This window comes from Brevibacillus sp. FSL K6-6036 (genome assembly GCF_037964015.1).
Taxonomy (GTDB): Bacteria; Bacillota; Bacilli; order Brevibacillales; family Brevibacillaceae; genus Brevibacillus; species Brevibacillus borstelensis.
This window is the reverse complement of sequence record NZ_CP150173.1, coordinates 2,052,843-2,108,449: the sequence shown is the minus strand read 5'-3', so window position 1 is coordinate 2,108,449 and position 55,607 is coordinate 2,052,843. Positions and strand designations below refer to the sequence as shown.

60 protein-coding genes, 1 pseudogene and 2 other annotated features are annotated in these 55,607 nt (G+C 51.2%); of the genes and pseudogenes, 25 read left to right on the top strand and 36 right to left on the bottom strand.

Features of this window, described 5'->3' with window-relative positions:
- Positions 1-30 precede the first annotated feature (30 nt).
- Positions 31-378, top strand: coding sequence for a hypothetical protein (locus tag NST37_RS10520; protein WP_003387317.1), 348 nt, complete (start codon positions 31-33; stop codon positions 376-378).
- On the opposite strand, the gene NST37_RS10515 is transcribed toward NST37_RS10520, so the two are convergent.
- Both NST37_RS10515 and NST37_RS10510 read right to left on the bottom strand, forming a co-directional pair.
- The gene (locus NST37_RS10515; protein ID WP_003387318.1) at positions 373-828 is read right to left on the bottom strand and encodes a YlbF family regulator; all 456 of its coding nucleotides are present in this window, start codon (positions 826-828) and stop codon (positions 373-375) included. The two genes, NST37_RS10520 and NST37_RS10515, sit on opposite strands and share 6 nt — an antisense overlap.
- A 60-nt stretch (positions 829-888) precedes the next feature.
- The gene (locus NST37_RS10510) at positions 889-2,784 is read right to left on the bottom strand and encodes a hypothetical protein (RefSeq protein ID WP_003387319.1); all 1,896 of its coding nucleotides are present in this window, start codon (positions 2,782-2,784) and stop codon (positions 889-891) included.
- A gap of 52 nt (positions 2,785-2,836) precedes the next feature.
- On the opposite strand from NST37_RS10510, the gene NST37_RS10505 reads away from it, so the two are divergent.
- Positions 2,837-3,262: a protease complex subunit PrcB family protein gene (locus tag NST37_RS10505; protein WP_003387320.1), complete on the top strand. Its 426-nt coding sequence runs from the start codon at positions 2,837-2,839 to the stop codon at positions 3,260-3,262.
- 94 nt (positions 3,263-3,356) lie between these two features.
- Here the strand turns inward: NST37_RS10505 and NST37_RS10500 are convergent, their stop codons facing one another.
- From NST37_RS10500 to NST37_RS10480, 5 genes are all read right to left on the bottom strand, one after another.
- A complete protein-coding gene (locus tag NST37_RS10500; protein ID WP_003387321.1) occupies positions 3,357-3,785 on the bottom strand; it encodes a hypothetical protein in 429 nt (142 codons plus the stop codon).
- Positions 3,786-3,852: 67 nt separating this feature from the next.
- Positions 3,853-4,665 carry a thermonuclease family protein gene (locus NST37_RS10495; protein ID WP_003387322.1) on the bottom strand — a complete coding sequence of 271 codons (813 nt, stop codon included), beginning with the start codon at positions 4,663-4,665 and terminating at the stop codon, positions 3,853-3,855.
- 415 nt (positions 4,666-5,080) lie between these two features.
- Positions 5,081-6,130, bottom strand: coding sequence for a MerR family transcriptional regulator (locus NST37_RS10490; RefSeq protein ID WP_339186641.1), 1,050 nt, complete (start codon positions 6,128-6,130; stop codon positions 5,081-5,083).
- Between the two features lie 148 nt (positions 6,131-6,278).
- Positions 6,279-6,722 (bottom strand): CBS domain-containing protein, encoded by a 444-nt coding sequence (locus NST37_RS10485; RefSeq protein ID WP_003387324.1) that lies wholly within the window; start codon positions 6,720-6,722, stop codon positions 6,279-6,281.
- 287 nt (positions 6,723-7,009) lie between these two features.
- Positions 7,010-7,090: a putative holin-like toxin gene (locus NST37_RS10480; RefSeq protein ID WP_221175483.1), complete on the bottom strand. Its 81-nt coding sequence runs from the start codon at positions 7,088-7,090 to the stop codon at positions 7,010-7,012.
- A gap of 190 nt (positions 7,091-7,280) precedes the next feature.
- Here NST37_RS10480 and NST37_RS10475 point away from each other — a divergent pair, with 190 nt between their 5' ends.
- Positions 7,281-7,625, top strand: coding sequence for a YugN family protein (locus NST37_RS10475; protein ID WP_003387325.1), 345 nt, complete (start codon positions 7,281-7,283; stop codon positions 7,623-7,625).
- 81 nt (positions 7,626-7,706) lie between these two features.
- Positions 7,707-8,879: a putative lipid II flippase FtsW gene (gene ftsW, locus NST37_RS10470; protein ID WP_003387327.1), complete on the top strand. Its 1,173-nt coding sequence runs from the start codon at positions 7,707-7,709 to the stop codon at positions 8,877-8,879.
- Positions 8,880-8,925: 46 nt separating this feature from the next.
- On the opposite strand, the gene NST37_RS10465 is transcribed toward ftsW, so the two are convergent.
- Positions 8,926-9,255 (bottom strand): Asp23/Gls24 family envelope stress response protein, encoded by a 330-nt coding sequence (locus NST37_RS10465; RefSeq protein WP_003387328.1) that lies wholly within the window; start codon positions 9,253-9,255, stop codon positions 8,926-8,928.
- A gap of 66 nt (positions 9,256-9,321) precedes the next feature.
- Complete coding sequence (locus NST37_RS10460) at positions 9,322-10,977, bottom strand: thiamine pyrophosphate-binding protein (RefSeq protein ID WP_031931788.1); 1,656 nt, start codon at positions 10,975-10,977, stop codon at positions 9,322-9,324.
- Positions 10,978-11,098: 121 nt separating this feature from the next.
- Between NST37_RS10460 and sleB the strand changes: the two genes are divergently transcribed.
- On the top strand, positions 11,099-11,860 hold the full coding sequence (sleB, locus tag NST37_RS10455) for a spore cortex-lytic enzyme (RefSeq protein WP_003387330.1): 762 nt from the start codon (positions 11,099-11,101) through the stop codon (positions 11,858-11,860).
- A 66-nt stretch (positions 11,861-11,926) separates the two neighbouring features.
- Here sleB and NST37_RS10450 read toward each other — a convergent pair whose 3' ends face one another.
- Positions 11,927-12,184, bottom strand: a complete 258-nt coding sequence (locus NST37_RS10450; protein WP_003387331.1) for a hypothetical protein — start codon at positions 12,182-12,184, stop codon at positions 11,927-11,929.
- 182 nt (positions 12,185-12,366) lie between these two features.
- Between NST37_RS10450 and cax the strand changes: the two genes are divergently transcribed.
- The gene (gene cax, locus NST37_RS10445) at positions 12,367-13,410 is read left to right on the top strand and encodes a calcium/proton exchanger (RefSeq protein WP_003387332.1); all 1,044 of its coding nucleotides are present in this window, start codon (positions 12,367-12,369) and stop codon (positions 13,408-13,410) included.
- A gap of 90 nt (positions 13,411-13,500) precedes the next feature.
- Here cax and NST37_RS10440 read toward each other — a convergent pair whose 3' ends face one another.
- The 3 genes from NST37_RS10440 to glsA all read right to left on the bottom strand — a co-directional run bounded on the left by NST37_RS10440 (position 13,501) and on the right by glsA (position 16,899).
- Positions 13,501-14,835, bottom strand: coding sequence for a sodium-dependent transporter (locus NST37_RS10440; protein WP_003387333.1), 1,335 nt, complete (start codon positions 14,833-14,835; stop codon positions 13,501-13,503).
- A gap of 60 nt (positions 14,836-14,895) precedes the next feature.
- Positions 14,896-15,126 (bottom strand) — a binding site (T-box leader).
- Between the two features lie 47 nt (positions 15,127-15,173).
- Positions 15,174-15,437: a binding site (T-box leader), on the bottom strand.
- Between the two features lie 117 nt (positions 15,438-15,554).
- A complete protein-coding gene (locus tag NST37_RS10435) occupies positions 15,555-15,839 on the bottom strand; it encodes a YlaN family protein (protein WP_003387335.1) in 285 nt (94 codons plus the stop codon).
- A gap of 118 nt (positions 15,840-15,957) precedes the next feature.
- Complete coding sequence (glsA, locus tag NST37_RS10430) at positions 15,958-16,899, bottom strand: glutaminase A (RefSeq protein WP_122959066.1); 942 nt, start codon at positions 16,897-16,899, stop codon at positions 15,958-15,960.
- A 230-nt stretch (positions 16,900-17,129) separates the two neighbouring features.
- Here glsA and NST37_RS10425 point away from each other — a divergent pair, with 230 nt between their 5' ends.
- Positions 17,130-17,642: a hypothetical protein gene (locus NST37_RS10425; RefSeq protein ID WP_327986066.1), complete on the top strand. Its 513-nt coding sequence runs from the start codon at positions 17,130-17,132 to the stop codon at positions 17,640-17,642.
- Between the two features lie 71 nt (positions 17,643-17,713).
- Here NST37_RS10425 and NST37_RS10420 read toward each other — a convergent pair whose 3' ends face one another.
- Positions 17,714-17,854 (bottom strand): sporulation histidine kinase inhibitor Sda, encoded by a 141-nt coding sequence (locus tag NST37_RS10420; RefSeq protein WP_003387338.1) that lies wholly within the window; start codon positions 17,852-17,854, stop codon positions 17,714-17,716.
- A 302-nt stretch (positions 17,855-18,156) separates the two neighbouring features.
- Entirely contained in the window at positions 18,157-19,368 is a 1,212-nt protein-coding gene (locus NST37_RS10415) for an ornithine--oxo-acid transaminase (protein WP_003387339.1), read from the bottom strand.
- Between the two features lie 229 nt (positions 19,369-19,597).
- On the opposite strand from NST37_RS10415, the gene NST37_RS10410 reads away from it, so the two are divergent.
- Positions 19,598-20,998 (top strand): sigma-54-dependent Fis family transcriptional regulator, encoded by a 1,401-nt coding sequence (locus tag NST37_RS10410; protein ID WP_024984823.1) that lies wholly within the window; start codon positions 19,598-19,600, stop codon positions 20,996-20,998.
- Positions 20,999-21,186: 188 nt separating this feature from the next.
- Entirely contained in the window at positions 21,187-22,599 is a 1,413-nt protein-coding gene (locus NST37_RS10405) for an amino acid permease (protein ID WP_003387341.1), read from the top strand.
- Positions 22,600-22,858: 259 nt separating this feature from the next.
- On the opposite strand, the gene NST37_RS10400 is transcribed toward NST37_RS10405, so the two are convergent.
- Positions 22,859-24,082, bottom strand: a complete 1,224-nt coding sequence (locus tag NST37_RS10400; protein ID WP_003387343.1) for an MFS transporter — start codon at positions 24,080-24,082, stop codon at positions 22,859-22,861.
- 132 nt (positions 24,083-24,214) lie between these two features.
- On the opposite strand from NST37_RS10400, the gene NST37_RS10395 reads away from it, so the two are divergent.
- Positions 24,215-25,096, top strand: a complete 882-nt coding sequence (locus NST37_RS10395; RefSeq protein WP_003387345.1) for a LysR family transcriptional regulator — start codon at positions 24,215-24,217, stop codon at positions 25,094-25,096.
- A 17-nt stretch (positions 25,097-25,113) separates the two neighbouring features.
- On the opposite strand, the gene NST37_RS10390 is transcribed toward NST37_RS10395, so the two are convergent.
- Positions 25,114-25,779 carry a phosphatase PAP2 family protein gene (locus NST37_RS10390; RefSeq protein WP_052259722.1) on the bottom strand — a complete coding sequence of 222 codons (666 nt, stop codon included), beginning with the start codon at positions 25,777-25,779 and terminating at the stop codon, positions 25,114-25,116.
- Entirely contained in the window at positions 25,776-26,231 is a 456-nt protein-coding gene (locus NST37_RS10385) for a DUF188 domain-containing protein (RefSeq protein ID WP_003387348.1), read from the bottom strand. The genes NST37_RS10390 and NST37_RS10385 overlap by 4 nt, the downstream gene beginning before the upstream one ends.
- A gap of 76 nt (positions 26,232-26,307) precedes the next feature.
- Here NST37_RS10385 and NST37_RS10380 point away from each other — a divergent pair, with 76 nt between their 5' ends.
- Positions 26,308-26,622, top strand: coding sequence for a hypothetical protein (locus NST37_RS10380; RefSeq protein ID WP_003387349.1), 315 nt, complete (start codon positions 26,308-26,310; stop codon positions 26,620-26,622).
- Between the two features lie 91 nt (positions 26,623-26,713).
- Here the strand turns inward: NST37_RS10380 and NST37_RS10375 are convergent, their stop codons facing one another.
- Positions 26,714-27,664: a S8 family peptidase gene (locus tag NST37_RS10375; RefSeq protein ID WP_327955995.1), complete on the bottom strand. Its 951-nt coding sequence runs from the start codon at positions 27,662-27,664 to the stop codon at positions 26,714-26,716.
- Between the two features lie 206 nt (positions 27,665-27,870).
- Here NST37_RS10375 and NST37_RS10370 point away from each other — a divergent pair, with 206 nt between their 5' ends.
- The gene (locus NST37_RS10370; protein WP_003387351.1) at positions 27,871-28,101 is read left to right on the top strand and encodes a stage VI sporulation protein F; all 231 of its coding nucleotides are present in this window, start codon (positions 27,871-27,873) and stop codon (positions 28,099-28,101) included.
- Between the two features lie 76 nt (positions 28,102-28,177).
- Here NST37_RS10370 and yjcZ read toward each other — a convergent pair whose 3' ends face one another.
- From yjcZ to rnz, 4 genes are all read right to left on the bottom strand, one after another.
- On the bottom strand, positions 28,178-28,279 hold the full coding sequence (gene yjcZ, locus NST37_RS10365; protein ID WP_122957726.1) for a sporulation protein YjcZ: 102 nt from the start codon (positions 28,277-28,279) through the stop codon (positions 28,178-28,180).
- 123 nt (positions 28,280-28,402) lie between these two features.
- Positions 28,403-29,044 (bottom strand): YitT family protein, encoded by a 642-nt coding sequence (locus NST37_RS10360; RefSeq protein WP_003387352.1) that lies wholly within the window; start codon positions 29,042-29,044, stop codon positions 28,403-28,405.
- A gap of 77 nt (positions 29,045-29,121) precedes the next feature.
- Positions 29,122-29,355, bottom strand: a complete 234-nt coding sequence (locus NST37_RS10355; protein ID WP_003387353.1) for a hypothetical protein — start codon at positions 29,353-29,355, stop codon at positions 29,122-29,124.
- A gap of 24 nt (positions 29,356-29,379) precedes the next feature.
- Positions 29,380-30,357 carry a ribonuclease Z gene (gene rnz / locus NST37_RS10350; RefSeq protein ID WP_003387354.1) on the bottom strand — a complete coding sequence of 326 codons (978 nt, stop codon included), beginning with the start codon at positions 30,355-30,357 and terminating at the stop codon, positions 29,380-29,382.
- Positions 30,358-30,640: 283 nt separating this feature from the next.
- Between rnz and NST37_RS10345 the strand changes: the two genes are divergently transcribed.
- Genes NST37_RS10345 through NST37_RS10335 form a run of 3 tightly spaced genes read left to right on the top strand, consistent with a single transcriptional unit; the run spans position 30,641 to position 33,229 of the window.
- On the top strand, positions 30,641-31,633 hold the full coding sequence (locus tag NST37_RS10345) for an ABC transporter substrate-binding protein (RefSeq protein ID WP_003387355.1): 993 nt from the start codon (positions 30,641-30,643) through the stop codon (positions 31,631-31,633).
- Positions 31,634-31,638: 5 nt separating this feature from the next.
- Complete coding sequence (locus NST37_RS10340; RefSeq protein WP_339186639.1) at positions 31,639-32,442, top strand: ABC transporter ATP-binding protein; 804 nt, start codon at positions 31,639-31,641, stop codon at positions 32,440-32,442.
- Positions 32,423-33,229 (top strand): ABC transporter permease subunit, encoded by an 807-nt coding sequence (locus NST37_RS10335; protein ID WP_003387359.1) that lies wholly within the window; start codon positions 32,423-32,425, stop codon positions 33,227-33,229. The genes NST37_RS10340 and NST37_RS10335 overlap by 20 nt, the downstream gene beginning before the upstream one ends.
- Positions 33,230-33,533: 304 nt before the next feature.
- On the opposite strand, the gene NST37_RS10330 is transcribed toward NST37_RS10335, so the two are convergent.
- Positions 33,534-34,493 (bottom strand): tetratricopeptide repeat protein, encoded by a 960-nt coding sequence (locus NST37_RS10330; protein WP_003387360.1) that lies wholly within the window; start codon positions 34,491-34,493, stop codon positions 33,534-33,536.
- 109 nt (positions 34,494-34,602) lie between these two features.
- Positions 34,603-34,977 carry a hypothetical protein gene (locus NST37_RS10325; protein ID WP_003387361.1) on the bottom strand — a complete coding sequence of 125 codons (375 nt, stop codon included), beginning with the start codon at positions 34,975-34,977 and terminating at the stop codon, positions 34,603-34,605.
- A gap of 178 nt (positions 34,978-35,155) precedes the next feature.
- Between NST37_RS10325 and NST37_RS10320 the strand changes: the two genes are divergently transcribed.
- The 4 genes from NST37_RS10320 to NST37_RS10305 all read left to right on the top strand — a co-directional run bounded on the left by NST37_RS10320 (position 35,156) and on the right by NST37_RS10305 (position 37,126).
- Entirely contained in the window at positions 35,156-35,599 is a 444-nt protein-coding gene (locus NST37_RS10320) for a DUF2621 domain-containing protein (RefSeq protein ID WP_003387362.1), read from the top strand.
- Between the two features lie 76 nt (positions 35,600-35,675).
- The gene (locus tag NST37_RS10315; RefSeq protein WP_003387363.1) at positions 35,676-35,918 is read left to right on the top strand and encodes a hypothetical protein; all 243 of its coding nucleotides are present in this window, start codon (positions 35,676-35,678) and stop codon (positions 35,916-35,918) included.
- Between the two features lie 192 nt (positions 35,919-36,110).
- A complete protein-coding gene (locus tag NST37_RS10310; RefSeq protein WP_339185498.1) occupies positions 36,111-36,419 on the top strand; it encodes a transposase in 309 nt (102 codons plus the stop codon).
- A complete protein-coding gene (locus NST37_RS10305; RefSeq protein WP_339186637.1) occupies positions 36,395-37,126 on the top strand; it encodes an IS3 family transposase in 732 nt (243 codons plus the stop codon). Before NST37_RS10310 ends, NST37_RS10305 begins: the two co-directional genes overlap by 25 nt.
- A gap of 139 nt (positions 37,127-37,265) precedes the next feature.
- Here NST37_RS10305 and NST37_RS10300 read toward each other — a convergent pair whose 3' ends face one another.
- Positions 37,266-38,480 carry an IS256 family transposase gene (locus NST37_RS10300; protein ID WP_127607660.1) on the bottom strand — a complete coding sequence of 405 codons (1,215 nt, stop codon included), beginning with the start codon at positions 38,478-38,480 and terminating at the stop codon, positions 37,266-37,268.
- A 79-nt stretch (positions 38,481-38,559) separates the two neighbouring features.
- On the opposite strand from NST37_RS10300, the pseudogene NST37_RS10295 reads away from it, so the two are divergent.
- Positions 38,560-38,766: pseudogene (locus tag NST37_RS10295) on the top strand (IS3 family transposase); the annotation flags it as partial.
- Between the two features lie 99 nt (positions 38,767-38,865).
- Here the strand turns inward: NST37_RS10295 and NST37_RS10290 are convergent.
- From NST37_RS10290 to NST37_RS10275, 4 genes are all read right to left on the bottom strand, one after another.
- The gene (locus NST37_RS10290; protein ID WP_024985177.1) at positions 38,866-39,885 is read right to left on the bottom strand and encodes a nitric oxide reductase activation protein NorD; all 1,020 of its coding nucleotides are present in this window, start codon (positions 39,883-39,885) and stop codon (positions 38,866-38,868) included.
- An 85-nt stretch (positions 39,886-39,970) separates the two neighbouring features.
- Entirely contained in the window at positions 39,971-41,083 is a 1,113-nt protein-coding gene (locus tag NST37_RS10285) for an AAA family ATPase (protein ID WP_339186635.1), read from the bottom strand.
- Positions 41,084-41,102: 19 nt separating this feature from the next.
- A complete protein-coding gene (locus NST37_RS10280) occupies positions 41,103-42,311 on the bottom strand; it encodes an MFS transporter (protein ID WP_003387366.1) in 1,209 nt (402 codons plus the stop codon).
- A 1-nt stretch (position 42,312) separates the two neighbouring features.
- Positions 42,313-42,792: a DUF6530 family protein gene (locus NST37_RS10275; protein ID WP_003387368.1), complete on the bottom strand. Its 480-nt coding sequence runs from the start codon at positions 42,790-42,792 to the stop codon at positions 42,313-42,315.
- A gap of 272 nt (positions 42,793-43,064) precedes the next feature.
- Between NST37_RS10275 and NST37_RS10270 the strand changes: the two genes are divergently transcribed.
- Positions 43,065-43,892 carry a sulfurtransferase gene (locus tag NST37_RS10270; protein ID WP_339186632.1) on the top strand — a complete coding sequence of 276 codons (828 nt, stop codon included), beginning with the start codon at positions 43,065-43,067 and terminating at the stop codon, positions 43,890-43,892.
- A 50-nt stretch (positions 43,893-43,942) separates the two neighbouring features.
- On the opposite strand, the gene NST37_RS10265 is transcribed toward NST37_RS10270, so the two are convergent.
- The gene (locus NST37_RS10265) at positions 43,943-45,715 is read right to left on the bottom strand and encodes a HAMP domain-containing sensor histidine kinase (protein WP_172920661.1); all 1,773 of its coding nucleotides are present in this window, start codon (positions 45,713-45,715) and stop codon (positions 43,943-43,945) included.
- Entirely contained in the window at positions 45,712-46,428 is a 717-nt protein-coding gene (locus NST37_RS10260; RefSeq protein ID WP_327955989.1) for a response regulator transcription factor, read from the bottom strand. Before NST37_RS10260 ends, NST37_RS10265 begins: the two co-directional genes overlap by 4 nt.
- Before the next feature lie 138 nt (positions 46,429-46,566).
- Here NST37_RS10260 and NST37_RS10255 point away from each other — a divergent pair, with 138 nt between their 5' ends.
- Entirely contained in the window at positions 46,567-47,787 is a 1,221-nt protein-coding gene (locus tag NST37_RS10255; protein ID WP_003387372.1) for a DUF418 domain-containing protein, read from the top strand.
- A 173-nt stretch (positions 47,788-47,960) separates the two neighbouring features.
- Entirely contained in the window at positions 47,961-48,389 is a 429-nt protein-coding gene (locus tag NST37_RS10250; RefSeq protein ID WP_003387373.1) for a DUF6157 family protein, read from the top strand.
- Here the strand turns inward: NST37_RS10250 and NST37_RS10245 are convergent.
- Positions 48,364-49,152, bottom strand: coding sequence for an exodeoxyribonuclease III (locus NST37_RS10245; RefSeq protein ID WP_122957731.1), 789 nt, complete (start codon positions 49,150-49,152; stop codon positions 48,364-48,366). The two genes, NST37_RS10250 and NST37_RS10245, sit on opposite strands and share 26 nt — an antisense overlap.
- Before the next feature lie 244 nt (positions 49,153-49,396).
- Here NST37_RS10245 and NST37_RS10240 point away from each other — a divergent pair, with 244 nt between their 5' ends.
- Positions 49,397-50,206 carry a DUF817 domain-containing protein gene (locus tag NST37_RS10240; RefSeq protein ID WP_003387375.1) on the top strand — a complete coding sequence of 270 codons (810 nt, stop codon included), beginning with the start codon at positions 49,397-49,399 and terminating at the stop codon, positions 50,204-50,206.
- On the opposite strand, the gene NST37_RS10235 is transcribed toward NST37_RS10240, so the two are convergent.
- From NST37_RS10235 to NST37_RS10225, 3 genes are all read right to left on the bottom strand, one after another.
- Positions 50,156-51,295, bottom strand: a complete 1,140-nt coding sequence (locus NST37_RS10235) for an MFS transporter (protein ID WP_327955996.1) — start codon at positions 51,293-51,295, stop codon at positions 50,156-50,158. The two genes, NST37_RS10240 and NST37_RS10235, sit on opposite strands and share 51 nt — an antisense overlap.
- Positions 51,296-51,423: 128 nt before the next feature.
- Complete coding sequence (locus tag NST37_RS10230; RefSeq protein WP_031931773.1) at positions 51,424-52,065, bottom strand: hypothetical protein; 642 nt, start codon at positions 52,063-52,065, stop codon at positions 51,424-51,426.
- A gap of 181 nt (positions 52,066-52,246) precedes the next feature.
- Positions 52,247-53,842, bottom strand: coding sequence for a peptide chain release factor 3 (locus tag NST37_RS10225; RefSeq protein ID WP_003387378.1), 1,596 nt, complete (start codon positions 53,840-53,842; stop codon positions 52,247-52,249).
- A gap of 157 nt (positions 53,843-53,999) precedes the next feature.
- On the opposite strand from NST37_RS10225, the gene NST37_RS10220 reads away from it, so the two are divergent.
- The gene (locus NST37_RS10220; RefSeq protein ID WP_003387380.1) at positions 54,000-55,517 is read left to right on the top strand and encodes a carboxypeptidase M32; all 1,518 of its coding nucleotides are present in this window, start codon (positions 54,000-54,002) and stop codon (positions 55,515-55,517) included.
- Positions 55,518-55,607 lie beyond the last annotated feature (90 nt).

Here is a 55,607-nt window from a genome sequence, read left to right as displayed (position 1 = left end):
TTGCAAGGTAGAATAGGATGTATCGGCTCCATGAAAACGGAGGTAGATCATCACATGCTTATCGATCAGCTTTATGCTCAACTTGTTTGCTTGCTTCGAGATGAGGGTGTCGTCCTTCATGCCTACTTTCGCGAATACGCCGGCAACCGCTTTTTGTATGTAACCAGTCCGCTCCCTCCTCCGCAGCTTGGCGATTATTTGACGGAGGCGGGGGAGCGAATTGCATCCGGGACAATCATACACCCAGAATGTACGTATGTCCGGACGGCGGGTATGGAGCGGGTCTTCCGATTTCGTTTTCTCATTCCCGAGGACAAGAAATTTTGCTGCGGAAATTTGTGTGACGATTGCTACCTCTTGCGCTCTAAATGGTCATGAATGTTTCTTGATGCTGCAGCCGCAGCTTCCGCCGCCGCCGCAACCGCTGCTCTTCGCTTCCAGAAACGGATTATTGCTGGGCACTTTAATCGAGCTCGACACGGAATCCGCGATGGTTCGGCTGACCTCGTACAAAAGCTGGTCAAGGCTGTCCTCAGCTCGTTTGAATGCCTGGACAGAATCCAGCATTTCGATCGAACGCTTCAACTGCCGGATTTCTTTCGATATTTGATCGTAATCGGGATGATATTTCCCGAACCGCTGCACATCCTCGTACTGGTCTTTTTTCCGCTCAAACAGGGCGAGCAGCCTTTGCGCTTCCTCGTCTGCCTCCATGGCCTGTTTGGCAAGGATATATTCTGAGACCTCGCGGGACTGGTTGATCATCGTCGACAGCTCATGCGAATGGATAATGAGCTCAGTCATATCCACTGTTTTCAACGCTTCCATCATCGAGACCTCCTTTGTTTATACGTAAGTCGCCTCTTATTGTACCACGAAGCAAGCGGGCTAGTACAGATATTCGGGCAGTACAATGCGCACCCGATGAATGTCGTCCAGACGGCATCTTTGTTTTTTGTTTCCCACTTCCAGAAAAACATACCAATAACCCATTTCAATCGATACTTGGCGCGGAATTCCCGCCCTTACCTTTTTGTCCTGCATCTCCGCTTCGATCTCCAATCCCAGCTCGGATGCCCGCTGCAGCAGCGTGCGCATCGTCTGCGGGTGGTATGATTGAAAATGCTGGGTCCACATCTTCGGCAACGAAGAAAGCTGATGCATGCCCTCCAGGCTATCCGGGAAGGTATTTTCAACAGCAAACCCATCCCAAGGGCGGGGGATCGTGAATAGCCCGTCAGGCCCCCCTTCCGCGGCATGACTGCGAGCAGCCTGATCTTCTGTAGATTTTTTGGGCATATACGGAGTGTATCCGTATTTTCGCAACAGCGCGGTTACTTCCTTTTCCTGCTCCGGTGCGATCAGAAAATCGGTCGAGGAAATTGGGAATCCGAGGAAAGGACGAAACTGTTCAAGGGTCTTCAGCTCCTCCAAAATCCCGGGATGTGCAGTACGGACCCTGACCATCGGTTCGAACTGAATCTGACGGGCCTCCCTTCCCCACTGCCGGATCATCTGCCCGATCGATTCAGGCAGTGGATGAGCGCAATACTGCTGCAGGATGTCCATGGCATCTTCTTCTTTTCCCCCAGCCGCCAGATAGGACTGCAGCGGCTTTGCCTGCAGCTCGCCTTGAATCAAATCCCCGGTGAAGACCAGCGGGCAAAACCTGCTGACCTCCCACACAGCTTTCAGCGGAACGAGCGGCGGTATCGTCAAGACTCCTGCAGGATCGATAAACCAGCGCTCCTCAATCGCCAGGCGAGGCAGGCTGTTCCAACGCCAGTACACCTCTCCCTCGGCTGTCGTTCCCATATGCAGCCAACCGAAACCGAGCAGCAGGTGGAGCCATCTGGTTACTGCCAAACTGGCAGCATCATCCGGAACGCGGAAGCCTGTGTCAGCCAATGTCTTGATCTGATCATTTATACTATGCCATTCGTCGGATTTACTCTCCATCATCAGTACAAGCAGTCCATCCCACCAGCTGTCATGCGGCAAATACTCCTCCGCAATCAGTTGAAAAAGCTCGTTCCACCTTGCCTCCTGGCCTTTTTCCAGCCACTTGGCAACGCTTTGCTTCTCCAGGACAAGCTGACCTCCCCGGGCGCGAATCAATCCAAGCCGGATCGCCAAGTCGATCACGACCGCAAGCGCCATTTCACCTTCCTTTGATTCGGGGATCGAATAGCTTGCCCATCCCTCGACATGTTCATCGGAAAGTGTAAGCAGCGGCGTCATTTTCTGGAGAATTCGCCGGTGAATACTGCCCTTCACGGTCAGAGGAACATCCGTTTCCCGTAAAAAGGAGAGGACGCCAAAAAGATCCAGATGTATCCCCCTGCCTGCCGTTATATAATAAGGGAGCGTCTTTGCAGGAGCAGGCGTACAATGACGTTCGGTGATGAGACAAAGGGTAAGCCTTTCTCTCACTTCCTTCGGCATCATGTAGCCGATCTCACCCCACATTTTTCGGACGGTGAGAATGAATCCGAGTCGGCGAAGCTTATTTAACCCGACCGACAGTATTCGCCCCTGGTGCAAAACGATCTTTTCCCAGTCTTTTTTACGCAAAAATCCTCTTGCCGCAGTAGTGACAAAAAGACGGATTACCTTTTTTTCGCTATCGTCGGCTTGTTTCCAGTATGTATCGATAAAGAGCGGATCGGTCAACAGGTCAGTCAATGTCCGACCGTCCTTGATGCCGAAACGTTTGGCATGCTCTTCTAGCATATGCTCTTGGGTTGTTTGTGAAAGAAACTCGACACCCTGCAGGATGCGCACGCCGTTCACCTCGTTTGCTCAATTGATAAAACTACATCTAGGAGGGATGCCTGTGTTACACGCATGGTACAGTTTACTTTTGGCTGCATCTTTGTCATTGACAGGCCAACCGTTCCATATAGATCATCCTACCCCAACACAAGCTGCTGTGGTAGGCGCAGATGAATTGCAAAGCGTATCGGCCCCGTATCCGCCAGCGGTACAGGATGCGCTTCGTTCGGTTCGGAAAAACGGCGGTCACTCTGTCGTCCGCGCCGATCAAAAAACGTATGTCGTCATCGGTGCCGGAAAACGTCCTACAGGCGGGTACCGATTGGTTGCTGACAAGGTGGAACGCAAAGGGACACACGGGTATGTCATCCATGTCCGCGAGCAAAAGCCTGCTGCCGGTTCCATGGCGACGCAGGTCATCAGCTATCCGACCTTGGTCGTTTCTGTCCCAGACAAGCAAGCACAAGTAACCGTATTGTTCCGCTAGTTTTTAGGAATAACGAGAATAGAAAAGCCGACGATCCAGCGCCAGTGCCGGATGTCGGCTTTCTGCTTTTGTGCCCGATTATTTGCGCCTTCCTCTAGGGCTTTACCTCAACCCGGAACTCTTGCTTGATGCCGTATGACTCGTGATTGTTATGCGCCAGCTCTACGACGACGTCATGCGAGCCGCTGGGAATATTTTTTACGATATAATTGTCTTCAAACGCTTTGGCGACTTTTTTCCCATCCAGATAGATGTGAATATGGCCCTCGCCAGGCCGGTTTTCCTTGCCCATATTCTCGATTGAATACGTGAAGCCTGTCACCTTCATCTTCAGGTGGAGGTCGTTTTTCTGCAGACTGTGCGTCACCTCTAGCGTAGGGGCCTTCTCGGGCTGTTCCGCCGCTTGTTTGACTCCTCCCGTCTCCGCATCTCGCGTGCCGTAGAGGGCAAACTCGATCACGGCGACGACACCAATCAGGAGCAGCAGGCGATAAACCAGACGCATGGATTTTTCTTTTTTCATGGGGACACTCCTTTCAGAGACAATCATCCCCATTTTTCCCTAACCTGCGTTGCCGTATTCCTGATGGTCAGCGCTTTGGCGCACGATAGCCCGCTGCTTGCGCTTCCTCTTCTGTTGCAAACCAGACTTCCGCCTTGGTCTGGTCGTAATTTCGCGACCCAGGCACATGATAGATTTTATCCCCTTTGGAATTGATGTTTCCTTTAATCAGCTTTCCTGCAGGGGGTGTTTCCGCTTGTTCGGTATTCTGGTTGTTCGTTTCGCCGGCACTGTTTTTGGGTTGTCCAGTCTTTTCATTGGAATCGGAAGCCTTATCTTTCGATTCAGAAGCCTTGTCCTTGGAGGAATTGGCACCGTTTTTCGATGCTGCATTTCCGTTTTTGGATTCCGCTTTTCCGTTTGACAGTTCCAATCCCCAAAGCCCTCGATTGTGTTCCCGCGCTTCCCGCTCTGCTTCGAGAAACACGTCCGCTTTGGCTACATTCGGGGGGATCGTCATAATTCTGGCATAGCCTTCTTTTACCAATTTTTCATTGACGAACGTGCCATCCATTAAATAGACATAGGCGAGCAACCGTTTGTATCGGTCATGCGGCTCCACGTCAAAAACAAGGCGCACCTCTTGGCCTGTAAGCAGTTCTTTCGTAAAGTTGCTTGCTTCTTTTCCATAAGGCTCTACGGGATGGTTGGGCTTTACCGTTTCGGGTGTATCCACTCCGATCAGGCGCACCTTTTCCCCGGTTGCGATTTCGAAAGTATCGCCGTCCACTACCCGTTTTACGGTAGTTGTCATTTCGCCGTTCGGCTTTGGCCCTTCTGGCGCTGCACATGCGTACAAAAGGCACGCCATGATAACGAGCCAGGCGCTCAGACGTTTCATGATCTTGCCATCTCCTTTTCTCTGATGCTGCTTACCAGCGTACCGGAAGCCCGAAGAGTGGTCAATCATAGATTGCGAACATATGTGCATATGTCAAAAAATCTTCAAACAAAAAACGACCTGTCTCCAAGGTCGTTTTGTTCTTCTCGTCAAACTGCAACGAGACCTATTCTTTTTTGTCAGTCGCGTTCGCTGTTAAACAAGAAAAGCAGTACCACTACAACGATGATGATCCACAGAAGCTCATCATTATCCCGGTCAAAAAAATTATCGAACAACCCCATAGCAGAGGTCCCCCTTTCCTTCTCGTTACAGCCTATGCAGCAGAAAGGGCGGATGTCAGCGGGGATGAGCCCAAAAGTTGCAGAGGATGGCCTGCGATTGCGAAGCTTGGCATGGCGTCGCGAAGGCCGACTCACATCAGCTTTGCTTCGATTAAATGGACATAGGTGGTCAATTGCCGGGCCTGGACCCTAAAACCAAGCTCTTGCAAATTTTGCACCAGCTTGCTGCGATCCGCGTAGTATTCATCCTCGATCTCTGCTACGGCCTCCTTTCGTCCGGCCTGAAGAAGCGCCCGAATGTGCAAAGCTCTATGCTCCTCGTCGGCAAACATCGAGTCGGCGATCACCAGGCGCCCCCCTGGCTTCAATACCCGCTTGCATTCAGCCAGAGCAAGCGTCTTCTGATCATCAGTCAAATGATGGAGTGCAAAGCTGGTGACGACGAAGTCAAACATGCCGCCAAAATAGGGAAAGGCAAAAAAAGTGCCCAGCTTTGTTTCCATGCCCGGGTTTTTCTTTTGGCACTGCTTGAGCATCTGGGGAGCTTGATCAAACGCGCTCATTTGTACTCCTTTTTCCCGAAACAGCTTTGCCAGGTTGCCCGTCCCTGTTCCTGCGTCCAAACCAACCTCATCCGGGCAGGGAGCAGTTGCATGGACGACTTCCTGCAGTACAAGCTCATAGTCTTCATAAGGGTAAAAGCCCTGTTTATTCTCGTTTACCGATATATCGTAATAATCCGCAATCTGGTTGAAATTCCACCGATCCACCCAGTTGTTTCTCATCTGGCGCAGCCGTTTGTTCCCCTCAGCCAATTCGAACAAGGCTGCCGGATCGATTCCTTTTTGTTGCTTGATCCGGCCAATCATCTGCTCGGTCGTTTGAATGACTCTGCCAAGCTCGATCCACTGGTCATACATGCAGGAACGTTGGATCTCCAAGTAATGAAGCAAGCTCTCTTCTTCTTTGTCAATCCGATTCAGCAGTTCCCGAATGTCTTCGATCGGCATGCCCACTTCTCTCAAGGTGATAATCGTCTGAAGCCTCCATACATCCTCTTCGGAAAATAAGCGGTAGCCCGAATGCTCTGCCTTTTTTGGCGAAATCAGCCCTTTTTCCTCATAGAAACGGATTGCCCGGGCTGTGATTTGCAAGCGTTCAGCCATTTCCTTGATCTGCACGTTCTTCTTCCTCTCATGCTTTCTCCTCTCATTGTAAACCTTTCCGCAACGGAAGAGTAAAGGGTTCTTATCTGAACAAAAAAAGAGGCTGCCGCCAGTGACAGCCTCTTTCTTTTCCCTTTATTTCCGTCAGTGTATCTGTTGGGAATCACACATTGCCGAGCGGTTCGGAGATTTGGGAGAGGGCTTCGGACGCTTCGTCATGATGCACTTGGCGGACAGCCATATCTCCGAGCGCGACGATGCCGACCAGCTTTCCGTTCTCTACGACAGGCAGACGGCGGATTTGGTGCTTGGCCATAATTTTGGCTGCCTCGTCGACAGTCATTCCTGGTTGACCCATAATAATATCGCGGGTCATTACGTTTTCAACGGCAGCGGAGCCCTCGCGTTTTTCCGCCAAGCCGCGAATTACGATGTCACGGTCTGTAATCACGCCGATCACGTCATCTTTCTCATCGACAACGGGGATGACGCCGACATTCCAGTCACGCATCTTGCAAGCCACTTCATAGACATTATCTTTAAGGGTCACTGTTGCCACATCTTTTGTCATAATTTCACGCAGCGTCCGATTTTCCACTTTTGCCATCTTTCTCTCCTCCTTTTTGCTGATAACAATTGTAGTTTGTCCGGGCAAAAAAGGTTTCATGCGTGTTGGACGAGCCGCCCCGAATTCCGACTAGGAAAGTCTCCAAGCGGTGTGGTAAGATGGTAGGGTGGTGTCTGCGAAGGCATCGCACACCGAGAGCTTTTCAAAAAAAGACCGCAGGGTGGACCAGCACCCATACGGTCGATGGATACAATAGTTGTTCCCCATTTGGGGGGCGGCTCTCACTTCTCGGTGTCGACCTCCCGGCTGTCAGGCTCAAGGGAGGTCTACTTCTTTTTACTGGTTGACAGCATTAAGACTAAGGTCCCGAACGCTACCATCAGACTTAGTGCTTCATATACTGTCATGCTATCACCCCCTTTCCAAAACGGGGATGAACCGACCACCCTTGTGGAGCTCACCTATTGTAGTTACCTAGTATACCATAAATTGGGAAAAGTGGCATCCTGCCAGAGACACGACTTATCCATTGCGCTCTTTCCGAAAACAGACTAATATAAGGTAGTGAATAACTTACCATTTGTAGGAGGAAAATCAATGGTTATCAAGGACACAGGAATCGGCAACAAGGAAGTCATGCTCGCCGATCTGGATCATTACATGAGTGACCTGGGGTTTGTTCGCGGAGCTTGGGATTACAAACACGCTACATACGATTATCAACTGAAAGATAAAGGCAACAACTACTACCTGCGAATCGAAGCCAATGCAATCGAGGGAAAACTGGAAGATAGCCACGCTGTTTTGAAGCTCGAGGACCCTTACATGGGCAGACACTTGTTCCCTCATGGATTGGATTACGATTCCCCGATTCCGGATTCGGTCGTACAGACAGCAAAACGCAAGCTGCAGGTATTGAACGAGAAGCTTTCTGCTTATTAATCCAACTGCATCCAGCTATTTGCGTCCTAAGAACAGAGAGGCATCCCCTCTCTGTTTCACGTCAAGGGGGAGGTTTCTCTCATGAAAACACGGGGAGTCCCCGACTTTTTGTTGCTGTTGTTAACCGCTCTCTTGGTAGGTTTTGGCATCACAATGGTGTTGAGCTCAAGCTCGATATATGCCCTGACAAGCTTTACATCCAACGGCTGCAAAATTTGCGGCGGCGACGAACTGTATTTCGTGAAAAGGCAAGCGATGTGGCTGCTTCTGGGCATATTCGGAATGCTGATCACGATGAACATACCGTTTTCTTTCTACAAACGGAACTTTCTGTTAATAGTCTTTGTCAGTTTTCTGTCGCTGCTGCTCGTTATCATTCCAGGTATTGGTAACGATGCGAAAGGGGCGCGGTCCTGGTTTAGTTTCGGGTCAGTCAATTTGCAGCCGGCTGAGTTTGCCAAATTGGGCCTGATTCTGTACTTGGCAGCGATTATCTCCAAAAAAGGCGATGGCTTCCGGGATTTGAAAAAAGGCCTTATGCCCCCGCTCGTTGTCACCGGCGCATTTTTTATCCTGATCATGGTACAGCCTGACATGGGATCGGCAGCGATCCTGCTCGGCACGGCGATCGTCGTCATGATTTGCGGCGGTGCGCGGATTGGCCATCTGTTTATGATCGGGTTTCCGGTCACTTCTCTTGCCGTATTCGCTTATGTCATGAAGAAGGACCACGCCTGGAACCGGCTGACTTCTTTTCTCGATCCTTGGAGCGACCCTCTAGGTACGGGATACCATATCAAGCAATCGCTCATTGCCATTGCCCACGGAGGGCTGACCGGTACCGGATTTGGCAAAAGCATACAGAAATATTTGTATTTGCCTGAAGCGCATACAGATTTTATTTTTGCGATTATTTCCGAAGAGCTCGGCTTTTTCGGGACAAGCCTGTTCTTGCTCGTGTACCTGCTGTTCATCTTGCGGGGAATCCACATCTGTCTGAAAGTGCATGATACCTTCGCCAGCCTGGTCGGAATCGGAATCGTCAGCATGATCGGAATACAGGCGTTTGTAAACATCGGTGGCGTAACGTCCTTCATCCCTCTGACTGGCGTCACCTTGCCCTTTATCAGCTACGGCGGATCTTCCCTGCTAATGACCCTGGTATCCACGGGGATCCTTCTGAGCGTGTCCCGTGAAGTGAGCCGGCAAAAGCTGACAGAACAAGGGCAAAAGCAATTGTACGCAAACCGCTGATCGAAACGTATGGAAAAGGACCTGCCGTCTCTGCAGGTCCTCTTTGCTACATCTCAATTCCATCCACATGTACGTTTACCGCCTCCACAAACAGACCTGTCAAGGACTCCACCGTCTCCTTTACTTTCTCCTGAAGCTGGCGGCATACCTCGTGAATCTGCATGCCATACTTGATCGATACCCGCAACTCGATGGTGACAGCACCATCTGTGACGACGACATAAATGCCTTTGCCGCTGCCGCCGAACTTTTTGGCTAAATCTTGATAAAATCCACCGGAGCGCACCGAGACACCGGAAATGTCAGCCGCTACAACTCCAGCAATGACTGCCACTACTTGGTCCGCTACCCGAATCTCACCGCGCATGCTCTCCATACTCGCCCTCCTCCCTGCTCCCTTTACCCTTCTTACTTATGTGTTGTCTGTCTGACTGCCTGATTCTCAGACTTTTCTTTCATTATAAACATTTGTAGCTTGGGCTTGAAAGGGGATTTCTCGTTTTCTCTCCGTTAGTGTCGGGAGAGTGCACTGAATGTCGAGCAGAATCATGTTTTGCGATTTCATCGCCTCTTTCAGCGCAGGCAAAAGTTCATGAACGGCACTTACGCGGCGCCCTTCGATTCCGCAAGCCTCGGCCCATTTCACAAAGTCGGGGTTTTCCAGTCGAGTGCCAAATGGGGCAAGTCCGGTCTGAACCATTTTCCACTCTTCCAGTCCCAGCGTCTTATTGTTTACGACAATCAGCGGGAACGAGAGATTATGGGCTGCGGCTGTCATCAGCTCACCAGCCGTCATTTGCAACCCTCCGTCTCCGACGATCGCGACTACTTGACGGTCCGGATTGTTCAGCTTGGCTGCAATCGCGGCCGGCAAGCCATAACCCATCGTCCGCCATTTTCCAGAGAAAATCGGGAATTGTGCAGTCCCACGGAACGCACGGTTGAACCAGATGGAGTGTTCTCCTGTATCCAGGGCGATGATGGCATTGTCATCAACAACCTGGGACAAGGCATGCATGAGTGTTTCCGGCTTGATCAGCTCGTCTGTTCCTTGATCGACCAACTGCTCTGTCTCCTGCCAAAAAGAAGCGTGCCACCGTTTCACCTGTTGAATCCAACCGGAATCGGGCGACTTTCCTTCCAGGCGGCGCAGCCACAGGGGGAGCACATCGCCTAGCTCTGCTGTGACAGGAAACAGTCGAGGATGGGCATGGACAGTTGTCGGATTGTGATCGACCTGTACGACCGGCAAACCTGCCGGAATAAAGGAGCGCGGAAACCAGCTCGCTCCCAGCGCTACGAGCAAATCTGCTTGTGCCAATGCCTCGAGTCCCGCCCTGCTGCCGCCCTCGCCCAAGCCTCCCAGAACAAGCGGATAAGCCTCATCCACCGTTCCTTTGGCACCTAAAGTAAGCAGCAAGGCTGCGCCTATTTTCTCAGCCATCTGGAGACATAGATTGGCGGATTCACGGCTTCCCGTCCCCATCAGAATGACCGGTTTTTTCGCTTGAAGCAGCAGCTCTGCCGCATGCTCCACCTCTCCCCGGTCCACTCCCACGCCAGTTCGCAGTCGCGGCAAGGTCTCTACTAACGGCCATACCGTCGTGCGTGAAAAAATATCCTTGCAGATGGCGAGATGTGCGACACCTTTTTGACTACCGGCTGTTACGTATGCGCGGTGAAGGACGTTGCCGATGGCATCCGGGTGGGCAACGGTCGTAGAGTACAAGCAGAGCGGGCGAAGCAAGTCTTCCTGCGGCACATATTGCTTGTACGGTCCTCCCAATTTGTGCGTCTCCACTTGACCCGTAATAGCGAGAACCGGAGCGTGATCCGCATACGCATCCGCCAGTCCATTCAATAAATTCAGTGTCCCCGGGCCGCTGGTCGCAGTACAAACCGCCGGCTTGCCGGTCCATTTTGCTTCCGCCGCTGCCATCATGGCTGCTGCTGATTCATGTCTGCATGCGATATAACGGATGTCTTTCTGTTTCCCGATGACATCCAGCCACGGCAGTATGGCATCACCCACCACCCCGTAAATGTGTTTGACTCCCCACATGCGCAGCTGCTCCGTTACATATTGGGCGACCTGCATGAAGCACCTCCTGTCCTTGATACTTCTAGTGTGGCAAAATCTCCAGTATTTTACTAACTCGTATCCAGCCTTTTCGGGAAAACCTAGTGAATAGATCAGGAGAAATAAAGGAGGAACGTGAATGAAACAGCCTGTAAAATGGCTGCTTTGCCTTTTGGCCCTTGCTTTGACAGTGACAGCCTCTGTTATGATCTCCCCGGTACGGACAGATGCTTTCAGCAATCAAGAGGTTCGCGTCGGCGCTACCGGAAAAGATGTAAGAGAGATGCAGGGACGCTTGAAATACCTGGGCTTTTATACAGGAAAGGTCGATGGCGTGTTTTCCTGGCGCAGCTATTGGGCCCTGCGCAACTTTCAGTACGAATTCGGGTTAAAGGTAGACGGCATTTTAGGGCCAAAGACAAAGCTGAAGCTCTACAATGCCACAACCGGCTATCGGCCGACCGCTGAAGAGCTGGGTGTCGAACCGGCTCCAGCAGCTCCCGCGCCGTCTGCCCCCAAAAACACCAGCTACCGGAGCAAGGGCATTACAGACAACGATATTCGTCTGATGGCCAATGCCGTCCATGGCGAAGCACGCGGAGAGCCGTACGTCGGTCAAGTCGCCGTTGCCGCCGTCATCCTGAACCGAACCCGCAATCCGGCTTTCCCGAATTCACCCGCTGGCGTCATCTTCGAACCGCGGGCATTTACCGCCGTAGCAGACGGACAGATCTGGCTAACCCCTAACGAGACAGCAAAAAAAGCGGTACAAGACGCGCTCAATGGTTGGGACCCGACTGGAGGCGCCATCTATTACTTTAATCCGGATACGGCCACATCTGCCTGGATTTGGAGTCGCCCACAGATCAAAAAAATCGGCAAACACATCTTTTGCCGCTAGAGACAAAAGCAGGCACGGTGGGTACCGTGCCTCTTTCATTGCTCAAGCAGTCTTGCGTTGCACCAGCTACGAACGCTGCCCCTGCATGTGTTCGGCCATCTTGATAAACCGCTCTTCCTGCTCGGTCGTCCCGCAAATTCCGCATTGAATCATGTAGGACTCTCCCTTGTAGGGCTGATGGAAGGTGTCCAGCTCGTCTCTGGATAATTCCGCGACCAGCTCGCCGGATTGGGGATCAAGTCGGACATAGCGCGGAGTTTGTTCAATGACAGTAAATCTCATCCGATTTGATTTACATGTAGGACAGAGATACGGTTTTGCCAATAGAAGCACCTCCTAAGATGTCTCACCGAATAGTGTGAGCAAAAAAACGGTGATTTTATTCTCCAGGATTCGTTCAAAATAATGATGACATCCTTCAAAAGTTCGGTTACACTTAAAGACGAATTTTGATTTATGGTAAAAAACGGGAAAACGCAACAAACTTAACATCATGAGGTGAGCCTATGAACCAACGGCTGTTTTTCACGATTGTCGGCGCGAGCCTGCTACTGGCGGGATACGCCCATTATTTCACTGACAATGAATTTTTTAAATTTGCAACTGCTTCCTTGGCTATCATTTTTTTGGCTGCTTGGTTGGGAAAATCGACAGAAAGTGTTGCACATTATGCAGGGGATCGCGTTGGCGGGTTTTTGAATGCGACGTTTGGCAATGCAGCCGAGCTGATTATCGCTTTCTTCCTGGTGAAGGAAGGCCTGTTCGATATGGTGAAGGCGTCCATTACGGGCGCCATCATCGGGAATATGCTGTTGGTACTCGGATTGAGCGTGTTTTTGGGGGGATTGAAGTACAAGGAGCAAACCTTTAACGGCAGGCTGGCCGGGCACAATGCATCCCTGATGATGCTCGCGATCGCCGCCCTGTTTATTCCGGCCGTCTTTATGAAGGAGCTCCCGCCTGTTGAGATCGGGACCTTGAGCACGGTGATTGCGGTTATTCTGATCGTGGCCTACCTTCTCTGGCTGATCTTCTCCATGGTCACGCACCGCGACTTCCTGTCCGACATTGAATCTCATGACAGTGAAGCAGCCTGGTCAAAAGGTGTGTCGATCCTGATGCTGGCGATCTCGACCTTTTTTGTGGCCGTCGTCTCCGAGTGGCTTGTCCACAGTGTTCAGCACGTCTCCGAAACACTTGGTTGGTCGGAGCTGTTCGTCGGGGCGTTTGTCATCGCCATTATCGGCAATGCGGCGGAGCACAGCGCTGCCCTGCTGCTGGCGATGAAAGGACGAATCGGCGCAGCTGTCGAGATCGCAGTCGGCTCCAGCCTGCAAATTGCCTTGTTCGTGGCCCCTACGCTCGTATTGGTCAGCTTGCTCCTGGGCCGTCCGATGGATATCGTCTTCACCACATTTGAACTTGCCGCCATTGGTGTCGCGACTTTTATTACCATCTCCATCACCAAAGACGGTGCGACCAACTGGTTTGAAGGCGTCCTTTTGCTGGCTGTCTATATCATCCTCGGAACCGCCTTTTTCTTTGCTTGATCCATAAAAAAGGGCGCAGCGTGTATTTCCATCGCTGCGCCCTTCTTTTTTATGCAGAACCAGTACCTGCCGGTTCTATGTTTCTTCTTCCTAAAAAACGCCCAGTGTGCTCAAAAATACGATGATAATGGCAATCGGTGCAATGTATTTCAGCAGCATCAGCCAGATGATAAAAGCGCGTCTCCCCCACTCTGTGGACACCTGCAATTCTCTGACAAGCAGCTCCCGTTTCAGCTTGAGCGGCACAAATACGGCAATCAGCAATGCACCCAGCGGCATCAAGACATTACTTACCAAAAAATCGGCCGCATCAAAGATGGGCTTCCCAAAAACGGTCACCTCTGACCAGACTCCAAAGGACAAGGCAGACGGAATTCCTGCCAGAAAAATAAGCATCCCGATAATCCAGGAATAGCGCTTCCTGTTTTCTAGTTTGCCCCTGGAAAGCGACGCTACGATTATCTCCAGCATCGAAAATGCGGAGGTCAGTGTAGCAAACAGGAACAACGCCATAAATATGAGCAGAAACAGATTGCCAAACGGCACGTGCTCAAAGACAGAAGGCAAAACGATAAACAGCAGTCCCGGTCCTTCCGTCGGCTCCATGCCCAGGGAAAAAACGGCAGGAAAAATAGCCAGACCGGCAAACAAGGAAACCATCAGATTCAGCCCGACGATCGAGCCTGCGGAGCGCACCAGATTTTCCTGTTTGCCCAGATAGGAGCTGTACGTAACCATCACAGAAACCCCGACACTGAGAGAGAAGAACGATTGACCCATCGCATACAGCACAGAATCCGCCGTCAGCCGGGAAAAATCAGGCATCAGGAAAAACGCGACGCCTTTGCCTGCTCCATCCAGTGTGAGTGAACGGAACATCAGGACAAGGAACAGTAAAAACAGTGCCGGCATTAAATACTTGTTCGCCGATTCGATCCCGGCCTGCACCCCGCGAGCCACGACCCACATCGTGATCAGCATGAATACAAATTGAGCGCCGACAGATCCGATCGGGCTGGCAATGACACTGCCAAACAATTGATCGTACGGCATGCCTGTCAGTTGTCCCGTCAAGCCGCGATACATATAAGTGAGAATCCAGCCGCCTACCACACTGTAAAACGAGAGCAGCAAGAAGCAAGTCGCCACGCCCAATCTGCCGATCCAATGCCATGCGCTTCCCGGTGCGAGAGTTTTGTAAGCCGAAATTGCCTCTTGCTGTGTGCTGCGTCCAATCACGAATTCACCCAACAATAGCGGAAGACCGATTGCGAGTGTAAATACGAGGAACAGCAGAAAAAATGCTCCGCCACCACTCGTTCCGACTACGTAGGGAAATTTCCAGATCGCCCCGAGTCCGATCGCCGAACCCGCTGCCGCCAGAATAAATCCAAGTCTGGTCGTCCATTGCTCTGTTTGCTTCATGCCCTATCCACCTCTTTCTAACTTTCCACTAGCCTGTAAAAAAGAAAACACCCATCCCCAAAAAGGGACGAGTGTTGTGCTCGCGGTACCACCCTGGTTAGGCTTTGTCAGCCTCGCTCATTTCATTGATAACGGGAATGACCCGGTTCCCTCCTACTAGGGGCGCCTTCCTTTCAGAGGACAGCTCAAGAGTGAATTCAGCGGGGCATGCCTGGAAACGACTCTCAGTCTCTGGTCGCTTCTCCCTGTCAAGCCGCTTGGCCGCTTACTGGTCTCCATCTTCGCTTTTGCCGTATTCATTTGTTCAAGGCAAGCGAGAACAAAAAAACCCGCCCCCTAAAAGGGACGAGTTGCTCGCGGTACCACCCTGATTAGACAAGCGTGTAAAGGAAAAAAAGTCAAGAGCCCTTTTACTTGCATGCCTCACTTTGTTCATTGGTAACGGGAATGACCCGGTTTTCCTTCTACTGGGCATCGAAACCGTTCAAAGGACAGCTCAGGAGTGAATTCGGCGAGGCATGCTTTAAAACTGCTTTCAGTCCATGGCAGTTTCTCCCTGGCAAGCTGCTGGTTCGCTTACTAGTCTCCGTCGACGCTTTTGCTCTTCAAAAGTTATTATTTAATCTAAAGCAGTGAGAGTGAAAAAGCAAGTATTTTTTTATGCCCTTGTAAAACTCGATCACAATAGAAAAGCGAGGAACGTTTCCATTCTCTCGCCTTTACCCCTTCTGATTGTACAGTTCGTGAAGATCAGCCAGTTTTCTTTCCAACGAACCCATTATTTCACGACCGATCTCTTCGTCAATCAGTCCCAAACGGACGGCGAACTCCACTTCACGCGAAAGCCCGAACATCTGGGTGTCAAGCACCTCTTCATACAGCGGGCACTGCGGCATGGTCAGGTTTTCCATCTGTACGTCTATGAGCTTGTAGATCTTGTCCGCATCTGCTCGCAGTAATGCTAGCGCTTTTTGTTCCAGATCGGGAATCTTAATTTCTGTCAAAACCTATCCCTCCGTTTGCCACCATCCTTACCTTACATAGTACGTTATTCTGGGCCATTTGAAAAGGGGAGACGATTTGGCAACTGTAAGTATATACGCACGAACGCTTTCGATTTGACTAAAAAATGCTCAAATCCCACATATCGGAGAGCCTTTGCAGCAGCTTGACCCCCGCTACCGAGTTCCCCTTTTCATCCAAAGCGGGACCAAATACGCCAAGTCCCATACGCTGCGGCACTGAAGCCATAATCCCTCCGGCTACACCGCTTTTTGCAGGGATGCCGACGTCGATGGCAAACTCTCCGGAAGCGTTGTACATGCCGCATGTGACCATGAAGGTTTTGCAAATTCTCGCCACTTCACGGGGAAGCAGCTGCTCGCCGCTCACAATGTCGTAGCCGTCCGCAGCCAAAATGGCAGCAAGCCGTGCCACCTCCACGGTCGTGACCTCGATCGAGCAATGCCGAAAATACAGATCGAGAGTTTCTTCCACGTCCCCGGAAAGAATCTTGCTCTCCTTCAAAAAATAGGCGAGGGCGCGGTTCCGATCAGCGGTCTGCTTTTCGGACTGATATACGTCGTAATTGACACGGAGCTCGGGATTGCCTGTCATTTTTCTAAGCAGCCGCATGATCTTCTCCAGCCGTTCTTCCACAGTTGCTCCGGGAATCATGCCTGCAACAGCGATGGCTCCGGCGTTGATCATCGGGTTTAACGGCTTGTGCGGCTTGATGGTCTCCAGCTTGATAATCGAATTGAACGGGTCGCCTGTCGGCTCTTTGCCCACACGTTCAAAGACATATCGCTCTCCATGCTCGCACAGCGCAACCATGAGTGAAAAAATCTTGGAGATGCTCTGCAAGGTAAACGGAAGATGGGCATCCCCGGCCGAAAGCAGCGTCCCGTCTTTGAGGCACACACTGATGCCCAGCCGCCTCTTGTCCTGTCTGGCCAGCTCCGGTATGTACGAAGCTACCTCGCCTTTTTCCGCTTCGCTGACGGTCTCCTGCACCGTCTGTTCAAGCACTTGCTGAATGTTGATATGGTCCATTTTGTCCATGTAGATCGCCTCTTGCGTGAATAGAATGGAATTCTGCTGCCCCCATTGTAAGAAGTCAGAGCCTCATTGTCAAAAGCGATGCTGTTTTTTGCTTGGGAGCAAGACGCAGAAGCGAATTTTTGCTATTCAGAAAAACGCTTTTTGCAAAAATGCACGGGCGGCTCGTTTGCCACATCCTTTGCCGCGGGTTACAATGTTACCGAGACGCTAAACAGACGGAGGAATGTATCATGTCAGAGGTAATCGTATTCAAGGGAGCCGTTTCCTTCCCCATAACACTCGACCCGAGCGTATGGATTTTTGACGACCGCAAGTTTGATCTTGGCACCTATACGGGTGAGGAAGATAACGATACAGGCAATCAGAAAAAGTACCTGGAAGGAACCGGTGCCCAATGGGACAAGGAGCTTCGGGAAGGTGCAGCCTTGCCGTCGGAGCGAAAGAGCTTGATCGAGGAACGGAAGGCTCTCCAGGGTGACTACGGAATCCGGCTTGCGCCGTTCATCGACAACGCTGCTCCCCTTCCGGAAGCGACCCATGTACGGATCTACCGGGAGACAGGAGAGCCTATCCTCCTTCCGCTCAGCGAAGCCAGACGGGCCATCCTGCAGTTTTCAAAGGACGGCAAGCCTATACGGACGGATGGTCCTGTCTACTTTTTCCTCCCAGAAACACTGCTGGCCAAAGAAGCGCCGGTAACAGGAATTACTGCCTTTGAATTTGTCGCTGAAACCGGACAGTAAGCATACAAAAAAGCCATCCGAAGCTGCGGATGGCTTTTTGCATAATCTTTTGTACATCTAGGTTAGCCCGTTTACGCGCTCACTACCTGCGCGATACCGATGTCTCTTCTCTTTATCTCTGCACTGAGCAGTTCAATAAAAGCTGGGTCCAGTTGAAGGTCGACGGCACGATGATATACTTCTATCAGCATTTGGTCACTCAAGTATTTCACGCTTGTCACCTCCATCCCTTAACCTGAACCCATTGTAGCAGAAGAAACAGGCGCGAACAATCGTTCTGATATCCACAGGCAATGGGGATATCATGTGGGTAAGCTGTGGGCAAACTGTGTGCAACTGACAAAAAGGCAGGGTTGTCCATGTGGATTCTCCCTGCGCTTTTATCCACATGTTGTCGCAATTTGTCGAACGATTAACCTGCTTTTTCCCTTGCTTGAGTGGAGATTTGTCCGACTGACCATAAAAAGGACCATCCCCGCTAAAGGAGATAGTCCACTTTTTTGGAAGAGATCACTTATACATTTGCTGTTTCCGTTACTTGCAAGACTTGCTTGATCCGTTCGATCGCCCAATCCAGATCTTCCTTCGTAATAACCAAAGGCGGTGCAAAGCGGATTGTAGTCTCATGCGTTTCCTTGCACAGCAGCCCCAGTTCTTTCAGCTTTTCACAATACGGGCGAGCAGCCGTTTCCAGCTCCAGTCCAATAAACAGACCGCGTCCGCGAATTTCTTTGATCAACGGGTTTTTGATCTCCTTCAATTTTCCGAGGAAGTACTCACCCAGCTCTTGGGAGCGTTCCACCAGCTTTTCGTCAACCAGGACGTCCATGGCCGCTACGGCGACAGCACAGCCGAGCGGATTGCCGCCAAAGGTCGAACCGTGGGAACCAGGTTCAAAGACGCCCAGAACTTCACGGTCTGCCGCTACAGCCGAAATCGGGAACACACCGCCTCCGAGCGCTTTCCCCATAATGTACATATCCGGCTTCACGTCTTCCCAATCAGACGCAAACAGCTTGCCTGTACGGCCAAAGCCCGTTTGGATTTCGTCGCAGACGAGCAGCACATTGTTGGCCTTGCACAGCTCATACGCCTGCTTGAGATAGCCTTGCGGCGGAATGATGATGCCGGCTTCCCCCTGGATTGGCTCCAGCATGAACGCTGCCGTGTTCGGCGTAATCGCCTGTTTCAGCGCTTCGATGTCACCGTACGGGATAATCTTAAAGCCTGGGGTAAATGGACCAAACCCACGCTGGTAGCCAGGATCGGAAGAGAAGGAGGTGATCGTAACTGTACGCCCGTGGAAGTTGCCCTCGCACACGATAATTTCAGCCTGGTTATCCGGCACTTTTTTGACGTCATATGCCCAACGGCGAACAGCCTTGAGCGCCGTTTCCACCGCTTCTGCTCCGGTGTTCATCGGCAAAATCATATCCTTGCCGGTCATTTCAGCAAGCTTCTCATAAAAGTTGCCAAGCTGATCATTGTAGAAAGCCCGGGAAGTCAGCGTCACTTTGTCAGCCTGATCCTTCAGCGCCTTGATGATGCGCGGATGGCGATGCCCCTGGTTCAGAGCCGAGTATGCGCTCAGCATGTCCAGGTATTTGTTGCCTTCGGGATCTTCTACCCAAACGCCTTCTGCCTTGGAAATAACGATCGGAAGCGGATGATAGTTGTGAGCACCGAATTTTTCTGTTTGATCAATGACCCGGTTTGACTTGTTCATATGTTCATTGCCTCCTTGATTATGCGATGTCTCTCTTTTATTCAAGAATGATGCCAACTGTTTGAGCCTGTACAAATCCTTGGTTTCAGCGGGAAGGGCATTCCCACAGAGCAAAAAAAGTTTGCATCATATCCTTCTTTTGTCCATATTAGCGCATAATTATTTTGCACCTTTTCCATCCTATGGTATGATGTACCTCATACCATACCAACAGGCAGGTGCATTTTGGATGTCATCCGGGCAAAAGCTGAACTTACCCGACCATACCCTACATGTCTTTGAAACCATTTTGGACAGTGTCAATGAAGGTATCCACGTAATCGACGCATCGGGTACCACGATTGTATACAATCGCAAAATGACTGAGATGGAATCGATGAGCAAGCGAGACGTTCTCAACAAGCCACTGGACGAAGTGTTTCAGTTCCCTCCCGGCCAGGAAAGCACGCTGCTTACTTGTTTGCGTACCGGCAAAAGCGTCCGCAACGTGAGACAGACGTACTTCAACGACAAAGGTCAGGAGATCACGACGATAAACAACACGTTCCCGATCCTCAAGGATGGAGAACTCATCGGCGCAATGGAGCTTGCGAACGATGTGACAAAAATGGAGCGGCTAATCCGTGAAAATCTGTGGGAAAAGAACGGCGCGCGCTACACCTTTGACAAAATTATCGGTGTAAGTCCCGCTATTCTGGAGGTTGTGGAAAATGCCAAGCGTGCGGCAAGGACCTCTTCCTCTGTATTGGTCGTAGGGGAAACGGGAGCTGGCAAAGAGCTCTTTGTCCAGAGCATTCACAATGCAAGTCTCCGCGCCTCGGCTCCCTTCATTTCACAGAACTGTGCTGCCCTGCCTGATTCCTTGATCGAAGGACTCCTCTTTGGAACTGCCCGTGGCGCATTTACCGGAGCAGTGGAGAGACCCGGCCTGTTCGAACAAGCAGAAGGCGGTACCTTGTTCCTGGACGAGATCAACTCGCTTAGTATGCCCCTGCAGGCAAAACTGTTGCGGGCCTTGCAGGAAAAGTCCATCCGGCGCATCGGGGACACAAAAGACAGGTCCATCGACGTACGAATCGTAGCCGCGATGAATGAAGACCCGGTAGAAGCCATATCCCATCAGCGCTTGCGAAAGGATCTGTATTACCGCCTCGGCGTGGTAACGCTTTTTATTCCACCCCTGCGTGAACGGAGAGAAGATATTCCGCTTTTGATCCAGCATTTTATCGACAAGTACAATCACCTGTTCCAAATGAGCGTCGAAGGTGTAAGTGAAGACGTGCTGGCGTTTTTCATGGGACACGACTGGCCCGGAAACGTCAGGGAGCTTCAGCACGTTATCGAAGGTGCGATGAATCTGATGGTAGACGAAACCGTTATTACCTCCGAGCTGCTTCCTTACCATTTTTTACGCCGCACATCTGCACCCATAAAGGAAAAGATAACAGTACTACCCGTATCGGACGAAATCTCTCCTTTGAAACAAAAAATGCAGGAGTTCGAAACGTACTATATTCAGAAAGTCGTTGAGAAGAACAACGGCAATATTTCCCGTGCAGCCAAGGATTTGCAAATCAGCAGACAAAGCCTGCAATACCGCCTTCGCAAGTTAGGGGTTAAGCCAGTGTGAAGTGCAAATTTTTTTGGCGTTTGCCTGCTTTTTTTGCACGGAACGCCTATTTTTTTTGCACAAAACCTCTTTTTTGTCCCATAATAAACAACCGTTCCACAATTCCGACTTTGGCACACCATTTGCATAGGGAATATACACACAGTTTATGATCACAAGTTGTGCATTCACGTTAAGGAGAGGGTTACATGGCATCTACGAACGATCAACAACACAAATTAAAGCGGTCCATGAACAGTCGCCATCTCTTCATGATCTCTCTCGGCGGAGTAATCGGAACCGGTTTGTTTCTTGGCTCGGGTTATACGATCGGGCAGGCAGGTCCGATCGGCACGATTATCTCTTATTTGGTCGGCGGTTTCATCATGTATCTGACCATGCTCTGTCTTGGCGAGCTCTCAGTCGCCATGCCTGTAGCCGGTTCGTTTCAAACGTACATGACGAAGTTTGTGAGCCCGTCGCTGGGATTCGCTGTTGGCTGGCTGTATTGGTTTGGGTGGGCGGTTACGGTGGCTCTTGAGCTCTTGTCCTCGGGGCTCATGATGCAGCGCTGGTTTCCGGAGTCCCCGGTATGGCTGTGGTGTGCCATTTTTGGTGTCGTTCTGTTTCTTCTGAATGCGCTTTCCGCGCGAGCATTCGGAGAAAGCGAGTTCTGGTTTTCGAGTATTAAAGTAAGCGCTATCATCCTGTTCATCATTCTTGGCGGCGCAGCGATGTTCGGTCTGATCGAGATGAAAAACGGCCAGCCCGCCCCCATGTTTTCAAACTACGTGAACAGTCCGCTGTTGCCAAACGGAATTACCGGCTTGCTTTTGACCATGATTACCGTCAACTTTTCCTTCCAGGGAACAGAGCTGATCGGGATTGCTGCAGGAGAGAGCAAAGATCCGGAGAAAACCATTCCCAAATCCATTCGCACAACGGTCTGGAGAACTTTGGTCTTCTTCGTTCTCGCTATCTTCATCCTGGCCGGCTTGATCCCTTACCAGCAGGCTGGTGTTGTTGAAAGTCCATTCGTAGCTGTATTTGACAGCATCGGCATTCCTTACGCCGCCGACATCATGAACTTCGTTGTGCTCACAGCCCTTTTGTCCGTTGCCAACTCAGGACTTTATGCCGCCACGCGGATGCTCTACTCTCTCTCCCACAGCGGCATGGCGAGCAAAAAGCTGGGCATGACAAACCGCAAAGGCATTCCGATGAACGCGCTTTTGATCACCTTTGCCATTTCTCTGCTCTCTCTGCTGTCTGGTTTCTTTGCAGAAGAGACCGTCTTTATGGTGCTGCTCTCGGTTGCCGGACTGGGTGCGCAGGTCGGCTGGATTTCGCTCTCCGCTTCCCAGCTCGCTTTCCGCCGTCAATACCTGAGAAATGGCGGGAAACTGGAAGATTTGAAATTCAAGACTCCTCTGTATCCGTTCTTGCCATTGCTCGCCCTCGTGCTGAACATTGCCGTTCTGGTCAGTCTCGCATTCGACCCGAGTCAGCGGATTGCCCTTTATGGAGGGGTGCCGTTCGTGCTCATCGCAATTCTGATTTATCAGCTGTACTTTAAAAATAAATCCGGAAACTCATCGGAACCGAATGGAAATGCGGCCTGATCGTCCGGAACAAAAAGAAAAGCTTGCGGCCACCCACAGCCGCAAGCTTTTCGTCATTTACGTTTACATCGACAAACGAACGATTTCAGTTATGACCACCATGGCAAAGACGGCAAACCCAAGGGAACTGGCTACCAGCAGCATGCGTTTAACCTTATTCATGTCTTCCATTTGCGATTCCCTCCATTTCTCTATTGCCAACCATCTCTACCGTTATATACGAATGACAAATGGAAAATGTTTCAACTTCTATACAATTTTATGAACGTGCCACTTTTGTACAGCTCTTTCCGCTTTCGTCCGTCTGTACGGCATGTTCCATCCGGTACATTTGCCAAGCGACTCCGATGCCGACCACCAGACAAATCGTCCACGGCAGCCATGGGGCTCCCAACTGGCGGGAAGTATCATATACCCAGCCCCCGAGAAGCTGCCCGAAAGACCCGCCAATTGCGAGGGCATATCCGTTAAATCCATAGTAGGCGCCGACATGCTCCCGAGGCGCCAAGCGAGGAACCACTTCCACCAGGTTAGGTACGGCGATCATGGTACCTAGCGCGTACAGAAAGGCATTGATGATTAACATCCATAGGTTATCAGCAAAGGCGAGCAAAAACAACCCGGCACCCATTACCAGTGTCCCGATGCCGATCAGCGTAAAGCGCTGCGTATACCCTTCGAGCCACTTCGTCACCTTCATCTGCAGCAAAATGACGGAAAGAGAAATCGCGGACAGCACGATCCCTACATCGGCCTTTTGATGTGTCACATCCTCCACCAATTGCGGGATGGTGAGAAACAACTGCATATTCAAATAGTAATACCCCATCAGGATCATGGTGTAGCGCACGAAACGGCTATCCTTGATGACGTGGGACATACTGCTCCAGATGCTGTGAGTCGTATTTTTCGCGGCGATCGGCTGCAGGAAAAACAGCACGAGCAGCCCGTTTGCGGCAAACATCCCGCCGGCAAACAGCGACAAATACGTAAAGTCAACGGTAGCCAACGCCGTACCGACAATTTGCGACCCGACGATCCCGATATTGGTCAATACGTTTCGCAGTGAAAATACTTCTTTGCGAATCGATTCTGGCGTAAGGACTGCAAAGGCGGCAGAACCTGCAGGATCAAACAAAGAGCCTCCCAGCCCCGACAAAATCGCTGCGACAAAAAAATGCCACGTTTCCGTACAGAACGCAAACATGGCAAAGCCGATGGCCCGTATCCACAGTCCCAGTACCATGGTTCCCTTGTAGCCGAATTTATCGGCTACGACCCCGCCCAAAAAGGCAAAGCCCTGTTGCGAAAATTGCCGTACACTCAGCACCAGTCCAGCCATGGCAACCGTCCAGCCGATGCTGCCCGTCAGATGCAGAGTCAGGTAAGGAATCAACGCATAAAAGCCCAGATTCATCATGAAAGAAGTTCCCAGCAGCAGCTTGACGGAGACCGGGGTTTCTCTCCATATCTCCCGATTCATTTCAACCACTCACTCTCCTGTTTTCCGGTCCAGCAAATAAAGATACCTTCAGCTTATAAAGCAAGGTATAATTTGAGAAACGATTCTTTTTGTATAGAGTTATCAATTCTCTAGATAAGAGGGAAGAAGTGAATGGATTTTGAACAACTGCGGGCTTTTTATACACTCGCCCAAACCAAGAACTTTACCAAGGCTGCCGAAATGCTGCATCTGGTCCAGTCCACGGTAACGATGCGCATCAAGCAATTGGAAGAAAAAGTAGGCAAACCTCTGTTTACGAGGGACAAGAGAAGCGTCGAGATCACTCAGGCCGGCCTTACCTTGCTCCCCTATGCCGAACGCATTCTCAAGCTGGCAAATGAAGCGTTGAGCGAAGTAGCTTCTCTGCAGCCCTATGAAGACTACCTTTCCATCGGCAGCCTCAATGCCATCTGGACATCGACCCTGGAACCGATCTTGAAGGAGTACCACTATCGCTATCCGCAAATTGCCATCAGCACCAAAACCGGGCACTCCTCCGATGTCATCCAATATTTGCTTGATAACATGATCCAGATCGGCATTGTCTATATCCCGCCTTCCCTGCCCAATTTCGAGGTGATCCCCACATGGGAAGACGAGATCGTTCTCGTCTGCAAGGCTGGCGACTCTGTGACGGCGGCGACTCACATAGACGCCCGGGAGCTTCGGAATTTGCCGCTCTTGTACGTCAACTGGGGCCCTCCGTTTGACGAATGGATTCGTCAGACTCTGCCTCGCAACTACGTCCCCAAATTGCATGTGGACAAAGCGGAGCTGGCGATCGATCTGGTCAAGGAAGGTCTTGGCGTCAGTCTGCTTACCCGTTCTACGGTGAAAGCCGACCTCGCTGCCGGGACGCTCAAGGAAATGGTGATTGTCGGCAGCAAGCCGCCGAAGCGCTCGGCATACATCGTGCTGCCAAAGGACAAAAAAAACAAGCCCAGCGTGGAAAAATGGCTGAGCCTGATGAAAGAATTCGGCTATTCCATTTAAGCAAGTCTCTCGGAAGCTCACTTTTGCGAGGAGGCAAACGTCGGGTAGTACGATGCTTTGCCCGCCTCTCCCCATTTTGCACGTGCAAATCGGAACAAAAAGTACCAGCCTGCCGCGAAACAAGCACCGGTCGTCACATCGCTCGGAAAATGAACTCCCAGATAGACACGACTTGCAATAATGGCGACAATCAACAGATAAAGCAGCGGCGCTGCCCATTTGGCCCAACTCCGAGGGATCATAAGCGGCAGCAGCGACGCCAGGATCGCATAATAAACCGAACTGACCATGGCATGGGCACTGGGAAAGGAATACGAATCCGGTCTGGCAATCAGATTATGTCCGACTGGACGTTCCCTCGCAAACGAATTTTTCATCCACTCATTCATACAGGCCGCCCCCAGCATGACAATCGCCACGATGACCGCTTCACGGCGGTAGCCTCTCCAGTACAGCCACAGGACGAGAAGTCCGCTAAGCGCGACGATCGCCTTGGTCCCTCCCAAACCCGTCAACACTGTCAGCACTATCGTCAGCTCATCAGAGCGCGCCTCCTTTGCCAATGCGAAACCTGCCTGGTCAAACGCTCCGAAACCATCCTGGAAATAAACGGAGACAAGAGCAGCTGCAATAAGAAAAAAGACGGCTGCGCCCCACAAATATTTTGAACTGTTCTGTTTCATCCAATCTCCCCCCCATCGTCCATCAGCGCTCTCAGCGCTTCCGCAAAACGCTCGTCATCCTGGGCGCTTCTGGCGGCTGGACCTCTTGTACGCCCGCCGCCTCTGCGATACCGGGCTTTTTCATTGCGCTCTTCCAGGTGGAAGGCAATTCGCTCTGAATGAAATATTGTTCCATGCGGTGAAACCGCCTTTGCGCGCTTTCCCAAAATCAATGCGGCAAGGCCGATATCTTGCGTGACTACGATGTCTCCTCGCTCTGCTTCATTGGCCAGTTTCATATCAACGGCTTGTGGTCCGGCATCGACTGTGACGTGATCGGCACCGGTCAATTGATGATTGAAGCTGGCAAAGGTGATGCATCGCCAGCCCCTTTCCGCACATAGCGTTCTGGCTATAGCCAAGGCTTGACGGGGACAAGCGTCGGCATCGATCAGCACCCGCTTTTCTTTCATATGCCTGCACCTCTTTTCACACTTTCCCCCCTTCTCCTTTTTTGATACGATGGACGTGAGAGGAGTGAATGTACCTTTGCGTTACGAATTTGTCTACGATGAACGGATGGGTATTCGTCTTCCCGCCCTTCAGCACGACTGGGAAGAGTATTCGCCAGGTGAAAGGGCAGACATCCTGATGGAGTGGGAAGAAATCCGTTCCACGATCCCGGATCGCATCATCAAGCTGGAAGCGATGATCATAGAAAAACAGACACAGTTGGATGTCGAAGAGGATTTCCCCCGCTCCTGTCAGCTGAACTCGGAAATCCACGAAATAGCGAGTATCATTAACGATCTTAATATATGGTTCCGCGTACAGCAAGACTACGACACCAAGATTCATGGGTAAATCCGGGCGGGCACACAAAGAAACCGGGCTGCATCCGTACTCTATGCGACCCGGTTTCTTTTTTTTTGCTGTCACGTTTTCAAAAATCCCCTTAGCTGCCTGCCGCCTGCACCCTGCTTTTTTTCTTGCGGGCGAGCTTTAACGCAAGCATGCCGGTGACATGCGGTGCAGCCATCGAGGTCCCGTTCAGTGTACGGAAGCTGTCCCCCGGCCATGTCGACAAGATTTCCACGCCTGGCGCCTTCATGTTCATCCCTTTTCCCCGTGCACTGAAGTTTGCCAGATTGCCGTTTCGGTCAATCGCACCTACTCCAATCACTCCAGGGTACCTGGCCGGGTACTCCACCTCTCCTCCGTTGTTCCCGGCAGAAGCGACCATGACAATCCCCCGCTTCGATGCTTTCTTGACCATCCGGGCCAATGCTTCGCTGTACTGTCCCATTCCAAAACTCATATTGACAATATCCATCTCGTTTTCAATCGACCAGTTCAAGGCTCTGATAATATCGGATAATGAAGCCGTTCCATCCTCGCGAAAGGCTTTCACGTCATACAGGTCCGCTTCCGGAGAAACCCCGACGATCCCTGTATGGTTCATCTCCGCCACAATGATACCCGCTACATGGGTACCATGGCCGTTCCGCTTTCCTCCCACCAGATTGACGCCGCCCTTGACCCGATCCTTTAATTCAAAATGGTCCCGGGCGATGCCTGTATCAATTACAGCAATCTTGACTCCATTTCCCCTGCCCTTTCTCCACATGCGTTCGGCACCGATGTACTTGACTCCCCATGGCACTTCGTCTTCACCGTGCGCCTCGTCTTCTGCGTGCACGGTGACTGTGGCATTCTCTTCAACATGGGGATTGTATTTGCGGAACTCTTCCTCAAACAGCTCGAACATATCCTGCCTGACGCAAAGACAGGACAAATCATGATAGCAGTTCCACGGCTGTTTTACTGAGAGGCGGGACACCCTCTCCTGCAACTCGGACAAAATCTTGGGGAACGGCTGCTTTGGATGAAAAGAGATGATTTTCAACCCACTTTTTCCTCCTATCGTGACAAATGTCTGCATCATCTTATGTATTCGCGGAGTGGGTGGGTTGGGTATATACACAGACGAAAAAAATTGGGCGTCCATGTATCCGCTTTTGTCCATACATCTTTGTCTTGGCTGCCATATGACTGCAAATGGGGCGGTTTTGCCTTCTAGCAGACAAATGGGAAAGGGAGTGACGAAACCCGATGGCCAAAACAAAAGATTTGTTGAAGAAATTGAATAAAAAAAGCAAGAAGAAACTGAGCATGAGCGACGTCAAGTCACTGGCAAAAGGGTACAAAAAGAAAGATTTCAAGGATGACAAAAAGCTGAAGAAACTGATTAAAAAAGTAAGCAAAGCGGTGGGCATCAAGCTGTCAGACAAACAGATTTCCAAAGTCCGCAAGCAGGTAAAGGAACGGTTGCCAGGTCTCTAGGAAAAAGGAATCCAAAAAGGAGAGCATGAGCTGCTCTCCTTTTTGGTTCTGACCCGAACCGAATGTTCCCTGTCCGTTAGTCGTCGCACGAACAACCGACAATAGCCAGCAACACGAAGAGGACAAGAACCAAAGAGAAATCGTCAAAGTTGCCTTTGAACAGACTCAATCCATTCACCCTCCTTTGTCGACAAACTACTCATATGGTATGTACATAACAAAAAACGTGATTGGACTATTGCCCAATCACGTTACCCGCATATCCCTCATCGTTTGACAGTTGTGCGTATTCTCTCTTGGTCTAGCTTGCCTTGCGGTGCAGCGGCTCTGCCATACCATATGGCTTTTGCATCACCTGCTGCCAGAACGGAATCGTCCGTTGAATCAGCGGTCCCGTCAGTACAGCCACGAGAACGGTCCCTACCGATACCGGTCCACCGAGAGCAGCTCCCGCCAGCAGAACGCTCACTTCGATAATCAACCGGACTCTTTGGATACTCCATCCCATCCGTTCATTCATCGCCAGCATGAAGCTGTCCCGTGGTCCTGCTCCCAGCCGCGGCGAAAGGTACATCCCGATCCCTACGGCTGACACCAGGAGTCCGGTCAGCAGCATCAAGACACGCTGGACGATTCCTTCGACCTCAGGGATGATGTTCATCCACAGGAACATATCCAAAAAGAGTCCGAAGCAGATCATATTTAAAAACATGCCAAACGTCGGTTTGATTTTCGCCAATACAAACGACAGGAAAATGACAATGACACCGACGATTTGCGACCAGAGTCCGATGGTCAACCCAAATGTTTTTTGCAAACCGATGTGAAACACATCCCAGGGGGATACCCCCAGATTGGCTTTGATCATCAGTACGCATCCAAAAGCACCAATAAACAATCCAAGCACAAACATGGCGTAACGAACCACGATGGGGCCGCCCATCCGTATACCGGACACCTCAGCTCACCTTTCCTCTCCCGATATCTGCTTTCTTCGCGGGTCAGAAAATCCGTGATTCGCTATCCGCCATCCTGCCACCCGGCAATGACTTCGTGAAAGACGCCGTCCTTTCGAAAATAAGCTTCAGCTTTTGGCCGGTCCAAATACATGCCGGCCTCTTCCAGCCTCTCGCCTGACAAGATAACCTGGCGCTGCTTGTTCTGATCGTCCCGGTACTCGACTACCAGCGACAGCTCCTGCTCTAGACAGTATTCCTTCAGCTCCTGTGCAGAAGCAAAGGTTACCCGTTTCATGGTTTCCCTTCTTTCTTGCGATGATCATTCATTATAGCAGGGTTTCTCCATTTCTCCCACTGTGTTTCTCTCCCGTTTTACGGAGAATGAGGCAAAATCGCTGGCAAGGGCCGTCTCGGGAAAGATCTCCTGGGCTTCTCTGAGCAGATCCTCCATCGTCAGATCGCCATCCTCATTTTCATACCGAGGACTGAAATGGGTCAGACACAGGCTCTTTACGCCAGCCTCCTTGGCAAGCTGAGCCACCTCACGGGCAGTCGAGTGACCGCTCCTCACCGCCAATTCCTTGTCAGCAAACGCATAGGTTGCTTCGTGTACGAGCAGGTCGGCATTCCTGGCCAGCTCCTTGACCGCTTCGCAGGGCTCCGTATCTCCACTGAACACAACTGCCCTGCCCTTTTGGGAAGGTCCGACAAAATCTTTTCCGTCGACGACTCGTCCATCCGGAAGCATGACCTGTTCTCCCCGTTTCAGAGCAGCGTACAGCGGCCCGGCCGGAATACCGGCTGCTTTCGCCCGCTCTACCAAAAAGGGACCCGGCTTTTCCTTTTCGTGAACAGCATAGGCATAGGCTGGCACCCGGTGCTGAACCTTCCTGCAGGCGACGGTAAAGTCCCCGTCCTCAAAAATCGTTCCCTCTTCGATGATCTTGATATGGAGCTGATAATGCAGATGCACGGGGCTAACATCCATCACGGCCTTGACATATCGCTCCACTCCTGGAGGACCGTACAGCTCTACCGACGCAGCACTGTCATTTCGCAACGAACGGCTGGCGAGCAGACCGATCAGCCCGTATAAATGGTCCCCGTGAAGGTGGGTAATAAAGATTTTCTCAAGCTGACTGAGCTTTAGCCGCGAGCGAAGGATTTGGTGCTGTGTTCCTTCCCCGCAGTCAAACAGCCACCATTTTGCGCTCTGGTCAAAACTGAGGGCGATTCCGCTTACATTTCTTCTGGTGGAAGGGGCACCCGAACCTGTACCTAAAAACGTCACTTGCATGTCTGTTCACGTTCTCCTTTATTCTCTTTTCTTTCGGTGCCTGTCCGCCTATTGGGCATTCACCCTTTTTTCTCTGGGCGCATACGTTATTAAAAACTTGGCATCGCCAGGTTTATTGGCGGAGCTTCGCTGCGAAGCACAGGTTTTATCCATGCCGACGGTGCAACAGAGCTCTGTAGCCCAGCCGGCGACTTTACCCGATAGGTACCGTTGGCGTTGGTCCCTATCGAACCGTTGAAAATTTGTCAATCGTTCAGGTAACCACCTGACAGGAGGGTTGAGGATGAAGCGTTTACTTTCATTGGGTCTGGCTGCCTCCCTGGCACTGACCGCGATCATAAGCGGCTGCTCCGGGGGCACAGAAAAAATCCGAATCGGCGAAGTGACCCGTTCCCTGTTTTACGCGCCGCAATACGTTGCGCTCGAAAAGGGCTTCTTTAAAGAAGAGGGTCTCGAAGTAGAGCTGAGCACGACGTGGGGCGGAGACAAAACCATGACAGCGCTGCTATCGGACGGGATCGACGTGGCCCTGGTCGGCTCGGAAACGAGTATTTATGTCGCCCAGCAGGGTGCTCAAGATCCGGTGATAAATTTTGCGCAGTTGACCCAGACCGACGGCACATTCCTGGTGTCGCGCAAGAAAATCGACAACTTTTCGTTTGACCAATTGAAGGGCAGCGTCTTCCTCGGCCAGCGCAAGGGTGGGATGCCTCAAATGGTCGGCGAGTATGTACTGAAAAAGAACAAGATTGATCCGCATGCGGATCTGGAGCTCATCCAAAATATCGAGTTTAAAAACGTCGCTTCTGCCTTTGCCTCCGGAACCGGCGAATTCGTGCAGTTGTTCGAGCCCGAAGCCTCGCAGTTTGAACTGAACGGGATCGGCCATGTCGTTGCATCGTTCGGCAAGGAGAGCGGCACTGTGCCGTACACGGTCTTTATGACAAAGCAAAGCTACCTCGACAAGCATCAAACCGCTATTCAAAAGTTTACCAATGCAATCTATAAAGGGCAACAATGGGTAGCGTCCCACTCTCCAAAAGAGATAGCTGAGGTAATCGCTCCCTACTTCCAGGACATCAAGCCGGAAATTCTGGAGAGCTCGATCAAGCGCTATCTGGAGCAAGGCTCCTTTGCGACAGATCCGATCCTGGACGAAACCGAATGGAATCAGCTTCAGGACATTATGGACTCAGCAGGTGAATTGAAGCAGCGTATGGATTACGCCAAGCTCGTCAATACCACCTTTGCCAAAACCGCTAAAGAAGGGAAGTAAAAAACATGAACCAGCTTCTTTCTACGCCGGCCAAGATTGAGCTACGCCACGTCACGCATCTCTACGTATCGACTTCCAGGGCGTTCATGGCGGTCAGGGAAATCAACCTGCGCGTGGAGGAAGGCGAGTTCATCTGTCTGGTCGGCCCCAGTGGATGCGGAAAAACGACGCTGCTTTCGCTGATAGCCGGTCTGGAGAAGCCTACTGCCGGCAAGGTGCTGATCGAAGGCGCCAGCGTGCAGGGGACCTCTCGCCAGGTAGGATACATGCTGCAGCAGGATTATCTGTTCAACTGGCGGACGATCGAAGAAAACGTATTTCTCGGTCTGGACATTCAGGGAATCCGAAATAAAGAAACAGAGGATTACGCTCTGCATCTGCTGGCTGAGATGGAGCTGGCCGATGTGCGCCACTCTTACCCTGCACAGCTTTCCGGCGGCATGCGTCAACGGGTGGCGCTCGTGCGGACACTCGCCTGTCAGCCTGATATTCTGCTGCTTGACGAACCGTTCTCGGCACTCGACTACCAGACCAAGCTGAAGCTGGAGGACCTGATTTTTTCGGCCTTGCGCCGTCACAAAAAGACTGCCATCCTCGTGACACACGATCTGTCGGAGTCAATCGCGATGGGAGACCGTATCTACATCCTTGCCCGCAATCCCGGACGCATCAACAGTGAAGTCGCTGTCCCGGCAGAAATCCGCAGCGCACTTCCCTTTGATGCCCGCAACCTGCCTGGATTTCAGGACCTGTTCCATCAAGTCTGGAAAGAGATGGAGGTGGTCTCCGATGCAACCAAAGGAAATTGAAGCGATCCACCGGGATCACATCAAACAGAAAGCGAAAGAACGAAATCTGATTCTTTTAACCCAGTTGTCGATCTTCGTCGTTTTTGTCGGTGTCTGGGAGTGGCTGGCCCGCATCAATGCCATCAACGTGCTCATTTTCAGCTATCCCTCCAAGATGTGGGAGCTGTTTTGGGCACAACTGCTGGACGGCAGACTCCTTCCCCATATCGGAATGACCGTCTGGGAGACCGTCGTGGGCTTTCTCTTGGGGACGCTGCTGGGAACACTGCTGGCCACGCTCATCTGGTGGTCGCCATTCCTCTCCCGGGTACTCGACCCTTATCTGGTCGTGTTGAACAGCATGCCTAAAGTAGCGCTAGGCCCGGTGTTCATCGTCTTCCTCGGTCCCGGCCTGTTGTCCATTATCGCGATGGGCTGTGCGATCTCAGTGATTATCACGACCATCGTCATTTACACCAGCTTCAAGGAAGTCAACCAAAATTACGTCAAGGTCGTTCAAACGCTCGGAGGGAACAAGCGGCAGATTTTCCGCATGGTAATTCTCCCCTCGACCATCCCCGCCATCCTCTCAACCTTGAAGGTGAATGTCGGCCTCTCCTGGGTAGGGGTGATCGTCGGTGAATTTCTCGTCTCGAAAATGGGGCTCGGCTACTTGATTATTTACGGCTTCCAGGTATTCAATTTTACTCTGGTCATGGTGGCTCTCGCGATCATCGCAGTCGTCGCAACACTCATGTATCAAGGTGTCGCGCTTCTCGAGAGGAGACTCACCAGCCAGTTCAAATAGATGGCAGCAAAGCGGCGTTGCTTGCGAAAATCGCGGGCAACGCCGTTTTTTACATGGGCAGAAGAAAAAGCGAGCGACTTCATCTCTGTTATAGGTAGTTTCTATAATAATTATGGTTTTAATAGAACTTACCTATCATAAAATCCAGATTATACTGATGCAAACAACAGATGGAAGGGGCCGTATATGTCGTCATTTGTATCCGTTTTTGGACCAATCATTTTTCCAATCATCCTGTTCATCGGCGTCGGCGCCGTGCCAACAGAAAGCGCCCGGCACAGGCACGGGCGCATTGTCTGCTTCTCTATCGCCAGAACTTCCACTTGCTCTTTTTTCCCGCTTCCTCTGGCTGTTCGCTCTGGCTGCTTTTCTTCATCGCCGCTTCCACCTCGTCAGCTCCGGGTATCCTCGCGATAAAGTGGTCGATCATCGGCTTGTACTGCTCAGATATGTGCTGCTGCATTTCGCGCAAGACGGCGATCGCTTTTTCCTTTTGGTCTGTGGACAGCAGTGCATTGGCATAGTTGAAGCCCGTAAACGGGTAGGCAATCTCCTCAGGCGACCAATACTCCTCGCAAATCTGAATCAGCTGGTACACGTACCCGGCTTGCCCCAGCTCTCCCGTTACCGTCATGATGACCTCTTCCTTTTCCGGTGCCCGCTGGATCGCTTCCTTGTACCACTGCATCGCCTTCAAAAGATTTTCCTCTGTCATCGCCAAACGGGCCATGTGAAGATGGGGACGCCAAGCCCCCTCTTTGGCCATAAGGGCTTCCAGGCGCTTGCGCAGCTCGTCCCGCTTGTTGAATTGCAAAAAGCTTTCCACGTACATATTCAAGCCGTTTTCCTGGTTCGGATCTTTGAACAGTCCCGCTTCCAGCGTCTCAAAGGCCTTTGCCTCCTCCCCTTCCAGGGCGTAGAGCTTGGCCAGATTGGTACAAGCCGTACCTGAAGACGGAAAACGCTCGAGACAGTCGAGCAGCATTTTCTTGGCCCGATCGTATTCCCCTGCCTGCATGTGCACGACAGCCCGAAAAATGAGCGCGGACTCAATCGGACCGTACAATTCCAGCAGCCGGTCAGCGGCAATGGCAGCCTGCACGGGAAACTTGTCGCGGACCAGCTCCATCGCAAAGTCACGCAGCTTTTCCTTGTCCTCCCAGTACTTGTCCAAATTTTGCGGAATCACTTTCTTTTGATAGTCCTCACGCGACATTTGCACAGTCTGGCCAAACTCATTCGTAAAGGTCACAAATTCTGACATGAAACAGCCTCTCTTTCTTTTGGTCAAAGGAGCTACAGGAGCATCTCCCCAAAAGAGAACGAACGATTTCCCGTAATAGAAAACCGCCCGCTTCCTTCGTCTCCCGTTCCTAAATCCAGGCTTTTATATTCACTTTCCGGATAAATTCTTCCATTGATTCTTTCACTGGTTCGCCATTTTCCGCTGCTTCGTCCTGAATACCCATCAGTTGACGGAACAGGGCTTCGTTGCGTGTTGCCAATGCGAAGTCAAGCAGGGCCTCTTTCTGGATACGATCTGCTTCCTGTTCCAGCAGAGTCTCCTCCAGAGCGATGTCATCCTCCACTACGGCGTACTGCTTATCGATCTTGGGAATACGGACAATCCAGGAAAATGCGCTGTCCGGATTGCGGTCTCTGCCGATGAGATACCCGTATTCTCCGATTGGCATACCTTGTTCAAAGGAGTCAGCAACGATGACGACACGTTGTCCAAGCTTGAACATGAGCGTCAACCCCTTCTGAGATTCATTCTAATCATACTAAATAGTATGCATACTTGGGAAGAGCAAACAGCGCCTTTGACTTTTTATGCAAAAAGATTTGTTGGAAAGGCAAAAATGCGATACACTTCTCTAGATAGGGCTTTTTCCAGTGTAATTGATTGGAACGAGGTGTACAAACATGACGCAATTGTCCACAGGATTCTCCGTATTTATCGTCGGCTGGACGGTTGTCCTGGTCTCGCTCATGGGAATCGGCGGTTTCTTCATGTTCCGCAAGTTCCTGAAATCGATGCCCAAGCAGGACGGCAAATCGGAACTCGACTGGCAGGACTACTATATCGAGCAAACCCGCTCCATGTGGACGGAGGACGGACTGGCTCTCCTGAATGAACTGGTAGAACCCGTCCCTCAGCTGTTTCGGGATGTGGCCAGGCGCAGCATCGCTGCCAAAATCGGCAAGCTTGCCCTGGATGAGAAAGCGACGTCGATCGATCTGGATCTGATCGTAAAAGGCTACATACTCGCGACGCCAAAGCGGGACCACAAATTTTTAATCGACCATCTCAAGAAAAAACAAATCGACTACTCCCCATACGAAAAGTACCTGCACATGGGCTCGTAGACGACCCAAAGCTTGAAACCATTTGCCCGGTCTGCCGTAAACGTAGATATCCCGCTCTACTAAGGAGACGATGTGTATGTCCGTACTGTTAGCGATTCTCGGAATCGGCCTGCTGCTGATCGTCATCGTGGTGGCCGTTGTTTTCGCCCTCCTCAAAAAAGGAGCAGGCTTTTTGTTCAAAGGAGGACATCGCGGGTACAAGCGCTACAGCAGCAGCGACTACCGTCATCGCGGCCTCTTCGGGCGCGGACATAAGTCTTACGGCCATTCGTACTACCGCCGGAAGCATTCCAGCCGGAGCGGTTTTTTCAGCAGCTAGGCTGGCAAACGCGGTAATTGGTTGATCCCGTGCACCGTAGATGTTTGCCTGCTATTATACGCAGATGCTGTTCGATTTGTTTTGCTTGATTCGCTTTCCTTATGAAATCAGGACCCTGCAATGTGATATTATCCCCTTTAAGTAGACAGGAAAAAGCAAGTCCCTTACTGTTTACTTGGAGGGGATTTTTCTATGGGGAAAATACGTACGACTTATTCCAAAGAAATCAAAGAAAAAGCTGTTCGGCTCTATTTCGAAGAGGGAGTTGGAAGCACCACAATCGCAAGAGAGCTTGGTATACCGAGTCATAAAATCGTGATGAGATGGGTCAGACACTTTGAGAATGAAGGGCTGGAGGGGCTTGAAGAAAAACGAGGCAAGTCCAGAGGATTTCGGAAAGGAAGGCCGCGGAAACACCCCATGAGTTTGGAAGAGGAAAATGTTCGGTTACGAGCAGAAAATGAGTATCTAAAAAAGTGGCTCGGACTCGAAAGGCGGTGAAGAATCAAAGAGAACAAGCCAAAGCCTACGCCATTATAAAGGAACTGTCTGAAAGATATCCGATTCTTATGTTGTGCTCTCTCGCAGGTGTTTCGCGAAGTGGTTATTACAAGTGGGTAGCCCGACAACAGAGTCTGTCTAGCAAGTTGGTGGAGGATGAGGATTTGAAGACAAAGATTTTGGAGTGTCATCAAGAGGTAAACAAAATATACGGTTATCCGCGAGTGAAGGTGTGGCTTCGTCAAAAGTATGGGATTCACGTGAATCATAAGCGGGTGTATCGGCTCATGAGAGAACTAGGCATCCAGGCTTGTATTCGGAAGAAGCGAAAACATTTCGGCCACAAAGAGAAGGTCGTGATTTCCGAAAATAAACTGAACCGTGAATTTACTGCTTCACGTCCGAACGAAAAATGGGTAACCGATATTACTTACGTAATTTTCAGCGGACGTCGACTATATTTATCTGTTATTTACGATCTGTTCAACAACGAAGTTGTTGCCTACAAGTTGAGCAAAAGAAACGATCTGCGGCTGGTGATCGATACGGTCAAGGCTGCCATAAAAAAAGGAGATGTGAACGGAGTCCTGTTGCATAGCGACCAAGGATTCCAATACACATCCCGACAATATAACCAACTACTCCAACAATATAACATCACGGCGAGTATGTCCAGAAAAAATGAGTCTGTCAAGAATTTTGTGTAAACTCGGTTATGCCAAAGTTTGGTGCCGGACTTGACATGGAGCCTCCAGCGGGCATGACTTTTCGCGATTGGGCGATACTGGAAAGTCGGTATCGCGTGGCTAACCAGCCTATCATGCCCGCCTCTCCATGTAAAGTCCTTTAGCGGACATGTACGCGGTCAGGGAAGTGCACCGTGAGTTGCAGCAAGATTTGTCCCCAGTTTTGAACACGACCTGTCCACTTGCGAAGAACGTCCATTGTCGCAAGATACAGCATCTTGAGCAGCGATTCATCGTTCGGAAAAATACTTTTTCCTTTTGTGACTTTACGAAGCTGGCGGTGGTAGCTTTCAATCATATTCGTCGTGTAGATTAATTTACGCAGTTCTGGCGAGTATTTAAAAAACGTTGCGAGTTCATCCCAATTGTTTCGCCATGAACGTATGATCAGTGGATATTGCTTGCCCCAAACCGCCTCAAATTGTTCCAATTCCTGCAAAGCAGCTTCCTCCGTTGGAGCGGTATAAATCGGGCGTAGCGCGGCAGTAACCTTCTTCAAATCTTTGTAGGATACGTATTTGATTGAATTGCGGATTTGATGGATGATACACTTCTGAATCTCTGTCTGCGGGTAGCATGCGGCAATGGCATCGCTAAATCCTTTCAGATTATCGACGCAGATGATGAGAATGTCTTGGACGCCGCGATTCCTCAGATCGGTTAGAACACTCAGCCAGAACTTCGCGGACTCGTTCTCGCCAATCCAAATGCCTAGTACATCCTTGTAACCCTCTAAATCAATGCCTACGACCATGTAAGCGGCTTTGTTGATAATTTGCCCGTCCTGCTTCACTTTGAAGTGAATGGCGTCCATGAAGACGACGGAATAGACATTTTGTAAAGGGCGATTCTGCCATTCTTTGATAAGCGGCATAATTTTAGCCGTTACATTGGAAATGAGTGTTGGGGAGACGTCGATGCCGTACAACTGGTTTAGATGATCCTGGATATCTCTTGTGCTCATTCCTTTGGAGTACATGGATATGATCTGATCCTCGATGCCGGTGACCTGTGTCTGATGCTTCTTGACAACCATCGGTTCAAATTCGCCGAGTCGATCACGTGGGACTTCAATTTCGACCTCACCATACTCCGACGTTACTGTTTTCTTGCTATGTCCGTTGCGGCTATTGCGAGTCTCCTTATTCTTTATATCATGCTTGGCGTAGCCGAGTTCCGTTTCCAGTTCGGCTTCCAACATTTCCTGAAGTGTCTCCGCAAAGAGTTCCTTCAACGTTTTCTGTACGTCTTCGACGGTTTTCAAGTTATTGTCTTTGATGAATTGGCGCAGTTGATCTTTTGGTAGTAATTTCATGATGTGTTCTCCCTCAACCTTTCGTTAATCTCCATTGTAATAGATTTAGGTTTGAGAGTTTACACAAAATATTTTACAGTCCCGAAAAGGAAATTGTTTGGACAACGCTTGTATCGAGAGCTTTTTCAGCCATCTGAAATCAGAGTGTCTGTATTTACACAACTTCAAAACGGATGAAGAAGTACAGAACGCCATTCATAACTACATTCGTTTTTACAATCACAAACGTTTTCAGACCCGCTTAAACAACCTGAGCCCGGTACAATACCGAGCTCAAGCAGCTTAACTAACATTGAAATGAAAGGGCTTATTAAAGTCTGTCTACTTGACAGGGGTAAGACCAATGGCTGCAGGGTCCTTTCATTTGATATGGGGCCATCTGTCATCACAAATGACGGGCAATAATCCGAACCAACTTTGCAGGAAACTCATGCAAATTGGCAATATCCAAAAATCTTTCCTTTCCGTAGATGTCACTAATCACATCCTTGTCTTGCCCGATTGCGGCCGCAAGAAAAATGACTCCCTTCCGTTCGTATTCCTCGATTGTCTGCTTCATGTCAGCAACCGCATAGCTTCCGGTATACTCATCCATTGCTTTGGGCTGACCGTCGCTTATGCTGATCAACAGCTTTGTCTGTTGCGGCGAGACGGCCAATCGTTCGGCCATTATTCTCAGGGCCATTCCATCGCGGTTATTGCTTCTCGCACGAATCCTCATAAGCCTGTATCGGTCATGCGCATCCCTTTTATCAAAATCGGTGTATGCGAAAATCGACATTTGTTCCAGCTTGGAAACATCCGCAGTATCGCCGTAGATCAATACGGGAATATCGCAAAGCTGACAAAATTCATATACCGCGATGACAGCGCGCTTGGCTGCTTCCAATCTCCCAAAAGCTGACATGGATGCGGATTCATCGACCCTGATACCAACGACAAGTGAAGGGGATTCTGTTGGAGGCCGTTTCTTGGCAAAATACCTGTAATCCCTGTAAGCGACGCTTTCTGCTTGAAATTTGCTGCCGTAGCAACGGTTCCGTGCAAAGTCGGAGGACACCTCATGCTCCAAGTACGGAAGCGTCTTTCTCGCAATTTCCTTCACGGTCGGCATGAGCTCCTTGCTGAGCCGGACATATTCCTGCTGGTCTTCCTGATCGTAGTCTGGACGGTGCACAATGAGCTTTACTTTTTTATGAATGGAATCGGAAACCACCGCTCTTGCGTCTTGATTCAGCTTTTTGCGGAAATCGCGTTCCTTTTGTTTCTCAACCTCTGACATTGATTCAGGATTTGTCTGATGATATGTGGGAGAGCCATCGTCGCCCAAACCTGTACGTTCGATATGGGCGGAATCGTCTGTGACACGCGAGGAGCTCTTGTCACTATCGGCAGATTTTTTCAATGCGATTCCCTTTTCCGCGGCATGGCTGTCGGTGTCAAAACCGCTCTCGTCTATATCTCCCCATGTCCTGATCTCTATCGCATCGTCAGATTTCCGTTTTTTTTTTTTTACGTTCGATCCGGGCTTCTTCCAAACTGGCAAGCAAACCATGATTGAGCAGAGCCTCTTCCAGAATGAGTATCTCTTCCGGATCGGTTGTGATCTTGTAGATGACCTTATGATAAAGGGATTCTTTCGCCAAAGCTCCTCCGGCAATCGCATCTACCCAGTAGAAGAAGGAACGCATGCCCGCTACGCCTTTGATCGCATTGGCTCTGGCGGTTTTGTCCAGAATCATAATGATTTCCGCTAAAGTATCCAACACCTTTTCATCGTGGAATCCGGTTTTGGCCATTACGCGTTCGATCATGACCTCTTTGGTCGGCAGGTCCATCTTTTCCGCATGCTGAACCCTGTCGCGCAGCGCTTCGTTTAACGGTCTGGTTCCCGCATAACTGCGATTCGTTGTGATCACCGCGATGAAATCGGGATGCCTGTGTATGACCCCGGTGGGCAGATTGATGCTGCCATCCAGCTCCAGAGCAGAGTTTAATGCCATCAACACCGCAGCATCGCGAATCACGTTTGGTTCCTGGATTTCCAGCAGGTACCCGTTTTGATAGGCTCTGACGATCTCCGAAGGGTAAAATCGGTACTCCACCGCTTCTCCATCCGTTTTTTCCGCTGCCAGCCTCAGCAATTGCTTCATCTTCAAGGCTGCCTGTTCCTGCGGAATCCCCAGCGCGTCTGTCAAAACTTCCGTTGCGCTTTGAAAGCCGTCGCTTTCATACAATGCCTGCAGTGCCGTTTGCTCCCAAGGCTCCATTTCGTCTAAACGTTCCGTGGAAATCACCGGCAAAATAGCGCCGATAATATCCGATTTATCCATATCGGCAAAACAGGTCACTTTCGTATACGGCAGCCCGAAATTCGCCGATAATGCTTTGGCCAGTTGTGTCTTGCCTGAACCGGCGTCCCCTTCCAACAATATGTTGGCGATTTTCATTTCCCCGCGATTCCAGTTGCGCTTTACTTCATTCGTGATGCGACGTTCTTCTTCGCTGACCTTATGAGTCCATGCCTTTTTCCAAATCAGCTTTTTTTCTGCATCGGTCAGCTGTCTTTCTGGTGCCAAAACACATTCTCCATATGCAGTCATCCCATTTTTCCTCCAATCGTCATGATGCGGGTCTCCTCTCATCCAAGCTCCTTTTCTGGGCTATGAGGGGGAGCAGCATTGAGGCGCCGATCATAATCAAGACACCGCTCGCCACATATACCGCAAACAAGGAAAACGCATCCTTCAGATAGCCGGATACGAACATGCCGATCACCATCATTCCCATAAAAACAGGCGTGATCGTTCCGGATACCCGGCCAATAAATGCCCCTTCCGTATTGCGGACAATAAGCGTCTGAATTCCTCCTTGAATACAAGGGAAAAACAACCCGCTGATCACCAATAGAACAATCGTCATCCCCATTTTCGTAGAAGCGCCCAATCCGATCGTACATACGGCCGTGACAAGCAAGCCTACCATGAGCAGCAGCTGCGGCTTCACCTTTTTGGCTATCCCGACGATGACAGCTCCGCCTGCCAGCATGGCTGCCCCATTGGTCATTACCAACCACTGCAAAAATTGTTTGTCCTGTCCCAAATTCTCGATGACTAGGAAGATTTGAAGCGGTTGCGTCAGTCCTGAAGCCAACCCGACAGCCGAGAAAGTCAGGCAGAGTGTCCGCAGGGATTGATTGGAGGCGATATAGCGAAGTCCGGCCTGCAACTCCTTTTTAAAGCTGCCGGTATCGCCAGAGTTCGGCTCGTCCGTGTCACTGGGAAGCGTCGCCAATACAAGGGAAGAGCCCAGGAACAGAACGGCCGTCAAAATCAGAGAGGCTTGCAGTCCAAACTGGATGAAAATAAACGTGCCGATGACCGGTCCCAAAACCATAAAGACAGCGACAAGCGTTTGGGACATCGCCATCACGCCCTGCAGTTGTTCAGCCGGCACATGCCGCTTGTACAGCTTCATCGCCGAAGGCTGAGAAAATTGGGACAGGCTCGCAGAAATAAATGTGCCGATGAGCAGCGGAATCCACCCGCCGTTCATGAGGACAAGCATCACAGCTCCGACGGACAAGGCTGAAACAAGATCGCTCCAGACCATCGTCCGCTTCGGCCGCCAGCGGTCGGCAAAGGTCCCCCCAATAAGGCCAAACAAAAAGATCGGAGCGAATTCCGCAACCGCAATCAGCGATACGTAAACGGGATCATTTTTTGTCAGGTCGGTGACATAAAGAAGCACGGCATAATTCCTGATCCAAATTCCCAGCTGCAGCAGCACGCGGGAGAGGATAACCGTTCGTACATATGGATTCGCCAACATGTCAGTATCCCATATCCTTTAAAATTTTTGACAACATCCGGAGACGTTCGCCGATCATTTCATCGTCCTGGCTCAGCGCCAGACTGAACTGCTTGATATCTTCATGAATCCTCTCATTGTCTGTGCAGATCGCCACGTTCATGGCGTCCCCTTGCAAGCCAATCCGGTCGATGACGGGCTTTTGCGGATCGTATAAATGCTCAAATCTGTATGCTTCGCGAAAATGCTCAAGGGACCGGCAGACGAGAATGGACAAATCAAGAACGCGATGAAGCGGCAGCTCCTCCGATTGCTCTGACCATTCTTCTCCCGTGTGTCTCCATACCTTGGCCAAAATACCGGCCTTCCCTCTCTCGTTCTGTTGTGACAACCCCAACGAAAGGGCTTTTGCATCCGTATTTCGGGCGAGTCGGCCGTCAATCCGATCATAGTTTTCCGATACGATAACAGCCCTATGTTCTGCAGTCGTTGGCATTTGCATTTTTCTCCCTCCAAGTTGTTCTTTTAACAAACAAACACTTTTAGTTAAAGTTTGTTATTTGATAAACATTTTATTTTATTGTCTATAAAAGTCAATGTTTTTCTGTTTGGAATATCATTCTCCCTTTGCGCTAGCAAACAAAAAAAGGACGCAGCCATGTACGAAACGGCTGTGTCCTGCTCCTGAAAAAGCTGTCCAATATGTTCAACAAACATTGTACCGAAGAAAAGACCCATCTGCTATGATGAAGGAAAAAAGAAAGAGGGAGACATATGCAAGCACTCGTTACTCCGCAATGGCTTCGCGATCATGCAAACGATCCGAATATTCTGGTAGCAGATTGCCGTTTTGCTCTGAACAACCCTGAACTGGGCGAAGAGCAATACCGCGAGGAGCATATTCCCGGCGCCCTGTACTTTCATCTGAACCACGATCTCTCCGGACCGAAAGAACAGCACGGCGGGCGTCATCCTATCCCAGGCGAAGAACAGCTCGCCTCCCTGTTCTCTCGCTCCGGCATCGATCAGGAGGTGACGGTGATCGCCTACGACGACCAGGAAATGTCTATGGCCGGGCGCCTCTGGTGGCTCCTCCGCTACGCCGGGCATGACAAGGTCGCTGTACTGGACGGCGGCTTTGCTGCCTGGAAAAACGCAGGATATCCCGTCACAAGCGAGATACCCGTACCGAAGCCTCGGACATTTGTACCGCGGATTCAGACGAGCATGCTTGTCGACTGCAAGGGAGTCGAAACCCGCAGCAAGGAAACGGCACTCCTAGACTCCCGAGCAGGAGAGCGTTATCGCGGCGAAATGGAGACGCTCGATCCGAAAGCGGGTCACATCCCGGGGGCTCTGCATTATTTTTACAAAGACAGTTTGTCAGCCGATGGCCGCATGCTCCCCGAAGAAGCGCTGAAACGCCGGTTTGAAGCGTTTGAAGGGAAAGAGATCATCGTGTACTGCGGATCGGGCGTGACAGCGTGCACCAACCTGCTGGCGCTGCACGCGGCGGGACGGCCGGATGCGAAGCTGTATGCCGGAAGCTGGAGCGATTGGGTATCGTATGAGAACAATCCTGTTGCTACGGGAGATGAATAGCCGGTAAAAGAGGCCGAAAGCCCTTTCTCAGGGTAGTTTCGGCCTCGCTTCTATTTTTCCGGCAGCATTGGCGTTTCTTCCAGCGGGAATCGCAACACAATACGCGTCCCTTGCCCAACCTGGGATTCCACGTCAATTTTCCCTTTATGCGCAAGCACGATCGCTTTGGCGATGTTCATGCCAAGGCCGGTCCCGTCTGTCCCGTCTTCGGTCGCCGTTCCCCGGTAGTATCTTTCAAACAGGTTGTGCTTTGTTTCCTCGTCAAACCCTACGCCGTTGTCCTCTACGGCGATGAACGCTTCCCGTTCATCCCGCCACGTCTTGAGGGTGATGGCGACCCCTGGGGGATTGTGCTTGATCCCGTTCCAAATCAGATTGTCCAGAACGCGTTGCAGCCACTTGGCGTCGGATTTGATGAAGATAGCATCCGGACTGCTCTCAAAGGCAAAAGAGACGTGGGCAAGCGTCACATCATTCACATACCTGAGCACGGTTCTCCGCACAAACTCGTTGATCTCCAGCTTGCCAACCGGAAAGCTGAGCGCCTGGTTTTTCAATTGGAAGGCAAGTGAAAAGTCCTGCAGCAAAGCGAGCATGTAATCTCCCTTTTCCCGGATCATTTTCCCCATGCCTTGCAGCTCTTCGTCTGTCCACGTATACTGCCCGCTTTCCAGAAGATGCCCAAACCCCTGGATCGTTGACAGCGGCGTCCTGAGATCGTGCGAAATGCCTGTCATCCATTCCTCCCGGGTCTTTTCCAGTCTGCTCCGCTCTTTCTCCGTGGCAGCCAATCGCTCCGCCATCTCGTAAAATCCGCCGATCACTTCCTTGTACAGCCGATAGCGCATGCGGATGGAACCGTCTCTGCGAAATACCTTTTTCCGTTCTTTTTCAGTCAACGCTTCATCGTACCGACCTTGTCCCATTCGCTCAAACCAGTCCGTAAACAACAGCAGCGGCTGACTGTAACGGACGCCATGCCACGCGGCCAAAGCAAGCGCCATGACCAGCAAAGCCCCTCCCGCTACGCTAAGCACCAGGATGACGTCCGACATGATCGGCTGATCGGAATAGCCTGTGCCTTTCTTTTCTGCATGCAAAATCCAAAGATTCCCGGATGCTTGATCATAGTGCGTGTAGACGTCTGTGGAATAGCTTCCCGGCTCAGAGCGGATTGCGATCAATTCAAGCGGTTGGTAAGACTCTTTTTGATCGGCGCTGCCAATTGACTGAATGATCTTGCCTCGTGCATCTATGACCTGCACATACTCGCGGCTCATGTCCAGCTGACGTTCAAGCTCCGGGATCGCCTGCGGCCGTATCTTGCCTTTCTCGGCGTAGCTCTCAAACCACGTTTTCAAACGTTCCGAATTGCTGTCATCCGTTCCCAGCATAAAGAGCAGCGGTTCAGGCCGCAGCGCTCTCGACTGATCCAGGGAGGTTGTTACGCGAAAGGTTTGGAAACGCCCTGTTTCCGTCATCCCCAACAATTCGGTTACCGTGTAAGACTCCCTGGCCGGTCCGCTGCCAAAGGCATAAATGACCTTGCCTTTTTCATTTACAATCTGCAAAAAATACCCGGACTCGGCGAGCTGATTTCGCCACCATACCGGTATCTCGATCTGGCCCTGTCCCGGTTCCGCCTTCGCTTCCGTCACGATATTCTCCAAAGCGCCGTTCGGAAAGGTTTTTTTCAAGTCCTGATTGACAAGGTATTGCAGCAGCAGCAATAACAGGGCGGTCATCGTCACCAGAACAAACAGCCAGATAAAAAAGAACTGTGTCGCGAAATGAGCGGCCAGCCTTCGACGCAAGCTGCTCATGGCGCGATCCCCCTGACGAGCTTATACCCGAGACCGCGGACTGTAAGCAGCAGCTGCGGATGGCCCGGGTCCGCCTCGATCCGTTCCCTGATCTTTCGGATGTGGACCATCACCGTATTGTCGTCACCGACGCCATCGATTCCCCAGACCGCTTCATACAGCTGCGATTTGGAGTACACCACATTCGGATTTTTGCATAAAAACAGCAGCAACTGGTACACCTGGGCGGGACAGGGAACCATTTTTCCCTGTACCCACAGCTCTCCCGCAGACTCGTCCAGCACAAAGCGTCCAAAGTCATGCCGCCTGCGCTCCTCCTGTTTTCCCTGGGAGCTTGCCAGAATTGCGTCCCGCCGTACTCTGGCCTTGATTCTTGCGGCAATTTCGAGCGGATTAAACGGCTTGGTGACATAGTCGTCTCCACCGATGGCAAACCCTGTCAAAACGTCCAAATCCGACGTTCTCGCTGTCAAAAAGATGATATGGGCTCGCGAAATATCCCTGATTTTGGGACAAAGCTCAAACCCCGACTGATCCGGAAGCATCACATCGAGCAGGATGATATCCATTTCTTGTCTGTTCAGAAGCTCAAGGGCTTCCCTGGCCGAATAAGCCTGGTAAATATGCCGAAACCCTTCTTTCTTTAAAACCATTTCTATCATGTGAATGATCGATTTCTCGTCGTCGACGATGAGTATCCGCGCTTGTTGCATGGCAATCCCTCCAAAAAGATTGTAACAAAGCAAGCTTAATTCTAGTTAAACAACAGCAACAATCGTTAAGGAAAAAATAAGCTCCGCTTTAGCGAGCCTTTAAGCCGCGCAGTTACACTTGCTTGCGAGGTGATAAAAATGGAACAACGAAAAAGGGCAGGTCTCGTCGACGCAGCCCGTGGACTCTGCCTGCTGGGGATCTTGCTGGCGAATATGCTCATTTTTCAATATGGAATATGGGGCAAGGATGACATGCAGTTTTACTCATTGTCGGGTTTTGATGCTTCTGTCCGAACGATACTCGGCATCGTAGTGGAAAAAAGCTTCATGCCGATTTTCACCTTCCTGTTTGGCTACGGGATGATCAAAATGAAAGAGAGCCTTGCAGCTTCTGGCAGAAAACCGGGATGGACGTTGTGCAGACGCTTTTTGCTCTTGTTTGGAATCGGGGTTCTCCATTCCGAATTTATGACGGAGTCCGATATTTTGGCATTCTACGGACTCGTCGGTTTCTTTCTGCTCATGTTCATGAACCGAAAACCAAAAACCCTGCTGATCTGGGGAACGTCTCTTCTGCTCGTGTTTGGTTTGCTTGGGCTTGTGCCGGGAGAATCCAACTCCCCCTCCAGGCAACCAGGCAGTATGGAGATCTCTCAGGAGTATATCAAAGAAACCATTGTCGTCTATGGAACAGGCACCTATTCGGAGATTAGGCACCACAGGAGCACTGCTTCGCCGATATCAGAGGAGGACTCCCTCTATCTTGTCTTTCTCCTGCTACTGGCGCCTTTTCTGACCGCGCCGATGTTTCTGTTTGGCATGTACGCAGCGAAAAAGGACCTGTTTCGGAAGCCTGAGGAAGAACAGCGGCTGTATGCGAGGAACGCTCTGCTCTTCTTGCCTGTCGGATTCTGTCTGAAAGTGCTTCCCCACCTGTTTCCCGAACAAGGATGGGCTGCTGCGGGCGAAATGATTGGAGCCAATTTGCTTGCCCTCGGCTATCTGTTCTCGTTCGCTTGGCTCTACAGCAAACGAAGCAGCTCTAGCTGGATGCAGCGTTTTCAGGCGGTCGGCAAATTGTCTCTGACGAATTACCTGGTCCAAACCGTGGTCTGTACGACTATCTTTTACGGCTATGGCCTTGGGTGGTTTGGGAAAATGGGAGTAGCGGCAGGCTGCGTTCTTGCCTTTGCTCTCTATGCGCTGCAGTTGTTTGCAAGCGAATGGTATTTGCAACGCTTTTCTTCCGGCCCGGTCGAAAAGCTGCTGAGAATTTGCACCTATCTGTCCATTCAAGGAAAAGTGAAGGCTCGCGCACCGCGAAACCGGCCAGAACCTGCACATTCGACAACGCTGTAAACAGCCGACAACGAAAGCAAACCTCCAAACCCGTTTTTTGGGACTTGGAGGTTTGCCGTTTGTCCAGGGTGCTCCTTTTTGAGCAACAGTTTTTGCATGAACGAACACTGATTGTCAACAGAGACATGTATAATAAAGGATAACATTACCTGTCTTTCAGGGAGGAGGCTCACATGGACTGGAACTATTTCAACACCTTCATTACCGTCGCCCCTGACTGCCCTGTGATCACGGGAATCATTCCGCCGGAAAAGAAAACGGGCAAAAGCAAGCACGGCATCGAATACGAGCTGATTTCCGGGGCTCCCTACTACTATACCCAGGAGGAGCTCCTCTTCGAGGTGTACGTCCGCCACCAAAATTTCCCGCAAACAGAACTGGCTGAGCGGGGCGGCGAGATTCGAGCCGAATTCTTCAGCAAACCAAAAGCGTGTATGAGAGCCTCTGCCCTTCCCAAAAAATTCGGATGGGGCATTCATTTCAACGAAGCTGGAAAAATGGCGCTGATCCCGATGGAGTCCCCGCAATACGCGGAGTATGCCCAAGGAGCAAACGGAACGCTCAAGGTGCTGGCGGCTATGCGGAACCGGCGAGCGAAGTAAGCGCTGCTCCATCTTGCATCATCAAGACGACCGGACAGTGGTCGCTGCCCATCACCTCGGAATCGATGCCAGCATCAAGCAGAAAGGGCGCAAGCCGGGCGGATGCCAGGAAGTAGTCGATGCGCCACCCGATATTCCGCTCTCTCACCTTTGGCATGTACGACCACCAGGTATAGGCGCCCGTTTGCTCCGGATAAAAATGACGGAAGGTATCGATAAACCCGGCATCCAAAAGCCGGGTCATTTTTTCTCTTTCTTCCGGGGTAAAGCCGGAGTTGTTCCGGTTGGATTTCGCGTTTTTCAAATCGATCTCTTGATGAGCGACATTCATATCTCCGCAGACAATCACCGGCTTGATGGCGTCCAACTGCTGAAGGTAGCTCCGAAAACGATCCTCCCACTCCAGACGGTAATCCAGCCTGGACAAATCGCGCCGCGCATTGGGAGTGTAGACATTCACGAGATAGAAGCCTTCAAACTCGAGCGTGATGATCCGTCCTTCCGGTTCCCGATCCTCTTCGATGCCGTACCGGACCAAAAGCGGTTTGATTTTTGTAAAGACAGCCGTGCCGGAGTACCCTTTCTTTTCAGCGTAATTCCAATACTGGGCGTACTCTTCGTCCAGCTCCAGGCAAATTTGCCCCTCCTGCAATTTTGTTTCCTGAATACAAAATATATCCGCATCGGCTTCCTTGAAATAGTCTAGAAAGCCTTTATTCATGCAAGCCCGCAGGCCGTTTACATTCCAGGATACCAGCTTCATTTTTGTCGATCTCCTTGCAGATTGCCATGTTTCCATTTAGTTTACCATAGCCATCTGCACTTTTTGACAGATATCATGAAATGAAACGGGTTTCCTGTCTGGCTCCCTTTTGTTCAGGAGAAGAGCTGCAAAAAATTCGACGCAGAGAAACCAAAGATTCGCTTCCTGCGTAATACAGGTTGCCATGATGGGATTTTCCCTTGCTTGCTAAAAATCGAGCTGCACCCGAGGAGGAATATACTTCGTGAACCGCTTCTTCCGTTTGCTGTTTCACTTTACATACCAGGAGGCGATGTCCTGCCTGTTTCCCGTCTTTATCTTCGGCTCTCTGGCATTGTCCAAGCTGGTCGAGGTTCCCGGCATCCCGCGGTACGACCTGCTGCTGCTGCTGTGTCTCGCTTTTCAAATCTTCATGATCAAAAGCGGTTTGGAAACGAAAGACGAGTTGAAGGTGATTACGGTTTTTCATCTGATCGGTCTCGCCCTGGAAATTTTCAAGGTGCATATGGGCTCCTGGTCGTACCCGGAAGCGGCCTACTCGAAGATCTTCGGCGTCCCGCTCTACAGCGGATTCATGTACGCCAGCGTTGCGAGCTACCTCTGCCAGGCGTGGCGCAGACTGGATGTCTCGCTTGAGAGCTGGCCGCGCCACCGTTTTGTCGTGCCTTTAGGAGCAGCCATCTACCTCAACTTCTTTACCCATCATTACATTTGGGATATCCGCTGGGTATTGACGGCCGCCATTTTTCTTCTGTTCTGGAAGAGCCGTGTCTACTTTCGCGTGGACCGGGAACGGCTGTGGATGCCGGTGCCTCTGGCCTACATCCTGATCGGCTTTTTCATCTGGATTGCCGAAAATATCGCCACCTTTTTCGGAGCGTGGCGCTATCCCAACCAAAACGAGGGCTGGCAGCTGGTGCACCTGAGCAAAATCAGCTCCTGGTTTTTGCTGGTCATCGTCAGCTTTATTATCGTGGCCGAGCTGAAGCACGTCAAGGAACGGCTAGTTGGGCGCTCCTCTCATGACGATTCGGTGGAAGCCGCCCAGGACTAGCGCACCTCCCGTCACAAAAAAGACGATGAAAAACGAGTGGTTCCAGTTGCCGATCAGCCCTGCCACGATGGGAGCCAGGATCGCCCCTGCGGAAAGCACGGCGGAATAGATGCTGAACGCGCTGCCGTACAGCTCCCGCGGCGCATGCACGGTCAATATCGTGGACAGCGCCGGAAACAGCAAGCCAACGCAGGATCCGAGCAAAAACATCGATATATGCAAGGAAAGGTCCAAACCGATTGCAAAAATGTACATCATCACGCTAAGCAGGCCGAGCCCGACGAGCGTCCGCTCCTCCGGCGCTATTCGCGCCAGCCAGAACTGGCTCAAGGTAGCCATGGAGCCAAGACCTTTCAGGCTAAATAAGATCCCCGTGACGGAAATAGACAAATTTTCTCTTTGGATATAGAGCGGAATTTCATAAATGATCGTACCTTGGGCGTACATCACGGCAAAGCCGCCGAGAAAGGCCAAATACAAATCGCGGTTCTCCAGAACAGCAGTCAGCTTGGGGGAGGCAGGGCGAATCATTTGCCCCTCTTCCCCCGCTTTTTTCCGCCCTCCCGGCAGTACGAGCAGGGCAAATATACCCGCCACCCACATGATTGCACCCAGGATGACAAAAGAAGGCCCATAGCCAAACTGCACACCCAGAAAGCTCCCGACGGCCGGCGAAACGACTGCGGCCGCCGTCAGCACCATCCCGTTCTTCGCCATCAGCTCGCCCTGCTCGGCCCGCGTCCGTCCGGTTTCTCCGAGCATGGCAAAGCAGGCCGGCGAGACAAACGCCATGAGAAAACCAAGCAACAGTCTCAGAACAAGGAATGCATCAGTTTTGGTCACGATCCCTTGTCCGGTCAAAATAAACCCGGAGAGGATCAGGGAAATAGCGATAAACCACTTTTTCGGAAAACGGTCCAAAAACGGCCCGGCGATCAGATTGCCTGTCAGATTGCTGATGCCATAGGCCCCGAGGACAAAACCGATCATCGCCGCTGAAGCTCCCAGAACATGCATGTACGGTGCCAATAGCGGCGTCTGCGCATGCATGTCAAAGGAGACGAGAAACAGGATCACAAACAAAAGCATCCGCAATGACTGCCCACTCCCTCCGGCCTTTTTGTCCCATGTATATGTCAGGAGTCGTCCTAATAGAAAGAGACTCTCCAAAAGAGGTGAGTCTCCAAGCTGTCAAATGCGGCCAAACCTTTGTCCTTCTACAGATCCCGGCGTTTTCCGGCGCTCGAAATCGTGATTCTCGGCGCGCCCCATTCTTCGTAGACGATATCCCCCTGTCCGCCCGGCTCGACGGGAAGCTCCAGCCGCACGTTTTCCCGGCTCTTCACTTCAACCGGGTACCCGGTTAGAACCGCCGCTCTTTTTCGCCCAGAAGGACCGTATACGCTGATTTCAAACCGGGCTGGCTGTTCTCCGTGATTTTGCAGCACAACCACACACGTTCCGTTGCGTACCCCTTCGGCTGACGTTTTCGCTGTGCAGCCAGACCGCTCTTCCTTGTACTCCAGCATGTAAATCCCGTCCGCAAAGTTCCGCTGGTACCACCTCACCAGCTCCTGCTGCTTCGGCAACAGGCCAACGGCAAGCAGCAAAACAAGCAGCATGATCCCTGGCCGCTTGGTTACGTAGACCATCATGGCGTATGCCAAAGCCATCATGCTTAGTGGCAAAAAAGCGGCATAGTGCAAACCCGATGTTCCGTTTGACCACGCCGGGACGCCGAAGATTTGAAACAAATTATCCACCAATTGAACTTCATGGGGAAACCGGGCGTTCATGATCCACGCCAGAAAAAATAAAAAGATGGCGGCGAGTGTGGTGCGCCACTTGCGTCCAAACATGAAAAAGCTCTCCTTCCCGTTCTTGCAAAAGAAACGCATGCAGGCGATGTTCTCCCGTTGATATACGCAGCACTCACCCTCCAGGTCACTTTTTGCAGAGAAATCGTCGGCATCCGTACAAAAAAGAGGGCCTCAAGCCGATGCTGTGAGACCCTCTTTGAGCTTCATGCCGTTTGCTGGCTCAAGCCTGGGATTTTAATCCCAGCGAGCTTTCATGAAACCTGATGTTGGAGTATTTTTCGATCGCCATGCGGAGCTGGTATTCGCTTTCGAACAGCATGACCGGACGTCCGTATCGGTCTGTAACCGTCTTGTTCTTGAGGGCATCCAATGCCGCCTTCTCACCCTCCAGCCAGCGCGCGATCTGATAAGGCATCCGTGTGAGCATAATATCTACCCCGTACTCGGCTTTCAGGCGGTATTCCAGGACTTCAAACTGCAGCACGCCTACTACCCCGAGAATCAGGTCCTCCATCGGATAGGTGCGGAAGAGCTGGACCGTTCCCTCTTCGGTAAGCTGCATGATGCCTTTCTGGAATTGCTTGTGCTTCATCGCGTCTTTCACCATCACGCGGGAGAAAAACTCAGGCGAGAAGTGCGGCATTTCTTCGTACTCCAGCGGCTGGCCGACACACAGCGTATCGCCGATCTGGAAAATGCCCGGGTCAAACAGGCCGATGACGTCACCTGCATAGGACTCCTCGACGATTTCCCTGTCCTGGGCCATAAACTGGACCGGCTGAGCCAGCTTGATGTCTTTGCCAAGACGGACGTGCTTGACCGTCATGCCCCGCTCAAAACGGCCCGAGCAGATGCGCAAAAAGGCGACGCGGTCGCGGTGGGCCGGGTTCATGTTGGCCTGGATTTTGAAGATAAAGCCGGAGAACGGACGCTGGCTCGGCTCGATCAAGCCGATGTTGCTCTTCTTCGGCGAAGGCGGCGGAGCCATTTGCAGGAAGTTGTCCAGGAATGTCTGCACACCAAAATTGTTGATCGCGCTTCCGAAAAACACAGGCGTCAATTCGCCCTTGTTGATCAATTCCATGTCAAAATCGTCTCCCGCTACGTCAAGCAGAGAGATTTCATCCTGAAGCTGCTGCCACAGGTCCTGACCGACGCGCTCTCCGATCATCGGGTCGTCCGCCCCGCTTACTTCGAAAAAGCTGATCTCCTGGTGCTCGGAGCCGCTTTGATACAATTCAACGCGGGACTTCGCACGGTCGTACACGCCGCTGAAGTAATTCCCCATCCCGATCGGCCAGTTCATCGGGTATGAGCGAATGCCCAGTACGCGTTCGATTTCCTCCAGCAGCTCAAACGGGTCTTTCCCGTGGCGGTCCAGCTTGTTGATAAAGGTAAAGATCGGGATGCCGCGCATCCGGCACACCTTGAAAAGCTTGATGGTTTGCGCCTCGACCCCTTTGGCCACGTCGATGATCATCACCGCCGCATCCGCTGCTGTCAGCGTACGATACGTATCCTCACTGAAGTCCTGGTGACCCGGCGTGTCCAAAATGTTGATATGATGTCCCTTGTATTCGAAGTCCATCGCACTGGACGTTACGGAGATACCCCGCTTCTTCTCGATCTCCATCCAGTCGGAAGTGGCGTGCTTGGAGTTTTTTCTCCCTTTTACCATGCCTGCCTCGCGGATTGCTCCGCCGAAGTACAGCAGCTTTTCCGTCATGGTCGTTTTACCCGCGTCCGGGTGGGAGATAATCGCAAAGGTACGCCGTTTTGCAATTTCTTGTTCCCATTGGGGGTTCACTTGACTCATTTTCATTCTCCTGTCGCTTGCGTCTCTGTCATCTTTCACTGTTACGATTATAACGGCAAATGCACCCGTCATCCACCTAGTATTTTTTTTACAAACAGGTATAATGTTAGTTGTAAAAATTTTTTGACTGTATGTACATATGGTTAGGAGGTAACCCATGTCCACAAACGAAAACCGTTCGGCTGCCTTTCGCGCGTACGTGAAGAAAATGGCGAGCTACAATCAGGCTATCTCCGTCCTCTATTGGGACAAAAGCACGCAGGCGCCGAAAAAAGGAATGGATGCGCGCTCAGAAGTGATCGGCATGCTCGCAGGAGAGCAGTTCCGGCTGGCCACCTCCAAAGAAATGGAAGAGCATTTGGAAGCGCTGAGCGACCCGCAAGTGCTGGAGACGCTGGACGATGTGACCCGCGCGACCGTTCTCGATTGCAAAAAGGATTTTGAACGGAACAAAAAAATTCCTGCCGACCGCTATGAGGAATACGTCGTCCTCACTTCTCAGGCCGAAACCGTCTGGGAAGAGGCGCGGGCCAAGAGCGACTTTGCCATGTTCCGTCCTTACCTGGAAAAAATCGTCAACTTCCAACTGGAGTTCATCGACTACTGGGGACATGACGGCAAGAACAAATACAACACGCTTCTCGACCTGTTTGAGCCGGGGATGACTGTAGATCAGCTCGACCCGATCTTCGCTACGCTGCGGGAAAAAACAGTGAAGCTGGTGGCTGCGATCGCTGACTCCCCGGACAAGCCCGACACTTCGTTTTTGACCAAGCATTTTCCGGAGGCAGAACAGGAGGCTTTCAGCCGCTTTATCCTGGAAAAGATCGGGTATGACTTCCAGGCAGGCCGGATGGACCGCAGTGTTCACCCCTTCTGTACATCGTTCAATCCCGGTGATGTCCGGATTACGACCCGCTTTGACCCAAATGACTTCAGTTCCGCTCTGTTCAGCTGTATCCATGAAGCGGGCCACGCGATGTACGAGCAAAATATCGATCCGCGCCTGCTGGGCACGACGCTGTGCGACGGCACTTCCATGGGCATCCACGAATCCCAGTCCCGCTATTGGGAGAACATGGTCGGGCGCAGTCTGCCGTTCTGGCAGCATTTTTACGGTGACTTGCAAAAAGCGTTCCCGAACCAGTTCGCAGGGGTCAGCGTCGAGCAATTTTACCGCGCCATCAATCAGGTGACGCCTTCCTTCATCCGGACCGAAGCAGATGAGCTTACCTACAACCTGCATGTGATGATCCGCTATGAAATCGAAAAAGGCCTGATCAACCAAACGATTGAAGTAGGCGACCTGCCAACGATTTGGAACGAAAAGATGAAAGAGTATCTGGGCATTGTTCCGGAATCGGACAAAGTCGGCGTGCTGCAGGATGTACACTGGTCCGGCGGCAGCTTCGGCTATTTCCCAACCTACTCGCTGGGCAATGTATATGCTGCCCAGTTTGCCCATGTTATGCAAGAACAAATCAGCGGCTACAACGATTTGATCGCCAGCGGCCAATTCGAACCGATCCGTCAATGGCTGAAAGAAAATATTCACCAATACGGAAAGATGAAGAGCCCGGGTGAAATCGTCAAGGCAATTACGGGCGAAGGCACCAATGCCACCTACCTGATGAACTACCTGGAGAAGAAATACTCTGAGATCTACAAGCTCTAAGCAGCAAAAGCGCCTTTCCTTCGGGAGAGGCGCTTTTTCGTTCACAGTTGTGCCATGGATTCTTCACCGCACCTTCACAATCCGCCAACA

Excerpts from the sequence above, each read along its gene's own strand:
- NST37_RS10520 (WP_003387317.1), top strand. The coding sequence starts at position 31 with ATGAAAACGGAGGTAGATCATCACATGCTTATCGATCAGCTTTATGCT.
- NST37_RS10515 (WP_003387318.1), bottom strand. The coding sequence starts at position 828 with ATGGAAGCGTTGAAAACAGTGGATATGACTGAGCTCATTATCCATTCG.
- NST37_RS10500 (WP_003387321.1), bottom strand. The coding sequence starts at position 3,785 with ATGAAAAAAGAAAAATCCATGCGTCTGGTTTATCGCCTGCTGCTCCTG.
- NST37_RS10495 (WP_003387322.1), bottom strand. The coding sequence starts at position 4,665 with ATGAAACGTCTGAGCGCCTGGCTCGTTATCATGGCGTGCCTTTTGTAC.
- NST37_RS10485 (WP_003387324.1), bottom strand. The coding sequence starts at position 6,722 with ATGGCAAAAGTGGAAAATCGGACGCTGCGTGAAATTATGACAAAAGAT.
- NST37_RS10480 (WP_221175483.1), bottom strand. The coding sequence starts at position 7,090 with ATGACAGTATATGAAGCACTAAGTCTGATGGTAGCGTTCGGGACCTTA.
- NST37_RS10475 (WP_003387325.1), top strand. The coding sequence starts at position 7,281 with ATGGTTATCAAGGACACAGGAATCGGCAACAAGGAAGTCATGCTCGCC.
- ftsW (WP_003387327.1), top strand. The coding sequence starts at position 7,707 with ATGAAAACACGGGGAGTCCCCGACTTTTTGTTGCTGTTGTTAACCGCT.
- NST37_RS10465 (WP_003387328.1), bottom strand. The coding sequence starts at position 9,255 with ATGGAGAGCATGCGCGGTGAGATTCGGGTAGCGGACCAAGTAGTGGCA.
- NST37_RS10460 (WP_031931788.1), bottom strand. The coding sequence starts at position 10,977 with ATGCAGGTCGCCCAATATGTAACGGAGCAGCTGCGCATGTGGGGAGTC.
- sleB (WP_003387330.1), top strand. The coding sequence starts at position 11,099 with ATGAAACAGCCTGTAAAATGGCTGCTTTGCCTTTTGGCCCTTGCTTTG.
- cax (WP_003387332.1), top strand. The coding sequence starts at position 12,367 with ATGAACCAACGGCTGTTTTTCACGATTGTCGGCGCGAGCCTGCTACTG.
- NST37_RS10440 (WP_003387333.1), bottom strand. The coding sequence starts at position 14,835 with ATGAAGCAAACAGAGCAATGGACGACCAGACTTGGATTTATTCTGGCG.
- glsA (WP_122959066.1), bottom strand. The coding sequence starts at position 16,899 with ATGGACAAAATGGACCATATCAACATTCAGCAAGTGCTTGAACAGACG.
- NST37_RS10425 (WP_327986066.1), top strand. The coding sequence starts at position 17,130 with ATGTCAGAGGTAATCGTATTCAAGGGAGCCGTTTCCTTCCCCATAACA.
- NST37_RS10415 (WP_003387339.1), bottom strand. The coding sequence starts at position 19,368 with ATGAACAAGTCAAACCGGGTCATTGATCAAACAGAAAAATTCGGTGCT.
- NST37_RS10410 (WP_024984823.1), top strand. The coding sequence starts at position 19,598 with ATGTCATCCGGGCAAAAGCTGAACTTACCCGACCATACCCTACATGTC.
- NST37_RS10405 (WP_003387341.1), top strand. The coding sequence starts at position 21,187 with ATGGCATCTACGAACGATCAACAACACAAATTAAAGCGGTCCATGAAC.
- NST37_RS10400 (WP_003387343.1), bottom strand. The coding sequence starts at position 24,082 with ATGAATCGGGAGATATGGAGAGAAACCCCGGTCTCCGTCAAGCTGCTG.
- NST37_RS10395 (WP_003387345.1), top strand. The coding sequence starts at position 24,215 with ATGGATTTTGAACAACTGCGGGCTTTTTATACACTCGCCCAAACCAAG.
- NST37_RS10390 (WP_052259722.1), bottom strand. The coding sequence starts at position 25,779 with ATGAAACAGAACAGTTCAAAATATTTGTGGGGCGCAGCCGTCTTTTTT.
- NST37_RS10385 (WP_003387348.1), bottom strand. The coding sequence starts at position 26,231 with ATGAAAGAAAAGCGGGTGCTGATCGATGCCGACGCTTGTCCCCGTCAA.
- NST37_RS10370 (WP_003387351.1), top strand. The coding sequence starts at position 27,871 with ATGGCCAAAACAAAAGATTTGTTGAAGAAATTGAATAAAAAAAGCAAG.
- NST37_RS10360 (WP_003387352.1), bottom strand. The coding sequence starts at position 29,044 with ATGGGCGGCCCCATCGTGGTTCGTTACGCCATGTTTGTGCTTGGATTG.
- NST37_RS10355 (WP_003387353.1), bottom strand. The coding sequence starts at position 29,355 with ATGAAACGGGTAACCTTTGCTTCTGCACAGGAGCTGAAGGAATACTGT.
- rnz (WP_003387354.1), bottom strand. The coding sequence starts at position 30,357 with ATGCAAGTGACGTTTTTAGGTACAGGTTCGGGTGCCCCTTCCACCAGA.
- NST37_RS10345 (WP_003387355.1), top strand. The coding sequence starts at position 30,641 with ATGAAGCGTTTACTTTCATTGGGTCTGGCTGCCTCCCTGGCACTGACC.
- NST37_RS10340 (WP_339186639.1), top strand. The coding sequence starts at position 31,639 with ATGAACCAGCTTCTTTCTACGCCGGCCAAGATTGAGCTACGCCACGTC.
- NST37_RS10335 (WP_003387359.1), top strand. The coding sequence starts at position 32,423 with ATGCAACCAAAGGAAATTGAAGCGATCCACCGGGATCACATCAAACAG.
- NST37_RS10330 (WP_003387360.1), bottom strand. The coding sequence starts at position 34,493 with ATGTCAGAATTTGTGACCTTTACGAATGAGTTTGGCCAGACTGTGCAA.
- NST37_RS10325 (WP_003387361.1), bottom strand. The coding sequence starts at position 34,977 with ATGTTCAAGCTTGGACAACGTGTCGTCATCGTTGCTGACTCCTTTGAA.
- NST37_RS10320 (WP_003387362.1), top strand. The coding sequence starts at position 35,156 with ATGACGCAATTGTCCACAGGATTCTCCGTATTTATCGTCGGCTGGACG.
- NST37_RS10315 (WP_003387363.1), top strand. The coding sequence starts at position 35,676 with ATGTCCGTACTGTTAGCGATTCTCGGAATCGGCCTGCTGCTGATCGTC.
- NST37_RS10310 (WP_339185498.1), top strand. The coding sequence starts at position 36,111 with ATGGGGAAAATACGTACGACTTATTCCAAAGAAATCAAAGAAAAAGCT.
- NST37_RS10300 (WP_127607660.1), bottom strand. The coding sequence starts at position 38,480 with ATGAAATTACTACCAAAAGATCAACTGCGCCAATTCATCAAAGACAAT.
- NST37_RS10285 (WP_339186635.1), bottom strand. The coding sequence starts at position 41,083 with ATGACTGCATATGGAGAATGTGTTTTGGCACCAGAAAGACAGCTGACC.
- NST37_RS10280 (WP_003387366.1), bottom strand. The coding sequence starts at position 42,311 with ATGTTGGCGAATCCATATGTACGAACGGTTATCCTCTCCCGCGTGCTG.
- NST37_RS10275 (WP_003387368.1), bottom strand. The coding sequence starts at position 42,792 with ATGCAAATGCCAACGACTGCAGAACATAGGGCTGTTATCGTATCGGAA.
- NST37_RS10270 (WP_339186632.1), top strand. The coding sequence starts at position 43,065 with ATGCAAGCACTCGTTACTCCGCAATGGCTTCGCGATCATGCAAACGAT.
- NST37_RS10265 (WP_172920661.1), bottom strand. The coding sequence starts at position 45,715 with ATGAGCAGCTTGCGTCGAAGGCTGGCCGCTCATTTCGCGACACAGTTC.
- NST37_RS10260 (WP_327955989.1), bottom strand. The coding sequence starts at position 46,428 with ATGCAACAAGCGCGGATACTCATCGTCGACGACGAGAAATCGATCATT.
- NST37_RS10255 (WP_003387372.1), top strand. The coding sequence starts at position 46,567 with ATGGAACAACGAAAAAGGGCAGGTCTCGTCGACGCAGCCCGTGGACTC.
- NST37_RS10250 (WP_003387373.1), top strand. The coding sequence starts at position 47,961 with ATGGACTGGAACTATTTCAACACCTTCATTACCGTCGCCCCTGACTGC.
- NST37_RS10245 (WP_122957731.1), bottom strand. The coding sequence starts at position 49,152 with ATGAAGCTGGTATCCTGGAATGTAAACGGCCTGCGGGCTTGCATGAAT.
- NST37_RS10235 (WP_327955996.1), bottom strand. The coding sequence starts at position 51,295 with ATGCTTTTGTTTGTGATCCTGTTTCTCGTCTCCTTTGACATGCATGCG.
- NST37_RS10230 (WP_031931773.1), bottom strand. The coding sequence starts at position 52,065 with ATGTTTGGACGCAAGTGGCGCACCACACTCGCCGCCATCTTTTTATTT.
- NST37_RS10225 (WP_003387378.1), bottom strand. The coding sequence starts at position 53,842 with ATGAGTCAAGTGAACCCCCAATGGGAACAAGAAATTGCAAAACGGCGT.
- NST37_RS10220 (WP_003387380.1), top strand. The coding sequence starts at position 54,000 with ATGTCCACAAACGAAAACCGTTCGGCTGCCTTTCGCGCGTACGTGAAG.